The 57,116-nt window shown below is 47.9% G+C and carries 55 protein-coding genes, 1 tRNA gene and 1 pseudogene (1 of these 57 running past the window's edge); 32 read left to right on the top strand and 25 right to left on the bottom strand.

Annotated elements, in window-relative coordinates:
• The 7 genes from JSU04_04500 to JSU04_04470 form a co-directional block, all read left to right on the top strand.
• Positions 1–563 carry the 3' portion of a nodulation protein NfeD gene (locus tag JSU04_04500; protein MBS1969538.1) on the top strand. Its footprint begins 733 nt before the window's first position, so 563 of the gene's 1,296 nt are visible here — the last part of the coding sequence; its start codon lies beyond the left edge, outside the window; the stop codon is at positions 561–563.
• 3 nt (positions 564–566) lie between these two features.
• A complete protein-coding gene (locus tag JSU04_04495; GenBank protein MBS1969537.1) occupies positions 567–1,319 on the top strand; it encodes a slipin family protein in 753 nt (250 codons plus the stop codon).
• Between the two features lie 74 nt (positions 1,320–1,393).
• Complete coding sequence (locus tag JSU04_04490; protein ID MBS1969536.1) at positions 1,394–2,479, top strand: SpoIID/LytB domain-containing protein; 1,086 nt, start codon at positions 1,394–1,396, stop codon at positions 2,477–2,479.
• Between the two features lie 479 nt (positions 2,480–2,958).
• Positions 2,959–3,726 (top strand): hypothetical protein, encoded by a 768-nt coding sequence (locus JSU04_04485; GenBank protein ID MBS1969535.1) that lies wholly within the window; start codon positions 2,959–2,961, stop codon positions 3,724–3,726.
• A 22-nt stretch (positions 3,727–3,748) separates the two neighbouring features.
• Positions 3,749–4,291: a hypothetical protein gene (locus tag JSU04_04480; protein MBS1969534.1), complete on the top strand. Its 543-nt coding sequence runs from the start codon at positions 3,749–3,751 to the stop codon at positions 4,289–4,291.
• Positions 4,292–4,346: 55 nt separating this feature from the next.
• The gene (locus JSU04_04475) at positions 4,347–4,913 is read left to right on the top strand and encodes a hypothetical protein (GenBank protein MBS1969533.1); all 567 of its coding nucleotides are present in this window, start codon (positions 4,347–4,349) and stop codon (positions 4,911–4,913) included.
• 208 nt (positions 4,914–5,121) lie between these two features.
• Positions 5,122–6,000 carry a tyrosine-type recombinase/integrase gene (locus tag JSU04_04470; GenBank protein ID MBS1969532.1) on the top strand — a complete coding sequence of 293 codons (879 nt, stop codon included), beginning with the start codon at positions 5,122–5,124 and terminating at the stop codon, positions 5,998–6,000.
• Positions 6,001–6,107: 107 nt separating this feature from the next.
• On the opposite strand, the gene JSU04_04465 is transcribed toward JSU04_04470, so the two are convergent.
• On the bottom strand, positions 6,108–6,515 hold the full coding sequence (locus tag JSU04_04465) for a hypothetical protein (GenBank protein ID MBS1969531.1): 408 nt from the start codon (positions 6,513–6,515) through the stop codon (positions 6,108–6,110).
• Between the two features lie 398 nt (positions 6,516–6,913).
• Between JSU04_04465 and JSU04_04460 the strand changes: the two genes are divergently transcribed.
• Positions 6,914–7,240, top strand: a complete 327-nt coding sequence (locus JSU04_04460) for a hypothetical protein (protein ID MBS1969530.1) — start codon at positions 6,914–6,916, stop codon at positions 7,238–7,240.
• 215 nt (positions 7,241–7,455) lie between these two features.
• Here the strand turns inward: JSU04_04460 and JSU04_04455 are convergent.
• The 7 genes from JSU04_04455 to JSU04_04425 all read right to left on the bottom strand — a co-directional run bounded on the left by JSU04_04455 (position 7,456) and on the right by JSU04_04425 (position 12,996).
• Positions 7,456–7,529 (bottom strand) — tRNA-Cys (locus JSU04_04455).
• A gap of 49 nt (positions 7,530–7,578) precedes the next feature.
• Complete coding sequence (locus JSU04_04450) at positions 7,579–9,039, bottom strand: ATP-binding protein (protein ID MBS1969529.1); 1,461 nt, start codon at positions 9,037–9,039, stop codon at positions 7,579–7,581.
• A 120-nt stretch (positions 9,040–9,159) separates the two neighbouring features.
• Positions 9,160–10,260: a Gfo/Idh/MocA family oxidoreductase gene (locus tag JSU04_04445; GenBank protein MBS1969528.1), complete on the bottom strand. Its 1,101-nt coding sequence runs from the start codon at positions 10,258–10,260 to the stop codon at positions 9,160–9,162.
• Between the two features lie 19 nt (positions 10,261–10,279).
• Entirely contained in the window at positions 10,280–11,251 is a 972-nt protein-coding gene (locus JSU04_04440; protein MBS1969527.1) for an SDR family NAD(P)-dependent oxidoreductase, read from the bottom strand.
• Positions 11,252–11,348: 97 nt separating this feature from the next.
• Complete coding sequence (locus tag JSU04_04435) at positions 11,349–12,068, bottom strand: hypothetical protein (GenBank protein ID MBS1969526.1); 720 nt, start codon at positions 12,066–12,068, stop codon at positions 11,349–11,351.
• Between the two features lie 155 nt (positions 12,069–12,223).
• Positions 12,224–12,529 carry a hypothetical protein gene (locus JSU04_04430; protein ID MBS1969525.1) on the bottom strand — a complete coding sequence of 102 codons (306 nt, stop codon included), beginning with the start codon at positions 12,527–12,529 and terminating at the stop codon, positions 12,224–12,226.
• Positions 12,526–12,996: a response regulator gene (locus JSU04_04425; GenBank protein MBS1969524.1), complete on the bottom strand. Its 471-nt coding sequence runs from the start codon at positions 12,994–12,996 to the stop codon at positions 12,526–12,528. The genes JSU04_04430 and JSU04_04425 overlap by 4 nt, the downstream gene beginning before the upstream one ends.
• Positions 12,997–13,096: 100 nt before the next feature.
• On the opposite strand from JSU04_04425, the gene JSU04_04420 reads away from it, so the two are divergent.
• On the top strand, positions 13,097–13,801 hold the full coding sequence (locus JSU04_04420; protein MBS1969523.1) for a response regulator transcription factor: 705 nt from the start codon (positions 13,097–13,099) through the stop codon (positions 13,799–13,801).
• On the opposite strand, the gene JSU04_04415 is transcribed toward JSU04_04420, so the two are convergent.
• A complete protein-coding gene (locus JSU04_04415) occupies positions 13,785–14,195 on the bottom strand; it encodes an Hpt domain-containing protein (protein MBS1969522.1) in 411 nt (136 codons plus the stop codon). The genes JSU04_04420 and JSU04_04415 overlap by 17 nt on opposite strands.
• A 216-nt stretch (positions 14,196–14,411) precedes the next feature.
• Here JSU04_04415 and JSU04_04410 point away from each other — a divergent pair, with 216 nt between their 5' ends.
• Positions 14,412–16,937 carry a response regulator gene (locus JSU04_04410; GenBank protein MBS1969521.1) on the top strand — a complete coding sequence of 842 codons (2,526 nt, stop codon included), beginning with the start codon at positions 14,412–14,414 and terminating at the stop codon, positions 16,935–16,937.
• On the opposite strand, the gene JSU04_04405 is transcribed toward JSU04_04410, so the two are convergent.
• Positions 16,929–17,528, bottom strand: a complete 600-nt coding sequence (locus JSU04_04405) for a DNA-3-methyladenine glycosylase I (protein MBS1969520.1) — start codon at positions 17,526–17,528, stop codon at positions 16,929–16,931. The genes JSU04_04410 and JSU04_04405 overlap by 9 nt on opposite strands.
• 165 nt (positions 17,529–17,693) lie before the next feature.
• On the opposite strand from JSU04_04405, the gene JSU04_04400 reads away from it, so the two are divergent.
• Complete coding sequence (locus JSU04_04400; GenBank protein ID MBS1969519.1) at positions 17,694–19,217, top strand: carboxylesterase family protein; 1,524 nt, start codon at positions 17,694–17,696, stop codon at positions 19,215–19,217.
• Positions 19,218–19,260: 43 nt separating this feature from the next.
• On the opposite strand, the gene JSU04_04395 is transcribed toward JSU04_04400, so the two are convergent.
• Positions 19,261–19,989, bottom strand: coding sequence for an SdiA-regulated domain-containing protein (locus tag JSU04_04395; protein ID MBS1969518.1), 729 nt, complete (start codon positions 19,987–19,989; stop codon positions 19,261–19,263).
• Positions 19,990–20,321: 332 nt separating this feature from the next.
• On the opposite strand from JSU04_04395, the gene JSU04_04390 reads away from it, so the two are divergent.
• The gene (locus JSU04_04390; GenBank protein MBS1969517.1) at positions 20,322–20,930 is read left to right on the top strand and encodes a hypothetical protein; all 609 of its coding nucleotides are present in this window, start codon (positions 20,322–20,324) and stop codon (positions 20,928–20,930) included.
• A gap of 52 nt (positions 20,931–20,982) precedes the next feature.
• Here the strand turns inward: JSU04_04390 and JSU04_04385 are convergent, their stop codons facing one another.
• Positions 20,983–21,330 carry a hypothetical protein gene (locus tag JSU04_04385; GenBank protein ID MBS1969516.1) on the bottom strand — a complete coding sequence of 116 codons (348 nt, stop codon included), beginning with the start codon at positions 21,328–21,330 and terminating at the stop codon, positions 20,983–20,985.
• A gap of 223 nt (positions 21,331–21,553) precedes the next feature.
• A complete protein-coding gene (locus JSU04_04380; GenBank protein MBS1969515.1) occupies positions 21,554–22,216 on the bottom strand; it encodes a glutathione S-transferase family protein in 663 nt (220 codons plus the stop codon).
• Positions 22,217–22,678: 462 nt separating this feature from the next.
• On the opposite strand from JSU04_04380, the gene JSU04_04375 reads away from it, so the two are divergent.
• Positions 22,679–23,569: an HNH endonuclease gene (locus JSU04_04375; protein MBS1969514.1), complete on the top strand. Its 891-nt coding sequence runs from the start codon at positions 22,679–22,681 to the stop codon at positions 23,567–23,569.
• Between the two features lie 66 nt (positions 23,570–23,635).
• On the opposite strand, the gene JSU04_04370 is transcribed toward JSU04_04375, so the two are convergent.
• The 4 genes from JSU04_04370 to JSU04_04355 form a co-directional block, all read right to left on the bottom strand.
• Positions 23,636–24,190, bottom strand: a complete 555-nt coding sequence (locus JSU04_04370; protein MBS1969513.1) for a GNAT family N-acetyltransferase — start codon at positions 24,188–24,190, stop codon at positions 23,636–23,638.
• Positions 24,191–24,310: 120 nt separating this feature from the next.
• On the bottom strand, positions 24,311–25,531 hold the full coding sequence (locus JSU04_04365) for an MFS transporter (GenBank protein MBS1969512.1): 1,221 nt from the start codon (positions 25,529–25,531) through the stop codon (positions 24,311–24,313).
• 46 nt (positions 25,532–25,577) lie between these two features.
• The gene (locus tag JSU04_04360; GenBank protein ID MBS1969511.1) at positions 25,578–25,883 is read right to left on the bottom strand and encodes a hypothetical protein; all 306 of its coding nucleotides are present in this window, start codon (positions 25,881–25,883) and stop codon (positions 25,578–25,580) included.
• A 160-nt stretch (positions 25,884–26,043) separates the two neighbouring features.
• Positions 26,044–26,745 carry a hypothetical protein gene (locus JSU04_04355; GenBank protein ID MBS1969510.1) on the bottom strand — a complete coding sequence of 234 codons (702 nt, stop codon included), beginning with the start codon at positions 26,743–26,745 and terminating at the stop codon, positions 26,044–26,046.
• A gap of 189 nt (positions 26,746–26,934) precedes the next feature.
• On the opposite strand from JSU04_04355, the gene JSU04_04350 reads away from it, so the two are divergent.
• The 4 genes from JSU04_04350 (at position 26,935) to JSU04_04335 (ending at position 34,716) form a co-directional block, all read left to right on the top strand.
• Positions 26,935–29,826 (top strand): fibronectin type III domain-containing protein, encoded by a 2,892-nt coding sequence (locus JSU04_04350; protein MBS1969509.1) that lies wholly within the window; start codon positions 26,935–26,937, stop codon positions 29,824–29,826.
• Between the two features lie 319 nt (positions 29,827–30,145).
• Complete coding sequence (locus tag JSU04_04345; protein MBS1969508.1) at positions 30,146–31,825, top strand: S8 family serine peptidase; 1,680 nt, start codon at positions 30,146–30,148, stop codon at positions 31,823–31,825.
• Between the two features lie 416 nt (positions 31,826–32,241).
• Positions 32,242–34,491 (top strand): cation:proton antiporter, encoded by a 2,250-nt coding sequence (locus JSU04_04340; protein ID MBS1969507.1) that lies wholly within the window; start codon positions 32,242–32,244, stop codon positions 34,489–34,491.
• 24 nt (positions 34,492–34,515) lie between these two features.
• Entirely contained in the window at positions 34,516–34,716 is a 201-nt protein-coding gene (locus tag JSU04_04335) for a SlyX family protein (GenBank protein ID MBS1969506.1), read from the top strand.
• Positions 34,717–34,722: 6 nt separating this feature from the next.
• On the opposite strand, the gene JSU04_04330 is transcribed toward JSU04_04335, so the two are convergent.
• Positions 34,723–36,111, bottom strand: coding sequence for an aldehyde dehydrogenase family protein (locus JSU04_04330; protein ID MBS1969505.1), 1,389 nt, complete (start codon positions 36,109–36,111; stop codon positions 34,723–34,725).
• Between the two features lie 129 nt (positions 36,112–36,240).
• Between JSU04_04330 and JSU04_04325 the strand changes: the two genes are divergently transcribed.
• Positions 36,241–36,498: a hypothetical protein gene (locus tag JSU04_04325; GenBank protein ID MBS1969504.1), complete on the top strand. Its 258-nt coding sequence runs from the start codon at positions 36,241–36,243 to the stop codon at positions 36,496–36,498.
• A 17-nt stretch (positions 36,499–36,515) separates the two neighbouring features.
• On the top strand, positions 36,516–36,785 hold the full coding sequence (locus tag JSU04_04320; GenBank protein MBS1969503.1) for a peptidyl-prolyl cis-trans isomerase: 270 nt from the start codon (positions 36,516–36,518) through the stop codon (positions 36,783–36,785).
• 9 nt (positions 36,786–36,794) lie between these two features.
• Here the strand turns inward: JSU04_04320 and JSU04_04315 are convergent, their stop codons facing one another.
• Positions 36,795–37,889, bottom strand: a complete 1,095-nt coding sequence (locus tag JSU04_04315; protein MBS1969502.1) for a porin — start codon at positions 37,887–37,889, stop codon at positions 36,795–36,797.
• Between the two features lie 239 nt (positions 37,890–38,128).
• Here JSU04_04315 and kdpF point away from each other — a divergent pair, with 239 nt between their 5' ends.
• The 7 genes from kdpF to JSU04_04280 all read left to right on the top strand — a co-directional run bounded on the left by kdpF (position 38,129) and on the right by JSU04_04280 (position 46,979).
• On the top strand, positions 38,129–38,218 hold the full coding sequence (kdpF, locus tag JSU04_04310; GenBank protein MBS1969501.1) for a K(+)-transporting ATPase subunit F: 90 nt from the start codon (positions 38,129–38,131) through the stop codon (positions 38,216–38,218).
• Between the two features lie 10 nt (positions 38,219–38,228).
• Positions 38,229–39,920 (top strand): potassium-transporting ATPase subunit KdpA, encoded by a 1,692-nt coding sequence (kdpA, locus tag JSU04_04305; GenBank protein ID MBS1969500.1) that lies wholly within the window; start codon positions 38,229–38,231, stop codon positions 39,918–39,920.
• A 9-nt stretch (positions 39,921–39,929) separates the two neighbouring features.
• On the top strand, positions 39,930–42,023 hold the full coding sequence (gene kdpB, locus JSU04_04300; protein ID MBS1969499.1) for a potassium-transporting ATPase subunit KdpB: 2,094 nt from the start codon (positions 39,930–39,932) through the stop codon (positions 42,021–42,023).
• A gap of 15 nt (positions 42,024–42,038) precedes the next feature.
• Positions 42,039–42,605: a potassium-transporting ATPase subunit KdpC gene (kdpC, locus tag JSU04_04295; GenBank protein ID MBS1969498.1), complete on the top strand. Its 567-nt coding sequence runs from the start codon at positions 42,039–42,041 to the stop codon at positions 42,603–42,605.
• On the top strand, positions 42,605–45,283 hold the full coding sequence (locus tag JSU04_04290) for a sensor histidine kinase KdpD (GenBank protein ID MBS1969497.1): 2,679 nt from the start codon (positions 42,605–42,607) through the stop codon (positions 45,281–45,283). Before kdpC ends, JSU04_04290 begins: the two co-directional genes overlap by 1 nt.
• Positions 45,280–45,981 (top strand): response regulator, encoded by a 702-nt coding sequence (locus tag JSU04_04285; GenBank protein ID MBS1969496.1) that lies wholly within the window; start codon positions 45,280–45,282, stop codon positions 45,979–45,981. Before JSU04_04290 ends, JSU04_04285 begins: the two co-directional genes overlap by 4 nt.
• 311 nt (positions 45,982–46,292) lie before the next feature.
• Entirely contained in the window at positions 46,293–46,979 is a 687-nt protein-coding gene (locus JSU04_04280) for a response regulator (protein ID MBS1969495.1), read from the top strand.
• Here the strand turns inward: JSU04_04280 and JSU04_04275 are convergent.
• The 5 genes from JSU04_04275 to JSU04_04255 form a co-directional block, all read right to left on the bottom strand.
• Entirely contained in the window at positions 46,965–48,347 is a 1,383-nt protein-coding gene (locus tag JSU04_04275) for an ABC transporter permease (GenBank protein MBS1969494.1), read from the bottom strand. The genes JSU04_04280 and JSU04_04275 overlap by 15 nt on opposite strands.
• Before the next feature lie 2 nt (positions 48,348–48,349).
• Positions 48,350–49,519, bottom strand: coding sequence for a hypothetical protein (locus JSU04_04270; protein ID MBS1969493.1), 1,170 nt, complete (start codon positions 49,517–49,519; stop codon positions 48,350–48,352).
• 1 nt (position 49,520) lies between these two features.
• Positions 49,521–50,624: a hypothetical protein gene (locus JSU04_04265; GenBank protein ID MBS1969492.1), complete on the bottom strand. Its 1,104-nt coding sequence runs from the start codon at positions 50,622–50,624 to the stop codon at positions 49,521–49,523.
• Positions 50,625–50,640: 16 nt separating this feature from the next.
• Positions 50,641–51,141, bottom strand: a complete 501-nt coding sequence (locus tag JSU04_04260) for a PepSY domain-containing protein (GenBank protein ID MBS1969491.1) — start codon at positions 51,139–51,141, stop codon at positions 50,641–50,643.
• 150 nt (positions 51,142–51,291) lie between these two features.
• Positions 51,292–51,777, bottom strand: coding sequence for a hypothetical protein (locus JSU04_04255; protein MBS1969490.1), 486 nt, complete (start codon positions 51,775–51,777; stop codon positions 51,292–51,294).
• A 590-nt stretch (positions 51,778–52,367) separates the two neighbouring features.
• On the opposite strand from JSU04_04255, the gene JSU04_04250 reads away from it, so the two are divergent.
• Complete coding sequence (locus JSU04_04250; protein ID MBS1969489.1) at positions 52,368–52,877, top strand: hypothetical protein; 510 nt, start codon at positions 52,368–52,370, stop codon at positions 52,875–52,877.
• Here JSU04_04250 and JSU04_04245 read toward each other — a convergent pair.
• Positions 52,859–53,470, bottom strand: coding sequence for a thymidine kinase (locus JSU04_04245; GenBank protein MBS1969488.1), 612 nt, complete (start codon positions 53,468–53,470; stop codon positions 52,859–52,861). The two genes, JSU04_04250 and JSU04_04245, sit on opposite strands and share 19 nt — an antisense overlap.
• Positions 53,471–53,570: 100 nt before the next feature.
• On the opposite strand from JSU04_04245, the gene JSU04_04240 reads away from it, so the two are divergent.
• From JSU04_04240 to JSU04_04220, 5 genes and pseudogenes are all read left to right on the top strand, one after another.
• Positions 53,571–53,717, top strand: coding sequence for a hypothetical protein (locus JSU04_04240; protein MBS1969487.1), 147 nt, complete (start codon positions 53,571–53,573; stop codon positions 53,715–53,717).
• Positions 53,718–53,752: 35 nt separating this feature from the next.
• Positions 53,753–54,954 (top strand): annotated as a pseudogene (locus JSU04_04235) (MFS transporter).
• A 95-nt stretch (positions 54,955–55,049) separates the two neighbouring features.
• Entirely contained in the window at positions 55,050–55,343 is a 294-nt protein-coding gene (locus JSU04_04230) for a hypothetical protein (GenBank protein MBS1969486.1), read from the top strand.
• A gap of 115 nt (positions 55,344–55,458) precedes the next feature.
• Positions 55,459–55,863, top strand: coding sequence for a hypothetical protein (locus JSU04_04225; GenBank protein ID MBS1969485.1), 405 nt, complete (start codon positions 55,459–55,461; stop codon positions 55,861–55,863).
• Between the two features lie 88 nt (positions 55,864–55,951).
• The gene (locus JSU04_04220) at positions 55,952–57,097 is read left to right on the top strand and encodes an ABC transporter substrate-binding protein (GenBank protein ID MBS1969484.1); all 1,146 of its coding nucleotides are present in this window, start codon (positions 55,952–55,954) and stop codon (positions 57,095–57,097) included.
• Positions 57,098–57,116: the final 19 nt, after the last annotated feature.

The following is a 57,116-nucleotide window of genomic DNA, read 5'->3' as shown; positions in this document are numbered from 1 at the left end:
TTTTCATGGGGAGCATCGCGCTTCTGTATGCAGAGATCACTCATCCGGGACTGGTCGCGCCGGGTGTGATTGGCGGCATTGGCTTGATCCTCTCGCTGATTTCTTTTCATAAGCTCGAGGTCTTCTGGGGCGGCCTTGCGCTGATTCTCCTAGGCATCGGCTTCTTGGTGGCAGAGCTCTTTATCGCGAGCTTTGGAATCCTAGGAGTGGGCGGAGTGATCTCTTTTGTCGTTGGCAGTGTGCTTCTGTTTGACAGAGATATCACGGGTTATTCACTCCCGTGGACTCTGATTGGTGGCGTGACCCTGGTGGTTGCGGCCGTCCTCTTGGGCCTTGGTGGGTTGGCGCTTCGAACCGTGCGCCGTCGCCGTAAAGATACGGATCATGATTTAAAAACAAAAACAGTCAAAGTCGTCTCTGTGGAATCCGGTGGTCTGAAAGGCCAAGTGGAAATCCTCGGAGAAGTCTGGAGATTCAGCAGCGATCAGGAGATTCAACTCACTGATCAAGTCGAAGTGCTGAGCCGAGAAGGCCTCACGCTTCACATCAGAAAGAAGGAGTAAGCCGTGGAGTTTTTAATTTTTATATTAGTGGTTGCGATTGTGCTTCTTACTGCCACCATCAAAATCCTGCCGGAATGGGAACGTGGCGTAATCTTGCGCTTCGGTCGCTCCGTCGGCGTGCGCGGCCCTGGTTTGATCATTCTGATCCCGGGAGTTGAACGTATTCTGAAAGTGGATACTCGTACAGTCACGATGGATGTGAAGCCTCAGGACATCATCACGAAAGACAACGTTTCGATGCAGGTCAATGCGGTTGTGTACTTCAAAGTTGTAAGCCCAGAAGACGCGATCACAAAAGTTGAAGACTATTACTTCGCCACCGGCCAGCTGGCACAAACGACACTCCGATCGGTGGTCGGTCAGTATCACTTGGATGAAATCCTCGCGCATCGGGATCAAGTGAACCAAACTCTGCAAGGAATTTTGGATAAGCACACCGAAGCTTGGGGGATCAAGGTTGTGATGGTTGAAGTGAAACAGATTGACCTGCCAAAAGAGATGCAAAGAGCCATGGCGCGTGAGGCGGAGTCTGAGCGTGAACGTCGCGCGAAGGTCATTGCAGCGGAAGGGGAGTTGCAGCGTGCGCAAAAGCTTGCTGATGCGTCAAACTTAATGCAGAGCTCACCTTCGGCGATTCAGCTCGCATATCTACAGACTCTGACTGAGATTGCGGGTGACAAATCGAATACAATCGTTTTCCCGTTACCAATGGAAATTGTGAAGCCGCTGATGAAGCTCGGCGAAATGAAGAACTAGACTAGAAAAGACACGCAACCCGTACTTTAATATTAGCGTCTGACCTAGACGAAACTCATGGTGGAGTTTAACTAATGCAAGGGATTGCGTGCTTTCTGCTGGTTATTGCTTTTGGCTTTGCGCCCTCGACATGGGCGCAGCCAGAGTCCGTCCGTGTAAGAATTAAAACCGGCATCTCCCGCGTTTCTCTCTCAGGCCTGAATCTGCGCCTGATCGGTCACACTGCTAAATTTAATAAAGTCGCTATCCCGCAAACCAAGCAATTGCAAATCGCCCGTGTTTCAATCTCTGGCAAAAGCTATTGGCAAATCGCTGAAGGCGGTCCTGCAAGTTCGCAAGACGTGATGAGCGCTGAAGAGGCTTTGATGGTTCAAGGTGAAAACCTCCGTCAAGACGCCACGGAGCTGCCGAATAAAATCGTTCTTCAAGAAAGTACTGACGGGCAGATCGACGTCATCGGCGTCGTGCCGATGGAAGAGTATGTGTTCTCGGTGCTCGCGAGTGAAATGCCGCTGACCTGGCCGATGGAAACTCTGAAGGCCCAAGCGGTGGCGATTCGCTCCTACACTGAAGCGATCTTGCGAGATCGTAAGAATCGTCCGTTTCATGTGGAGTCTTCGGTGCTAGATCAGGTCTATAAGAAAATCAGCCGTCACGAAAATATGGCGTTACTTGAAAAAGCCCGCGAAGCGGTGAGACAGACCGAAGGGGTTTTCCTCGTGAAAGGCCCGCGCGTACTGAAGGCCTTCTATCATTCGGACTGTGGCGGTAAGACGGTATCGGCAGGCTCTGTGTGGGCGCAGGAAAAGGACAATGATGCGGGAGTGGCCGTGGATGAAGGCTGTCCGCTCAACCCGATGGCTCAGTGGCGCTATCGTTTGCCAAAGGAGAAATTTGCGAATCTCGTGAAGGATTTCCTCGGCGATATTCGTAGCAATAGTTTTCGCCAGATTCTTGGTTTCATGAATCTCAGAAGTACAAATTTTGAAATGCGGGATCAAGGAGATGATGTCGAATTTGTGGGGAAAGGCTTCGGGCACGGTGTTGGAATGTGCCAATGGGGAAGTCGAGCGCTGGGTCTTAAGAAGTACACCTACCAAAGGATTTTAAAGCACTATTATCCTTTGGCGAGTTTAAAAATTATTTCGGAAAACAACTAGAAATTTAAAAAAACACGAGCAGCAAATAGAGCAACGGCACCGAAAACGATCATATTGAGAGCTTTGCTTTGCATTTTGTTTCTCCTTGATTTGATAATATGAATTACTCTTCGGTTTCTACCTTTGAGAACTGTAGAGATATTGTTGAAAAAAGTAACGAGATGGTGTTTCTAAACCATTTCAAGTTGGCCCACATTGAGAGTTCCCAATCCGGCTCGTCGCCCGGAAAAGCCTCGTCTCATTCTGAGATGCTCCACGAAAACTGTCTGATTTTTTGACTCCCTGGTGACGTAAAAGGGTTTCATGCGCCCAGGTGCGTTCTCAGGGCCTTTGTCTCAATGTGATCAGACCCTTCAATAGCTCTGAAATTTTAAGGACTTACAAGTTGGCACGGCGGGTGTCCCGGTCGGCACGGCGCTCGCAAAGACCTTGTGTAAGAGGTTCCCAGTGGTTGGGGACCCATTAACACAGAGGCGATTATGAAAAACTCGAAGCTTATCTTAGTTCTGGCGACACTGGCACTCCTTGGAGTTGGCTGTGCGAAAGAAATGAAGGCATCTGATGGCAACACAATCGTTACTCCTGGTGTTGTGAATCCAACGTTCCCTACCAATGCTCCTCCGGGACAAGGTGCGGGTTCCGCAGGTGATAGCTGGGCTTACGGTAATACAGTAGCCTTCACTCCGGATTCTTTAGAGATCTTTAATACGTATGTAGGAACTCACCCATTGAACAATCCTACAAACGTTAAATTGAATGTGAACTTGATCGACGTCGGTAATGGCAAATTCGGTGGCCAAGTGAAATTGGCTTACGATGATGCCGGCCAACACTATGAAGGTTACTTCGTAGCCGGGACGGGTAAAAACGAATCCTTCCCATCGATGGGTACGAATAGAGACGTAGGTCTTTTCCATGCGGAGTATAACTACTGGTTTGCGAATAGCACGAAGTTCTCTGGCTACTTTCAAGATGCTTACGGTGCGGTTGTTTTGGTTATCGATAATGTTGTGAACCAAGGTGATGCTCAAGGTTCTGCCTACGTGTCTGGTTCACTCTGGTTTAAGAACTTTACTAAGACAATGGCTCCGCAAGGAACTGAAAGATACTGCTGGTTCATTTACGACGGCCCGTACAACTGCCGCTCGCAAACGGTGATGGATAAATCAAATGTTTACCCATCAAATAGCTACCGCAGATTGGGCACATTTACTGGATTATCAAAATCGAAAGCATTTAATCAATAATTAAGGATTTTAAGAGGCGAATATGAAAACACAAACAACGACAAAAAAATACTCAATGCTTCTGTTCTCCGCTTTAGCATCTCTTATGTTGATGACAGCGGCTTGTCAGAAGAGCGGCGGCGGAAGCAACAACAACACTCCTGTAGCTCCGATCTACCCAGGTTGCACAGTTCAACCTTGTGTTGGCGGCGCTGGCCAAGTTCCTCTTTACGGTGGAACTGCAAGTTCAATGACTGGAACACAAGTTCAATTCCAAGTGACAGGCGATAGCACTGGCGCGGGAATGGCTTCGATCACTGGTGGCGTTACTTTTAACAATTATGTTTGCAGACTTGGTCAGCCAAACTTAGCGGGACCCTTCACGATCCAAATGACTCAACAGGGTTATGTGCAATCAGATATGTTTTACGGTTCTGTGATGTTGACAGGTCCTCAAGGATCTATCCCAGCAACAATCCAAGTGATTCCGGCAAGACCACAAAACACCGGCTTATTCCGTCTTTATCTGACTCAGTGTATGGACGCTTACGGTTATAGCCCCGTTTTGATGGAAATGAACTTTTAATAGAAATTGAAATTTACTTAAGAGGCACTGGATGTGCCTCTGAAAAGAGGATGATATGAAAACACAAAAACTTTTATTCGCAGCACTGGCTTCTTTGATGTTGTTAACTACGGCTTGCGGTAAATCCGGCGGTGGTGATGAAAACTCTGGCGGCGCTGGCAGTGGTGTCAGTGAAAGCTGCTCTAACTGCACAGGTTTTGTGGCTGGTCCAACAGTCTTTACTGGTAACGTGAGCGGTGCTTCTTACAGCATCCAAGGTCTTACGGTTGTGGCAGATCAAAACAGCATCGCGACTGTGTATTCTGCAAGTCCTCGCATGACAGGTACTTACCAAGGTTTGCCAACAGGCGGAACTTTCGTAGCGAACGGATCGAACTCTTGCATTCCCAACGGTTCTTACAGCATTCAAGGTTTGCAAGTGGGTATGATCTCTCCAGACATCTCAACTCAATCGATCAGCCCGTTGTGGGTGACTTTGACAGGTCCAACAACTTTCAAAGCTCCTATGTATATTAAATTGAAAGATACAAATGGTGACGATGTCGGTGATACTGGAACAACTGTGTATCTTTGGTTCCAGTGCAATGGTGGCTGGTCCTCTGTGGGCATGACGGCTCTCTAAGATTCACAAATAAAAATTCGCTCTTTGAAAAAAGGAACCTTCGGGTTCCTTTTTTTATTATTTGTAAAGTAAAGACTGCGTAAATTGCCCAAAGAAGCGTCATTCTGAGAGAAAACATCAAGCATTTGTTGAAGTCTTCAAAGACGCAGTGCCTAAGTTCTCAGAAACTGACTTGCCTTTGTAACATAAAATCTCTTGTAATGATTTAATGGAATTGGAACTTTGGGTAGAATTTTTCGACGAACTACAGAATGTCCGCGGTCGCTCACAGAATACTGTCATGGCGTATCGCCGAGATCTTGAACTCTTTATCGAATTCAAAAAAACCAACTCCCATGTTCAAGGGTTTTATGAGTTTATGAAAAAACATAAACTCTCGACTCGTTCACAAGCCCGCGTGATCAGCAGCTTGCGCACCTACTTCCGTTTCTGCGAATCCCGCGGCATGAAGTGCCCGGAACTTCGTGAGCTCCGTCCACCAAAAGTCAAAGTGGGTTTGCCAAAAGTTCTGACACCTCAAGAGTTCCAGCAGCTCTATGATGCCGCTGAAACAAGTGACCCGGTCAAAACCGCGCGCAACCAAATGACGTTGTTATTCCTGTATGGCCTCGGCGTGCGCGTGACAGAACTTATTGGTTTGAACGTCACAGACTTTAACCCCACAGACCGTTGGATCAAAGTGTTAGGGAAGGGCAATAAAGAGCGTCTTTCTCCGATCACAGAAAAATTAGCAGAGCATTTAGTGCATTACTTGCAAGAGATCCGTCCGCAGCTAACGAAGGATTCTTCGCCAGCGATTCTGATCAATGATCGTGGTCACAGACCTTCGCGCGTGGACGTGTGGAGATGGCTTGCCTCGTGGTCGGCCAAGGCGGGCTTTCCAGAACCCGTGAACCCACACAGATTCCGCCACGCCTGCGCGACGGCCTTGCTTGAGAGCGGTGCAGACTTGCGCTCCATCCAAATGCTATTGGGCCACGCCAGCATTCAGACGACGCAGATCTATACCAATGTCACGACTCGCACGATGGCCAACACCATTGATGAGCATCATCCGCTGTCGCATCTGCGCGATGTTGAGAAGTAAGCAAGGCTCCTCGGTTTATCGTAAACCTAAAGGTTGACCATAATCAGAGGGAACTCAAAACAGAAAAAGCATTTAAAAAGAGGCCCTGAAAAAGGGCCTTTAGTTTTTTAAGAGAGCGAAGTCACAAGCGCTTGAGTGGCTTCGGCGTCCAGATTCGGATTCTGGGTGAGCTCGCTAGCAAAAACCCGTTGAGCCGTGCGATTCACAAGAAGATGCATCGAAAGACTCACAGCAATCAGCAATAGCAAGCCGATAACGCTGAAGATGCCGAGACCACCAATGAGCATATAACTGCGCATCGCTTTGCGAGTGTCGTCTTTGGCGGTTCGTTCGCCGAGGGGCTGAAACCCATCCGAAGAAAGGCTCCAAAACATCCCCACCTTCGCCAGATTTAAATTCAAAGTCTTAAACTGCGGCGACTTCGCTTTCTGAACTACAGACCGCACATTCCAAAAAGTAATCGGAAGGGAAATCAAAAAACAAGTAGCCCAAACCCCGGCAATAATTTCGATCATGATAAAATCGTAATTTATAGCCCATCAGGTTTCAATAATTTCAGAAATACAAGTCCAGGGACAGACGTTTGAATCTTTAGGACGGCCATCAAGCTCCGCGGATTCTCAATAGGTAGTCAATTATACAGAGTGAAGTGGAAGTTTTGCGAATATAATCCGGATATGGAGCGAGTAAAATTCAAAATATTTTGCGAGCTTAAAAAATTTCAACGCCGCCAAATATTTTTAAAGCCCAATGCAATCTATGCTCCCAAGACATTTTCCGCAGCTTTTGGTTGGTCTATAAATTCACAAATTAAAATATTGAAACCGGCGAAAAAAATCCCGCGGAGTTGGGGTTTGACGAGGTTTAAACTCGGCTGTTAGTGATCTCCGAAACAACAAACGGAGGATCTTTAATGAAATTACCTATCGCTTTAATCGTATCTGCTTTTGCTTTTTCTGCCCACGCTCTTGAGAGCAACTACGGCACTTTGTCGAGACAGGGCGGCCAACAAGTGTGCACGTATACAAACGACGGAGGCACAAAATACATGAAACGCGCCTCTTTCGAACTCGAAGGCGCCCATGGCTCAACATACACATTCGAAACGATCGTAAATAAAGTAGTAGCAAACGGCGAAACAATCACAGCAACATCTTCAGCCCCTGCATTCTACAAAGGCTGGTATTGCAAATTCCTAAGCACAAACGTAGCAGCCCCAGGAGCCCCAGCTCCAAACTAGTATTAAAACCAAAACCAACAAATCCAAAAAGATCGCAGGATAACTCCCAGTTTCCTGCGATTTTTTTTGCGTAGAGCCTCATCGCGAAGTGATGGGCAAGAAGACCGGAGAATGGATAATAGACAATAGACGAAATTTTGCTGCTCGTCTTCGGATGCGTTTCTTCTATTTTCGATTTTCAATTATCTATTTTCTAATTTTGCGGCAGCAAAATTTGGAGGTGGTGACCGGACTTGAACCGATGTACGAGCTTTTGCAGAGCTCTGCCTAACCCCTCGGCCACACCACCATTGGGTCAAAAGAGAACCCAAACTAATGGTTTCTGGGCTCTGAGTCAACTAATCCCAACGTTTCAACTTCTCAAAAGGCTTCCATGTGATGTTCAAAGCCAGGTCAAAATGGCGCCCTTGAACATTTTCCACCCTTTCTAAGTCCGCAAAACTCCTCGCAACACGAAGCGTTGCTTGGTAGCGGCGGTGCGAACCGAGGTCTCGGTTCATCATGTGCTCAAAAAAGAAGCTATCCCACTCGCCCTCAAGCTCCGCAATCGGGCGGCGCGAGTTCGGGGTGTTGTTGCGGCCGCGCTCTCTCATCCAAGCCCGGGCTTCACTGACCTGTGCGAGGATTTCATCGCCGCGAATAAGACCATGAGTGGCCGGATCGCCGGCGCGACGACGTTGCAGTTGCGAGAAGTGCAGGATCTCAAAGCGGTCAATCACAGGTCCCGACAATCTCTGCGAATAAGACTGGCAGCGATGTTTCGAAAACCGGCACGAAGGTTTATTTCCTGGAGTGAAATCACCACAAGGGCAGAGGTTCGTGGTCGCCACCACTTGAGCCATCGCCGGATATTTCACTGCACGTGTGCCGCGGGATAGGCGCAGGGCCCCTTCCTCCATCGGCTCGCGCAGAGTTTCTTGGACTTTTGGATCGAATTCCAAAAGTTCATCTAAAATCAAAAGTCCCCGATGAGCCCGGCTTAACTCGCCGGGCTTCGGGGGAACGCCCCCACCAATCAAGGCTAGAGGGGTGCTTGAATGGTGAGGGTGAATCACAGGCCTCCATAAACTGTCTCCATCATGGAGGTCCTTGTTGATTTTCTTAATCTCGAGGATCTCTTCAGGACGGGGCTCAGACATCAAAGCCGGCAGGGCTTTTGCCATGGTGGTCTTTCCCGAGCCGGAGGGGCCCGCCAACAACAACGAATGGCCTCCGAGGGCTACCACGGATAAAACCTTGGCCTGTTCTTCAGTGTAATAAAAATCCAATCCTTCTTGGGGGCGCTCGACCTTCAGAGTTTTCATCTCGGGAGGATGAAATACGGGCTGTGCCAGGTTTTTTAATTCATGCACCACTCTTCGTGGAAACGGACAGCAGAGCGAGCTCAATGTTCCCGTCAAAACATGACACTCTTCGCTGCCTTCAAAATCGCTTGCCAGGTCTTCGGGCTCAAAGACGTCGCCGCTGAGGCCGAGTTCGCCGTAGATGTAGAATTTTTCCGGCAGAGGCGGCGGCGGAACTTCGCCGGTTTCCCAAAGAATACCGGCTGCGACCGCAAGCTCGAGTCCGCGCGAAGATTTCTTTAAGTGATTGGGACGAATATTCACGAACACTTGCTGTGCGCGTGGAAATTCAAAGCCCTGCTGGCGGATGGCGCTCTTAATCCGGTGAATGCTTTCTTTGATAATCTGATCGGGCAGGCCGAGGAATTGAATCGTCGGCAAACCCGGTAAAAGAGTGATCTCGATTTCAACCGGCACCAGTGAATTGTTCTCACGAACGAGGGATTTTAGTTTCATGCCGATGCTTAGAGCAAAGACAGCGCCAGTTTCAAATCCCCCATAGGGCCCAGCCAAGGACGCCCGGAACGAGGATCCGGACGGCCTTTGTCGGTTTTCGGACTCGCAGCGGGACTCTAGTTAACTTTCCGCACGGGCATGGACTAGCTTTGGTTCACGATGCATCGGTCGGCGATTGGATTGGCGCAGGCTAGGGCGCACACTTTTACGTTTATGATCAAGGCGCACGGGCCGGCCGGTCTCTGCGGATTCGTAGATGGCTTCGATCACGCGAACGTCCAGCAGGCCTTCTTCAGCAGAAGGTTCGGGCTCGCGGTTTTTCAAAATACAATCTGAGAAGTATTTGAGCTCGGGCCCGAACTGATCGTGTTTTTTAAATTGATGGATCTTTTTTTTCTCATTCTTCGTGATTGTCATTTTCATGTCTTCGGCGTAGTCGTAGGCATTTTCTAAGTTTACATGTCCCTTTGAGCCGAAGATGTCAAAAACCGCGCAGGACTCAGCCCCGTAGCTGATAGCAAACGTTGCCAGCCGCTTTTTCGGAAAGCGCAAGCTGACGGTCATCATCTCTTCGACTTCACGGAAACGGGAATCTGAGCCGGAGGCTTTCATTGCAAAGACTTCGATCGGCTCATCTTGAAAGAGATAACGAGAAGCATTTAAGCAGTAAATGCCGATATCCCACATTGGACCGCCACCCATTTGCTTTTTGAGGCGGATGTTGGTGCGGTCTTTAATCTGATTGGTAAAGGAAGAGACAAACAAGCGAGGGTCGCCGATTTTTTTTGATTTAACGATGTTGACCACTTCGAGATTTGCCGGCTCAAAGTGCAAGCGGTAGGCTGTCATGAATTTAATTTTGTGAGTGCGCGCGGCACGGAGTATCTTTACGCATTCTTCTTCTGTTGTGGCCAGGGGCTTTTCAGAAAGAACATGCACTCCGTAGCGTGCAGCAAGAATGGCAAATTCTGTATGCATTACATTCGGGGTTGAAATATAAACTGCATCCACCAGATCTTGCGCAAGCATTTCTTCAAATTGGGCGTAGTGAAATAAGTGAGGTACCTTGTATCGTTTTCCAAGAACGTCGAGTTTCTTTTGATCGCCTGAAACCAAGGCGACAAGTTCTGAGTTGCTGCGGGCATTTTTAAAAGCGGGAATCATCGCCACTTGAGCAATGTGTCCGAGCCCAACGACGGCGTAACGAATTTTTTTATTCATGGTGCGCTCCTTGCGTCTTTTAGTGGAGACTCTTTGAGTCGGTGATGTGGGAGTTATTCATTTCTCCTTGGGTTTTTGTTTTTCCGATGTGGTGACCGAGAAGCTCACCCTCTTGATCCGGAGCATGGTTGAGGCCCTCATGTTCTGATGAGTGCTCAAGGCGGGTTCCTCGGCTTTGACCTTGATAACCGCTTCTTTCACTTTCTTTATCGGCTACCCGAGGCATGAAGAATTCCATGATGGAGGCCATCTTCGAAGGCAGACCGACGTAGATATCGCGCTTTGGCTTTTCGGCGCACTCAAGAATAGCTTTGGCAACGAAGTCCGGATGCAAGGTCGGATCGGGGAGTGAGGGTTCGCCGTTGCGAAGATGATTGACGGCATGGTCGGGAAATGGCGTATTGATCGCTGTCGGACGAATGAGGCTCACGGCAATCGGAACGCCATCATGTTCAAGTTCCATACGAAGTGCGTCTGTATAAGCTTTGATGGCATGTTTGGTGGCGGCGTACATGCCTTGCAATGGAATGGAGCGGTCTGAAACTTCACTGCCAAGATTGATGATGACGCCGCCGCGGTCGCGCATCGATGCCACAGCGACGTGACAGCCGTTACGAATACTCCAGAAATTCATTTCAAAAAGTGCGCGTTCTTCTTGCTCGGGAATCTCCAAGAGCGGTCCATAGATCGAGCCGCCGGCATTATTCACCCACGTGTCGATGGGTCCAAAGGCGGCAACCGCTTGAACCGCAAGACTTTCAAGATCTGCGTATCTCGTGACGTCAGCTCTTACGGGAAGGACGTTGCCTCCACGAGAGTTCAGTTTTTCAGCGATCCGCTCGAGGTCTTCGAAGTTGCGCGAAGAGATAACAACACGAGCCCGTTTTTTTGCCGCCATTTCTGCAGTGGCAAGTCCTATGCCACTCGAAGCGCCGGTGATCACGATGGTTTGCTGATTCAGGGGTTTAAACTTTTCTCCGACTTTGGCCATACGAACTCCTTCCATAGAACGAAATTGGAAAACAAATAGAAACAAATCGAAAAGAAAAGCCCGCAATTTTCATGCGGGCTTTTGGCTGAAGCAAGAACTAGTGTCTTGCGCGGGAACTAGAGCGGCCACCGCGGCGTGGGCCACGACGGGAAGAAGAAGTGTGCTCTTCATCTTCGTCAATGTCTTCATCGTGGGCTCCAGAGCGAAGAGCTTCTTGGTAAGCTTCCGTATCATCGCTTTCGTCCCAGTCACGGCCTTCACGCATGCCGTAACCTCTTCTGGAACCCATACGTGTTTCATCAGAGTTGTAATCTTCATTGTCATCGCGATAGCCGCGGCCTTCGTCTCTGCGGAACTCATCACGATAATCGCCTTCAGCTTGGCCAAAGTTGCGGCCATAGTCTTGACGTTCTTGCCCGTAACCACCGCGAGAGGGACGGTTGAATTGGCTACGGTCTTGTTCAAAGTTTTGACCGCCATATTGTTGTTGGTCTGAACCATAGCGTTGACTTCCGCCATAGCGTCCGCCTCGCTGTGAGTCGCTCTCGTAGTCTTCGCTGTAACCGCGACCTTGTCGAGGGCTCATTTCGCGGTAGTCATCGCCGCGGTATGATTGAGATTGATCCCTGTCAGAACGATCGTTGCGATTCATTCTTGAAGATGAATCTCTGTTTTGCATAGAGCTGCCATAAGAGTCATCAGAACGGGAGCTGCTAGCGCGCCTTGTTCCGGAGTAAGATCCTCCGCGAGATGAAGAAGCAGAGCGCCCTTCTTTGTGTGAACCACGGGACGAGCTGCTTTTTGACTTCGTTGTCATTGTTTCCTCCTTATAGGAATGTTGAGCCTAGAGGATTGGTTGGCGTTATCGTGTTAGTTGGGATGTTGTGTGACGAAGCTCCTACAATCCAATGACAAAATAAAAAAGGCCGGAGTCCCACACGACTCCGGCCCTGACTTCTACGGGATCTTTGCTTATGCAAGTTTTAGTTGGCGCGATGTTGACCACTTCATCACTCTGTCGAGGGAATCTTTGAAAGCCTGTTCCAAGGCCATGAAAGGACTTTTCGCCGCGGTCTCGAGTGCAAAGCGCAACTCTTGCGAAGCCACGGTGATGGCGACGAGATAATTATCTCCCTTTTGGTCCACGGACATTTGAATACTGTTGTCCGAAGGAGCCAGAGCGGCCAGTCGTTCCAGGGCATTAAAGCAAGTTTTCATAAATTTCTCGCTGCCAGGAATATTGGTCACATCTGTTTTAAGTTCGATATTATTCATCATGCAATTTCTCCTTTGCGAATAGTGAGGTTTTTCAAAACCTCTTTCCCCATACGTGGGGTGATGGGCTTTTCTAAATAGTAAGGCCCACCGCCTTGTAGATTGCTCATGGTACTCATAAGGGCGTCGAAGTTTTTTGTCGTGAGACCGCTCACGAAGACAAAGTTATACGCCGCTTCGCCATACCGGTTCCAGAGGTCAATTCCAGTGTCTCTTCCTTCGAGGAAAATATCTGAAATAACCAGATTATACGGGCTGTTATTTTGGTAGGCATGCCGCAGAAGAGCCTCAGCCCCGGCTTCCGTGGTCTCCCAGTCAATCTCCACATCCGAATAAGCAGACTTTAGAATGCTTTCCCAGAGTGGCCATTGAATTCTATCGTCTTCGACTACCAGCACTTTTACCGGTTTTGGCATTTCGTAAAGTAACGATAACGCCATATTGCTGTGATCGTCCGTCAACGTGTTCATGGTCACCTCCTTATACCTAAAGTTAGGATGACCCACGAATATTGTTTTTTATCTAATTTCATTTGAAGATTTCTTAATTCGCTGCTTAAATGCCCGAATTATGGCGAAAATTTTGTGTGTCGAAGATAGTACGGAATTCTACCTTTACTTGACTTCAGTCCTGCGTGATCATGTTTTGATACAAGCGGAGTCTCTGAATGATGCATTCAAGCTTTTGCAAAACGGCAGAGAGAGCTTCGATATGGTTCTCCTCGATATTTCTTTGCCAGATGGCAATGGAATGAAAGCCTTGCCAGGATTGAAAGAGGCCTTCTCTTCGAAAATGGTTCCTATAATTATCCTCAGTTCTGACAACGATGTGATCAGCAAAGTCGCGGCGTTTGGTATTGGTGCTGATGACTACGTTTCAAAACCTTTTGATGCGAGTGAGTTCCGCGCCCGTATCGAGGCGCGCCTGCGTTTTGCTCGCACGTTGCAAGATAATATGAATCAGATCAAAATCGGTGATCTCTATATTGATTCAAATAATATGTCCGTCGAGATCCAGAACGCACAGGTGGGCCGCGAGACGGTTCAATTGACGCCGTATGAATTCAAGATTCTGAAAATCGTTTCTTCACGCCCAGGCCAGGTATTCACTCGGGATCAGCTTTTGGATCAAGTATGGGGCCTCGGTAAGCATGTCACTCAGAGAACTGTGGATGCTCATGTGAGCCATTTGAGAAGAAAGATCTCGAATAGCTCAGTGAGCATCGAAACCGTTTTGAGCGTTGGCTACAAGGCGGAAGTTAGAGGTAACTCTTAAACTGCGGAAAGCTTTCTTTGATATGTGCTAAGAGAGCTTCACCTTCACGCAAATAATGTGTCAGTTCATCCAAGTGCGCCTGAATATCCGGAAGCGCCTTCACGTCGCGATTGAGTTTCCGCGACTTCGCACCAAACTCTTTAAAGCCAATGAGTTCTGCTGAGCCTGTCATTTTATGGCAAGCTTGCCAGATCGAGTCCGAGTTTTCCTGTGTAATGCCATTTTTTATCGCAGTGAGGCTTTCCTGAACGCCGATTTCAAAGCGAGCTAAAATCCGGAGTGCGACTACGGGGCCTGTGTCCTCAATGAGCTGAATAAACGCGGCACTGTCAAAATGAGGAAGCCGTTTCAGGGCTTCAGTCACTTGGATGAGGTCTTTTTCTTCATTCGTCACGTCGTTTTTCCTTCATGTCTCAATAAATAGGGAGCAGATGTGACAAAACAGTAACATCCTGTCTCAATATTCACTTTAAAATGGATTGAAGAAACCTTCAAATGCAATTAACTTCACTCCAAAAGCCCCCAGTAACAATGGGTTATGCGATTTGCCAATATGACTACGAAGAAAATACAGAAAATACTGAAATTTGGTTTAGTCAGGTTCCGCCGTTTGGTTTTATGGATCCCGATGTTGGCTTTGATTTGTGGCACGGCCATTTCGGTTTATGTCTACGATAACCTCCGTGAACGCGAACAACAGATCCTCAAAACCGACTCGATTCAGCGCTATAAAGAGATGATTAATCAGCTCGATTTGCTGTTCTCAAACAGCATTCTGCGGATCCAGTCTTATGAAGACTATTTGGGCTCGCGGCCACGAGCCTACAAGGCCGATGCGATGTTTATGCGCCAGGCTTTGGAGTACACGATCTTCCAACGTTTCACTATTTTTGAATACACTCACCGTAATGAGAAGGGGAGTAACTACCCTGAGATGCGTCTTTTGGTGCGACTTGATACGAAGGACTCGGTTTTAGATCCTTTGCCGTCATCTTATAAGACCATCCGTTCAGAGATTGTGAAAGATGCCGTCAAGCGCATGATGGATGGCAATTCTATGCAAAAAGCCGTTTTGCATAATTACTCCGAAGTGCCGCGCGTTTCTTTTATTATGCGTTCGCGAGGCAATAAAGATATTTTTTATATCTTTACGGCTCCGCTCTCGGGCGTGTTTGCTAAGACCGATCTTCGCCCTGGAGAAAGCCTCGATATTACCGATTCTGAAACCGGCAACACGTGGCGGGTGGAAGCGCAAAGTGGGGGACATAAAGTCGTGAAGCCGGGGACGGCGGCAAGTGCGGCGGGAGTGGGCGAAGGCTATCACCACTATCTTTATGTCGAAGGCTTGCCGCAATCGGGGATGAAGCTGAATTTTGCTTTTAACTTCAAAGAACCAAAGCGTGAGTTGTCTCCGTCGTTGATTGCGGGTTTGATGAGTTTCTTTATCACCTTGCTGATTTCATATTTGTTCTTGGTTCTGGTTCGGCAAACTAGTTTAGTGACGAAACTCGTTATTGAAAAAACGACGGATCTTGAAAAGGCCCATCACGAACTACAAGAGGTCTTACTTGGGAAAACACGCTTTTTAGGAAATATTTCTCACGAGATTCGCACGCCATTGAATTTAATTCTGGGGATGATCGATCTTTGTGAGGAAGAGGACAAAGACAAGAAAATCACTGAATACCTAAGAAGTATGCGTGCTTCGGGGAATCATTTGCTGTCGATGATTGAGGACCTACTGGATCTTGCCAAGGCTGACAGTAATGATCTGCAAATTCATCTTAAGAAGTTCAATCTGATCCAGTTCTTGGACGAAACTGCCAGAATTGCCGGTCAGGATATCATGAAGAAGAATCTGCGTTTTTATACGAACTTTGCAGCGGATTTGCCATCGAGCATTCAGTGTGACCCAAGTCGTTTGCGCCAGATTCTGATGAACCTTTTGCGGAATGCCTGCAAGTACACCAACGAAGGAAATATTACTTTCCGTGTCTCGCGCATGGGGGGAGCCGGCTCGCGCACAACATTGCGCTTTGAAGTTGAAGATACCGGCGTCGGGATTCCGGAAGATAAACTCGGGAAAGTCTTTGATGCCTTTTTTCAAGTGGAAGGATCCTATGTACTTTCTGAAGGTGGTGTTGGGTTAGGCCTTGCGATCGTCAAAGAGCTTGTGCGTAAACTTGGCGGACGTCTGACAGTGCAATCGAAAGCGAAAAAAGGTTCTAACTTTACTGTGGATCTTGATGTTGAAAGTCTTGAATCTGCGGCATGGCTTCCGGTCTTTAAGCCGGCGGACGATCTGCCGGTGGAGCTGATGGTGATTTCTAATAACAGCGCTTGGCGGGAGTCTTTAAATCTTCTTTCTGGCCATCCGCAAATTCATTTAAACTATGTTGCTCCTGAAGAAGCGAAAAATTACATCAAGACTCATCCACAAAAGGAGCCCCGCTGGATTTTAGTGGACGCAACTCTTGAAGGCTTCTCGATGACATTGGTTAAACATGATGCCAAAGTCGGACGCGTGATCATTGCCGGGCACAGAAAAAGTCTCTTAGACGCAGCCGCGGACCCGCAGATTTCCATTATTGATAATTCACCGCTCTTGGTGAGTGACGTTCTTGGTGCTATCGGATTTACAAACCGGCCGAAAAAGCGCGGCGATAAAAAAGAAACCACTGCTTCTGCTGTAGCGCCAGAGGCCGGCGGGATTTCTGCAGCGGCGGTGGCGAAACCGGTGGTGCCTGCGGGATTCATGCAGAAGCCGATTTCTTTGATCGTGGCTGACGATGATATCGGCAATAAAGAACTTTACATGGCGTACTTTGAGAAAACCCCTTGGCATATCGAATTTGCGATGAATGGAAAAGAAGCTTGGGATTTATATCTCAATAAGCCCTCGGATCTTTTAGTGCTGGATTTGCGAATGCCGGTGATGGATGGCTTTGAGGTCGTCGAAAAAGTGCGTGAGTACGAGCAGCAAAATCATCTGCCATCAAAGCCCATTTTGTTAGTGACAGCCGATGCGTTGGATACCACGGCGGAAAAGGCGCTCTCGTTACCGAAAGTGTCTTTTCTGACAAAGCCGATTAAGAAATCGGTTTTGTTTGCCTCGATCGAAAAAGTTCTAACTTAGTTTCTTATAACAAAGGCAAGAAGTGACGTGATCATTCACCATGCCGACTGCTTGCATATGTGCGTAGAGGACCGTAGAACCCAAGAATTTAAAACCACGTTTTTTCATGTCTTTTGCAAGGGCATCTGAGATCTCTGTGGTCGCCGGGATCGTGCCGGGTTTCCTTTTATTCTGGATTGGCTTGTGATCAACAAAGGCCCACATGTATTTTGCAAAACTGCCGAATTCTTTTTGGATTTCTAAAAATCTTTGGGCGTTGTTAATTGCCGCGCGGATTTTGAGATTGTTGCGGATGATGCCTTCGTTCTGTAGCAAGGCCGCAATTTTCTTTTCGTTGAAGCGTGCGACTTTCTTTGGATCAAAGCCGGCGAAGGCTTTGCGATAGTTTTCTCGCTTTCTTAAAATTGTTATCCAGCTAAGACCTGCTTGCGCCGACTCCAGGACCAGGAACTCAAAAAGCTTTTGATCGTCGTGAACGGGCACGCCCCATTCCGTATCGTGATACTTCACGTAGAGAGGATCCGTTCCAGCCCAACTGCAGCGGGGTTGGATCTTTACCTTTGGTTTTTCTTTTGTCGACGTCTTTGCCATTAAAGAACTCCTTCGTGTTTAAAGACTTAATCACAGTTTTTCCACAAAATCACGCGTTGATGCTCCCAAAAATATGATGAGAAAGTCTATGGCGGGATGAAAGAATCCCGATAAAGCTGCTTTTTCTTTGACCACTTCGGTCCTTCGCTTGGTATGACTGGGGGTATGAGAACACACATCAGTCTTCTTGCGATTGTTTTATTTTTATCTCTTCATGCTTTGGCTCTAGACGTGCGCTCGACCGTTTTTGGTGATGTCTCAGGCTCAGCAGGTAAATATCAAACAACGCAGTTTTTGGGTATTCCTTATGCGGCTCCTCCGGTGGGGCCACTGCGCTGGAAAGCTCCGCGCGACCCTCAGCCATGGCCAGGAGTGCTGAATGCTCATCAGTTAAAGCCAGCCTGCATGCAAAAAGGCAACTTCTTTGCCAACGTGCCTTCGAGTCAGTTTGGTCAGCCGGTCGGTGATGAGGATTGTCTTTATCTGAATGTTTGGGCTCCGCAAGATCAGTCTTACAAGCGCCCGGTGGTGTTCTGGATTCATGGCGGATCAAATTTTAAAGGCACTTCTCGCGATCCAATGTATGACGGCGCATTCATGGCGGCTCATGACGATGTGATTTTTGTAAGCCTCAATTATCGCATGGGACTTTTTGGAGCCTTCACACATCCGGCTTTTCAAAAAGTTGGTAGTAAAGGTGATCGCTCCGGCAACTTTACGACGCTGGATCTGATTCAGGGGCTTGAGTGGGTGAAGAAGAATATATCTCAATTCGGTGGCGACCCGAAGAATGTCACCATCATGGGGCACAGTGCGGGTTGCATGAACGTGTGGGGGCTGATGCAGTCGCCTCTGGCGAATAATCTGTTTCATAAAGCGGTTTGTTCTGCGGGTCTTCCGAATGCGTATCCTAAGGTCATTGCCGAGCAGCGCTCAGCGGATTTCATGGCGCAATTAGTGGTGAACGCGGGGCTTGCAGCAGATAAAAGTGCGGCGAGTGATTTTTTAGGCAAACAAACCGACACTTGGATTCGCAAGTTCATGTACGAGCGCACGGCAAGTGAACTGGTTGAAGCGCAGGATTACATGGTTCCTTATCAGCACATCGCTGATGGATATGTTTTGCCAAATGGTCTTGAGGGCGTTGTCTTTGGCGCTTACAACCAGGTGCCGCTGATGATGGGCTCAACTGATGACGAGGGAACATATCTGGTTGGCGGTAAGATGCTAAAACCCGATGAGAAGCAACTCTGGGAGATGATTCAGAACTCACGCAATCTGGATTTGAAAGTCGACGATCTCATCAACACCAGTTACACCGAGTTTAAAGCGGCAACGACAGCGGGCAGCGAAAGCCTGTGGTTGACTCTACATAATGGCTATCTGTGGATGAGCCTGACTCGCAATAATGTCTACTACTACACCTTTAAATGGAAAGAGACTCCGTCCCCATGGCGCGAAGTTTTCGGTGCGGTCCATGGCATGGATGCGATTTTCTATTTAGGTAATTTCGTCACTCAGGAAGAGAGCTTTTCTCGCTTTGCCTGGACGCCGGACAATCTTTCTTCCCGCGAGCGTCTCAGAAAACAAATGTCGACTTACTTTAAGGGCTTTTTCTGGGAAGGCGATCCAAACGCCTATATCGCAAACGGCGATCCACGCTGGGACCATTCGATCGATTTCCAATAGTCCATGAAGAGCCGCCGGCGTCTTTGGCGCCGGCGATGTGCGACTAGTGGTTCTTTTTCATAATCACAACGGAATTAGGTTCGCTCACTAAGATCAGCTCGCGATCCGGACCAAACGTGATCCCCTCGTATTGAGGTGCCACCGTTGGCAGTTTCAAAGATCCGATCTCTTCACCGGTGCGGCTAAATTCCATCACCTTGGATGATTCGTGGCTCAGCAAAAACAAATGATCTGACTCTGTGTCAAAGGTGCAGTCAGAGAGGTCACTCATTTTTAAGAACAAAGCTTTGTCGGCGTTGAAGAGTTCTTTCACGCCAAGAACTTTCGGCGAGGTCACGTCGGCATCACTTGCTGGAAACTCGAAGGTGTAGACCTTCTTTGGGCTTGCTTCTTGGACGGTATAGAAAGTTCCGCGACCGCCATTTTTTGACGGCGCAAGACAGACGCCTTCAAGGCCTTTATTTTTTTTGCTGGGCGGAGGCAGAGTAAAGTCTTGGACGTCTTCGCGGGCAGAGTTGAGATCAAGCACGGTGTCGCCGGGACGAATCGTGAAGATGTGAATGTGATTGTCTTCGGAACTGATCGCGAAACGATCGCGGCCTAAATAAAAAATTCCTTCCGTGTCATCGTCCTTCAGGTTTTTCATTTCAATAACGCGCAATTGCTTTTTTAAACTGCGATCGTATTCAAAAAGTTTCCCGTAATTATTTTGCACCATAAAGTAGGTGCCGGTGTCATAGTTGTACGTAATACCTGAAAGATTCCCACCAATTTCCGGGAGCAGTATCACTTCGTCCACTTTCGAGTAATTTGCAAGTTCACCGATGTTGCGGCTCATCCCGAGCGCGTTCGCACTTATCATTGTGAAACTTAGCAGTGAAAATACAGTCACATTTGAAATAAAATTCTTCATCGTTGCTCCTTGGCTCTCAGATAGAAACTTTCTGATTTCTCTGTGTTGTCGAAGGTGCTTGCAAAACTCCGACCAATTTCCAAAAAAATCTTTGAGTGTTCCGTTTCGGAAGAGTCATTGTGACTCTGAAACACTTGGCCCGCTCATTGCTTTATTGAAGAAGCATAAACACAAAACAAGGAGAAAACACCATGAACGTTTTGAAGAATTTAGTAAAAGTAGTTTCCGTAACTGCAACACTTGCATTTGCTGGGAGCGCTTATGCCCAAGTATGGGGTGGAATCAATGATGGCCGCGGTGGCGGGCAGTGGGGCGGAGCGCAGCCGCAAGCAAGTTGGCAACAAGTTGATGAAGTTCATTTCACGGATGGTGAAACAGCTATAGCTATTAGAAATTGTCAAAATGCGCGCTTGGCAGATCGTCGTTGCAATGACCAAAACTATCAATGCAGTCCGTGCTCTGAAATCAAACACTCGGATCACTCAAGCTACATCGTTTACCAGTTGGTTGGTGGCGGTGGTGGCTGGAACCCAGGTCCAGGTCGTCCGGGCCCGGGTCGTCCTCCAGGAGGCGGTGGCGGTTGGAATCCAGGCCCTGGCCACGGTGGAGCTCCAGTGCGCGACTTTATCCAGACTTATCACTTCTATGATAAGAAGACGGCAGTGGCGAAGCAAAAATGTGACTGGCAACGCAACAGCATGCCTGAGTGCCGCTCAAGCAACTACGAGTGCACGCCTTGCACAATCGAGAGCCACACAGATCACTCTCAATTTGATTTGTACAGAATCAGCTATCAGTAAGAATTTTTCTTAGTTGAAAATAAAAAGCCCGGTGATGAACCGGGCTTTTGAATTACTCACAGCGACGTGAATCAAGTTCTGCAAGTATCTGCTTGCAAGCGCTGGACAATGAGCGTCTTTCTTTGAGGTTGCCAATGAATGCTGGCACGCCGACATAAGTGTTTACCTCAGCAGCAATTTGGTGTTGAGAAACGCCGCCATCTTGTTCAAGAAGCTCATATTGCACGGCTGCTTTAGTAACAGATATTTTTCCAATATCCCCATCCACAGAATATACATCGCGTACTTTTGACTTCACGCAAGTGCCAAACCACTGCACGCAGGGCGGGGCTTTCGCAAAGCTTGAAAGTGTCATCAGACTTACAGATAGAAACATGAATGCTGAATTTTTAATTTGCATAAGATCTCCTTGGTTATCGTCTATGATTGTCCAAAGATTTTTACAGCAATGCCTCTAGTAACGAAAGGGCTTTAGGATCAGAGTGAATCTGTTTCCAGACCCCGCATTTTTTGCTCTAAATAAGAGCACGAGTGAGCACGGCGCAGCCACTATATTTTCTGCATAAAAGGCCGTCATGCCTCCGAGTGTCTTGGAAACAAATCGGTGTCTATGAACTAGACAGCTATCGCGCACTTCCGCGTGCGATACCCAGGCGATCTTCGTAAGCGTTGACAACTTTTACGAAGGCAGGACGTGCTTCGCAGCGCTCGCGGAATTTCTGAATGTTTGGATACTTGCTAAGAACTTCATTCTTGCGAATTTCGCGCAGCACGCCGGTAAAAATAATATCAGCGACCGTGAACTCATTGCCAGTAAGAAATGGCTGATTTTTTAGCATGTCATCAATCGTCGGGAAGAAGCGCGCCAAAATATCAATATGCCAAGGGCGCAATGCTTTCAAATGAGGATTCGAGTCGCCTTGAAGATCGGCGAAAAGAATCGGCAGAGTGAAGGGCTCAATATTATTGAGCGAAGTAATCAGCCAGCGATAGACCTGCGCACGGGCCTGCAGGTCTTTAGGAATCAGTTTGCCGGACTTTTCAGCGAGGTAAAGCAGGATCGCGCCGGATTCAGTCAGTATATACCCATTATCGTCGATTGTCGGAACCTGCTTGAAAGGATTCACCATCCCATAGGCCGTGTCATCTTGAAGACCATTGGGTCCGCAGTCGAGACCGATGGTTTCATACGAAATTCCGCACTCTTCCAGGGTCCACATTACGCGGAGGTCCCGCGTGTAACCCCAAAGGAAGGGCGGCAGTGATTTAAAAACGTAAACTTTCATATCGTAGATCCTTCGACAAAATGAACTTTAGATTAAAGAGTACTGGGACTTCGGATTCTAATGAAGTGATTTTTATCATTGGACCAGGATTTTTATTTGTCACGATCGCGACCCGCGCACCGCCCCTGCGGCGGTAGGAGGACTCGCGTTTTGTATAGGGTTGGGTCTATTTTCTTTGCTCGCGGTCTGTTTCAAAAAGCAAACGTAGGAAAAATATTGATTTTATGTTTGACAGGAAAATGCGGTGATTACGATCGCGATCCTGGCGTTTTATCAGAGGGGATGAGGTCCTTCTCAAAAAGCGTGAGAAGACTTCTAATTGAGGCGCTTATAGCTTTTATATTTTATTCTGTGCGAAGGTCTTTGAGTGAAATCAAGCCGGCAAAATCGCTGAAAAATCGGTTTTAAAACCCGTGGTAGATTCTTTTTGTCTTTGATGAAAGCGAAAGACAGGAGGCTCTCATGACGCCATTGGAACTGCACAATCAACTCACATATTTGGTGAAAACTGAAAGAAAAATCACGCACGAGGTGCTTTTGTGCATTCAGCGGATGGACTCCGACAGGGCTTATGCCGAGCTTGGATTTTCGAGTCTGTTTGATTATTTGGTGCAGGGGCAGAAATATTCCGAGGGCTCAGCGCAGAGAAGAATATCAGCAGCGCGTTTAATTAAAGAAATTCCGGGGACGGCAGAGAAGATTCAAGAGGGAAAGATCAATCTGACCCAATTGGCGAAACTTTCAGTCGCGGTGAAGCAGGAGCAAAAGGTCACGGGCGCGAAAGTTTCAACGGCGGTGAAGAAAGAGCTTCTCTTGCAGATGGAAAGTAAAAACGGTTTTGAAACAGACCGGCTTTTGGGGAAAGAGTTGCATTTTGGGGGACAGCCTCTGGAGAAAGTCATTCCGCGGAATGAAGAAGTATTTTTGAATCTTAAACTCACGCAGGAGCAGTACGAGAAACTCGAAAAGGCCCAGGCTCTTCTCAGCCATGCGCAACATGATGCTGGGTTTGCGAAGGTGATTGAGGTACTATGCGACAAGCTGATTCAGAAGAAAGAAACGCCAAAAATCACCGCCGCTGCGGCGGTAGAAGCTGCCTGCGTGAACGAAGGCAAAAGTTCGGTACGTGTGCATATTCCAGAAAATATAAGAAGGCGTGTGTTTCAAAAGGCTGAACATTGCTGCGAGTACCAGAGTCATCTTACGGGGAGGAAGTGCGGTTCGCGCTATCAGTTACAAATCGATCACGTGAAGCCCCTTGCCAAGGGCGGCACCAACGAATTTAAAAACCTGCGAGTCTTATGTCGAGCCCACAATTTGGCGGAAGCCCGAAGATGGGGATTGATTCAATAAAGGAAATTAAAAAAAGCCTGCGCGTTTCTGGGCAGGCTTTGGGTTGAAAACAAGGTTTAGTTCAAATTAAAGTTTCAAAGTCATCGTCAAGTCTACTAGATATTGCCCGTCGCGAAGTTTGAGTCCATACGGCTCTCGGCCGGTTGCTTGAAACCCCAGTTTTTTATAAAGTGCGATTGCGGATTTATTTTCTTCTGAAACAGTTAAATTAATAACATCAATCTGTGGATGCGATCGAACCCACTCAATAAGAGTTGTAAGAAGAAGGTTGCCCACGCCATTGCCCTGCCATGACGGACTAACGACCATTCCGAATGATCCCTTGTGTTTTGTTTTCATACTCTTGCCAGTTTGAAAATCCAGCATGCCGATTAGTTGATCGCCACACTCAGCAATAAGCCAAAGATCATTTTCGCTATCCTCTAGGCGTTTAATACGCGCGTTTTGTTGTTCTTTTGGAATTGCGGAGAACTCTTCGGAAGTAGCTACTAGGTAGTCAGTGGTACTGAACACACTAACACCGAGAACATGCATTTTTTCCGCATCTGCAATTGTCGCATGCCTTACGATGATGGTGTCGCCGGACTTTGACTTCAGGTTCTTTGAACTAATTTTGGCCATAAAATTAAGATACTTTAAATAGCGAGAAATACCAGTTCTAAAACCAAATATTTTTAGTCATATTTTGATCTAGTTCACACTGACCTGCTGACCACGGCAACATTGCAGACAAGTGACTTTCTACTTCTCTTCGACGTAATCAAGGTCGGCGTGGAAGGTTTCTTTCAGGAAATAGAGTGAGCCAAGGGATGCGACGAAGCAAATCATGGCTACACTCAGGGCTGCGTGGGGCGCGCTCAGGAAGGATTTGAAGTGGTGGAATCCCAGTGTGATGAAGACGGCGGCTCCGCGTACGAAATTTGGCACTGTTGTGCTGACCGTGCCTCGCACGTTCGTGCCAAATTGTTCTGCGGAGGTCGTGATGAGCACCGCCCAGTAGCCCGCGCAAATTCCTAAGCCAAAGCAGAGTACATACAAAGCTTCCGGTGTGAAGTACGCTCCACCCAGGATGTAGACGAGAGTCAGCGCCAGCGCCGTCGAGATAAAGACGGTGAGGGACTTCTTACGGCTCTTCAGAACTTGACTCAACAACCCCGAGAGCAAATCGCCCAGAGTCAGACCGATGGTGCCGTACAAGAGAGTATTCCCTGCAATCACTTCGCCCTGCACGCCGAGAGACTTTGCGATCTCTGGCGAAAACGTAAAGAGGATTCCCGTCATGAAGTAAATCGGCACGCCCACCAGAATGCAGGCGATGTATTTAAAGAACTTGTCGGAAGCAACCAATGTTTTGAAAATGCTTTCGGCCTTTGCACGGCTCTTGTGAAACATTTCGGATTCACGCATCTGAAAGCGCGTTGCAAGCAAGCCCAAGCCCATCACGCCACCCAAGATGTAGGCGTAATTCCATGGCATCTTTTGGCCAATGAGAGCTGCGGTCACAGACCCCAGTAAACCGAGGGTTGCCACCATCGTCGTGCCCCAGCCGCGGTCTTTTTGCGGCAGAGTTTCTACGACCAACGTAATCGCAGCGCCCAGTTCGCCGGCAAGGCCCAAGCCCGTGATAAAGCGACAAAACGCATACGCATCCAGTGTCGTCACAAACGCATTGGCGATATTGCCCAGTGAATAGAGAAGAATCGATCCAAAGAGCACACTCAAGCGGCCCTTTTTGTCTGAAAGGAAACCCCACAGCAGACCGCCGATCATCATGCCGACCATTTGCATATTATAGAGGTAAATGCCGTGATTCAGGATTTCTTCAGAGGTCGTAATGCCGATGGCTTTCAAACTCTCAACGCGGACAACGCCGAAGAGAGTGATATCAAACATATCAACGAAGTAGCCGAGAGCGGCCACCCATACTGTTAAATTGGTCAGGACATTTTTATTGATTTTCATGGGAGCAGCATTGCTGACTCCCGCGGATTTTTCAAATAGAAAGAGTTTACTGTTTCGCTAAAAGGCGGCGCGCTTTTTTCAACGCTTTAGTGCAATCATTCTTGCTGGAGTAAGTCGTGATGATGAACTGGCTGTTGTCCTGTTGTGGGCAAACGTAGCCCATCTTGTATTGAGCGCATTTAGAGCTCATCAGCTGTGTATTCAGCGGACGACAGGTCTCTTTGCGCGCGATGGTGACCATTTCGTTTTTTGCCGGAATCGTCGATGTAAAAACCCAAGGTGCATCGGCTGCCAACGTGTGTATAGAGTAAAGACTCATGAGCAGTGTGAGTGTGAGGATTTTCTTGTTCATAGAGGTTAGTTATACGGGGTCGAGCGGAGAAAACCCACTGTCAGTATTCTAACAGGGAAATACTTCAGAAACCGCACCCAGAGCCAATAGGGTGGAGTAGGGACCAATAAAAAAGGCCCTTTTTAGGGCCTCACTTTATGAACTCTTTGTGGAATTCGTTCTAGAAGCGGAATTGCATCGTGATCATCGGAGAAAGATCAGACTCCGTGTTCTTCGTATAGAGTTCTGTGTCCGTGTAGTCTTCAGAGGAGTTGAGTCTGTTAACTTTAGATTGCTTAGGGTAGGTCATGCTTCTGTAAACAAGGCTTGGGCCGATTTCAAAATGTGCGCCGAGTGCAAAGGTGTAACCGAAGGAGAATTGCATACCTGTACCGCTAGTATTTTTGATCGTGCCATCACCAACAGTTGCACCTGAGGAATCAATGTTCTTTGTGTCTACTTGTTTTGTGCCGGATAAGAAGTAAGTGAAAAGAACGCGCCAGCCGTTGCTTAGATAACCGACGGTCGGCCCGTACTCCGTTTTCGTTGTTTTAATATCAGAGCCATCGTCGCCGCCGCTGATGGCAGAGCGCTTTGAAGAATAGCTATAGTTATTATAAGTGAGTCCCACGAGGAACTCGCCACCCAATGTATAACCTAATGTTGTTCTGAAGTCGAAACCAGAGCCACTCTCTGTCGCGACACCCGGGGCTGTGGTGAATGACGTGGTGTCATTGCTGGTTTTGATCACTGGGACGAAGGTCTCTTCGAGGAAGAAGTTTCCTGCGCCGCTAGCGCCGCCGCCTTTAGCTGCGTTGGCATGAGTTGCGGCAAGAAGGATGAAAGATACTAACAAAATCGGGAGCGTTGTGAAACGTTTCATAAATATCCTCTCACATTGATACGTTCTATTTTAGAGATCGAGAAATCGAATACAAGGCCAGGAAATCGCATCAGTTTAGGAATGTAATGCTCAATCTTATATTTCAAATAACCGATCCTTTCTTCGTGTTAAAATTTTGGGTGTTAGCGAACTCACTCATGTTGGACGTATGACTACAAAGGAACGTATATGTTGGCTATTGGCAACAAGGCACTTACAGCTCTTGGTCTAGTTGGTTTCCTTTTATTTGCGGCTGGTTGTAAAGAAGACCAGGCCTGCGTAAAAACCATCGAGGAAACAGTCGCGCTTCAGCCTGTGAAGGGCTCCAGCCATCTATTAATGTCCGTCGATAAACTCGATTTCCTTGCCGACTCAACGGTCGTTTGGGATGACATTGAGCTTGAGCTCACTCTAGCTGGTAATCACACCGTCAGCGAAAACATCTGGCTGTCTTTCAATGGTTTTAAATTTAACCGCAAAGACGGTGGCCGTTCTTTGGAAGGCATGACCTACACGAAAAAGAAGAACACTTCTGCAGGTACATTCAAGCTTCATAAGATGTACTTAAACGGTGCTGAGCCTTTCCATATGTTCTTGGCCCGTATTAAAAAGAATAAAGGTGTGTTGCAAGTTTATGTCTTCGGCAAAAAATTGGATATTGCTTCTGCAAAGATCACATTTAAAGGGAAGTCTTATTCTAAATGCCCGCAGCCATCACCAACTCCTGGAGTGAGTCCAACGCCTTCTCCAACTCCGGTGCCAGTGGCTCCAGAGACTTCTATTGATTCCATGGATCCGTCAAAATCTCCGACGAACTCCACCAGTATTTCGTTTAACTTCTCAAGCAGCACCGAAGGAAATACGTTCTGGTGTTCTTTGGATGGTGCAACGGCTGTGAAATGTACTTCGCCTGTGAGTTATTCAAACTTGGCTTCAGGCAGCCATAGCTTTAAAGTGTATGCGCAAAGCCCGCAAGGTTTGGCGGACGCAACGCCTGCGAGCTATAGCTGGAAAATTGATACGTCCGTTCCTTCAGCAAGCATTACAAATAGCTCGTCATTGCCGACACTGACAAGCTCACGTGCTATGAGTTTCGAGTTTACTTCTTCAAAAGCCAACTCGACATTTAAGTGCAGCTTGGATGGCGTCGCGGCAACGTCTTGTACTTCACCACAGGTTTACGGTGCTTTGAGTGAAGGTGTGCACGTCTTTACAGTCAACGCGACGGACTCTTTGGGGAACGTCGGCAAAGTGCCTGCGAGCTTCCGCTGGACGGTGGATGCCACGGCTCCGGTGACAACTTTCATCGATATCGTGCCTGCGGACTCTATCAGCAGCAATACTTCGAAGTCCTTTACGTTTACAGCCGATGAGTCGGCGAACTTCGAGTGCTCATTGGATCATGGCACATTCACAGCTTGTACTTCGCCAGCGGCTTTAAGTGGCCTAGCTGACGGCAGCCACTGGTTTGAGGTGCGTGCAACGGACGCTGCCGGTAACCAAGGTTTGGCTGTGAGCTATTCATGGGATGTGGATACGGTAGCGCCTGTGATCTCTACGGGTGTCATCAGTCCATCCCCAGGTTTAACAAACGCGAAAAATATCAATGTTGAGTTTATGACAAGTGAAGCCGCAACCGTTTCTTGCAGTCTTGATGGCGCGCCAGCAACGGAGTGTGTTTCCCCTTACACGATCCGCGATCTTTCTGAGGGTGATCATAACTTGGTGATGACAGCAGTGGATGCGGCTGGCAATGCGAGCCAACCGGCGCCATTGCAATGGACTATGGACTTCACAGCGCCTGTGATTAGCTTTGGCGATATTCTGCCTTCGGCTTCACGTTATGTGAATAGCGGTGATATCCAACTCAACGTGAATGTGCCACAAGGTGCAACGATGTATGCATCGGTGAACGGTGCTGCCGCTTCTGCGGCTCAGAGCCCGATTGCATTGCGCGGTTTGAGCGAAGGTGCTTACTCTGTGGCGGTGTATGCGGTGGATTCTGTGGGTAATGCTTCTGAACCGATCACGCATGAGTTTGTTGTTGATACGACATCTCCAGTGGCCTCGTTGACGGCTCAAGTGTTGGAGAATCCGACAAATGCTGATCACAACATCTTTGATCTTTCTGCTAACGAAGACAGCTCGTTTGAGTGTGCCTTGGATAATGCCGGTTTCGAAACCTGCGTTTCTCCGAAAGAGATCTCGGGTCTTGCGGATGGTTCCCATACCTTCCAAGTTCGGGCCATCGACCTTGCGGGTAACGTCGGTCAGGTTGCTCAGTACACTTGGGCTGTCGATACGAAGCCACCTGTGACCTCTGTCTCGGGTGCAACGAATGACGACTCGGCGACATTCACTCTGAGTGCCGATGAGCCGGGCGTGAGCTTCTTGTGTGCGCTCGATGGGGCGGCTTTGGCTCCGTGTGCGGCGGTGACTAGCTTCTCGGGTCTGAGCCTGGGCTCTCATAGTTTCCTTGCAAAAGCGGTGGATGCGGCAGGTAATATGGATGCCGTGGGTGCGACTTATCAGTTTGTGACGATCAAACCGATTAAGACAACGATCACGAGTGCCACTCCAGGGGAGTCACCGACGAATCAGCCGACGATGGTTCTGACTTTTGTGGCGGATCAGGCGAACGCGACCTTTAAGTGTTCATTGGACGGAGCTGTGTTCACAGTATGTAGCTCGCCAATGACTTACACGAATGTTTCTGACGGTGCTCATAAGTTTGTTGTGAAAGCGGTTGATGCTTACGGCAATATGGATGCGGTGGGGGCTTCGTACTCTTGGACGATCGATCTTTCGCCTCCGGTGGTTTCGAATCTGACTCTGACTGCGACGACAAATTCGATCACCGTGACTTGGACGACGAATGAGCCAGCCACTCGTCAGGTTTGGTATGGCGTTGGTTCATCGCTCAATCAGGCGACGGCGGAGTCGGGTGACTTCTCAACTTCGCATTCCGTGAAGCTGACGGGCCTCTCTTCGAATACGACCTACTCCATTCAAGTGAGTGGCCGTGATGGCGTCGGCAATGTCTATAGAACGGCGACGAAAACAATTAAGACAAGCCGCTAGTTTGCGAGTGTACATAGAGATTAAGAGTGAGAAGGAGCCCTGAGTGGCTCCTTTTTCTTTGCGTTGCGTTGATTTACTGTGAGTGAAAATTAAGCAGCGCGTGCAGAGAATGTAATGGAACCTATTAGATTTAATTATTTAGCATGTTCGCTGCGGGCTACATTCGAATTGAGGTTCCAACTTGGAACCAGAATGCTCTGACAGACAATTTCACTTTTTGTTGTGAAGATTTCGTTGAGGAATCCTCAAAAAGTTTTCTTGCATCTGGTTCCAATTTGGAATCTGATCCTTACCCATATAAGGATTTCAAAAGAAATCCATGGAAATTGGGGGGATCATGAAATTACAAGTACGTGCATTTGGTTTAGCGGCGTTCGTTTCTCTCGTTCTTTCGAGCGGAGCATTCGCAGGCAATCGTTACCTCGTCGTGATGAAGTCGGCGCAGTCTTACAACACAGCTAACGTAGCTCTTTCACACAAAGTAGATGGATTCGTAGGATTCGGATTCGGTTCTAACTTTGCAAAATACAGCAACGTTAAAGCGAACGTGGTTAACAGCCTCGACCGTATCAACACTTTGGTAGTTGATGCTGATGACGCTGAAATCGCAAAACTTCAAAACAACTCTGATGTTGCGATGATTGAAAAAGAAGTTTTCCATCCAGCTCCAAAACCAATGAAAGGTTTCGTTTCTTTCTCTAAGAAAGGTAAACAATCTTTCAACACGTCTTTTGATTCTAAAATGGGTATGCCTTGGGGTATCGCTGCAGTAAAAGCTCACGAAGCTTGGGCTGCTTCTGGTAATAAAGGTGCCGGCGCACGCGTACTAGTACTCGATACTGGTATCGATGCTGAACATCCTTCTTTGAAAGCGAACTTCGAAAAAGGCCAAGACTTCACTGGTGAATCAGATGGTTCTGATTTCTCTGATAAAGTGGGTCACGGAACTCACTGCTCTGGCACTATCGCTGGCGTAGCTGATGCTTCTGGTTTTTCTGGTGTTGCTCCTGAAGCAAAATTGTTGATGGGTCGTGTATGCTCTGAAGCAGGTTGCAGCAACATCTCTATCGCTCAAGGTATCAACTGGGGTATCCAAGAAAACGTAGATGTGATCTCTATGTCTTTGGGTGGTATGTGGTCAACTCCTGCAGAACGTTCTGCGGTTGCAGCGGCTGATGCAGCAGGTGTGACGATCGTTGCAGCTTCTGGTAACAGCGGCACTCCACAAGTAAGCTATCCAGCGGCTTTGCCAACAGTTATTGCCGTTGGCGCGATCAACGTAAAATTGGAAAAAGCAGACTTCTCTCAATGGGGTCCTGAGTTGGCAATCGTTGCTCCGGGCGTAGATGTTATCTCTTCTGTCCCACAAGGCACAGGCCGTGAGTCTGAAGTATTTGTAACTATGAACGGTCAACGTACAAAAGTTATCAGCACGACTTTCCAAGGCGCTAAAGAGTTGTCTCAAGCTGCTGACATCGAGTTGATGGATGCAGGTCTTGGTAAGCCAGAAGATTTCGCTGGTAAAGACTTCACTGGTAAATACGCTTTGATCTCTCGTGGTGAAATCGCTTTCGCTGACAAAGCTAAGAATGCATTGGCTGCTCACGCTGCCGGCGCGATCATCTACAACAACGCTCCTGGTTTGATCCACGGTGCTTTGACTCAAGATGGCTCTACTTTGGACATCGCGGTTGCATTGGTTGAACAAGCAACTGGTGAAGCTTTGAAAGCTGAGTTGACGGCGGGTCACCAAGCAACAGCTTCTATCACTACTTTGAGAACTGACTACGCAAGCTTCGATGGTACGTCTATGGCGACTCCACACGTAGCGGGTGTTGCGGCTCTTGTAAAAGCAGCTAACAAAGCTTTGAAGCCGTCTGAAGTAAAAGACATCTTCAAAACAACGGCTGTTCAATTGGCTGGTGCTAACAACCAGAACCAATTGGGTTCAGGTTTGGTTAACGCTGAAGCAGCTGTTAACAAAGCTCTTGGTAAGTAATTAAGAATTTTCTCTAGGGGGAAATGGGGAAGGGGTCGACCGGTGGTCGGCCCTTTTTCTTTTTTCTCTGCTTGAAACGGGGATTTGAAGGCGGAGCGGAGCTTCTGCGAAGAACTTCGGGGGCACGCCCTCCAGGCTCCGCGGCGTCCGCCCTTTGGGCGGATTCGCGCATCCATGCGCCGCCGAGGCCCCCCTCAGTCCTTCGCAGAAGCTCCGCTCCGCCTTCAAATTTGTTCCAATCACAAAAAAAGAAAAAGGGCCAATCGCCAATCCCTCGCCTCGAGTAATGACTCTCTTCGTATTCCGAAGAAATTCTGTTTAATATTTAAGCAAACTCGATGTAATTCCCGGTCGTTTTGTGTTTTTTTACTCTTATGGCTTTTCAAGTTTCGTCGTGGGCCGCAGAATGAAGAAATATGACTTCTCATCTTCCTCAGATTATTCAAGACCTTGCGCTTATTCTGGTCGTCGCGGCCGTTGTGAGTCTCATCTTCAAAAAACTCAAACAACCAGTGGTACTGGGATATCTCGTTGCCGGGATGTTGGTGGGGCCTCATCAGTCTTGGTTTCCATCTGTCGGTGACGTGAGCGGGATTAATGTTTGGGCCGAGATTGGCGTTATCTTCTTGTTGTTTGCTATCGGGCTTGAATTCAGTTTTAGAAAACTCATGAGCGTTGGCGCTTCGGCGGGGATCACTGCGGCCTTTCAAGTCTCGGTGATGGTACTCCTCGGCTTTTTGGCCGGAGAAGCCCTTGGCTGGGATTGGATGAACAGTCTTTTCCTCGGTGCTGTGATTTCGATTTCTTCGACGACGATCCTGGTGAAAACATTTGATGAGCTCGGCCTGAAAGGGCGCAGATTTGTGAGCCTTGTTGTCGGCATTCTGATTTTCGAAGATCTCGCAGCCGTTATCCTGATGGTGCTTTTGTCTACGTTGGCGATTAGCCGTGAGTTTCAAGGCGTGCAATTGCTTGAGCAAGTGTCGCGTTTGATTTTCTTCCTCTGCCTGTGGTTCATGGTCGGCGTGTTTGTTTTGCCGAATCTGGTAAAACGCATTCGTCTTTTGCTAAATCCTGAAGCGGTTTTGATTATTTCCCTGGGCCTGTGCTTTTTGATGGTGGTGCTGGCAAACAAGGCCGGCTTTTCTCCGGCGCTGGGTGCTTTCGTAATGGGTTCACTGCTGGCGGAAACTAGCGAGGGCGAGCGCATTGAGCATGTTGTAACTTCGGTTAAAGATCTTTTCTCTGCGATTTTCTTTGTCTCGGTCGGGATGCTGATCGATCCACGTGTTCTAGTGGATCAGTGGGCGATTGTGCTTTTACTGACAGTTGTTTTGATTCTCGGTAAAGTCTTTAGCGTGACCTTCGGGGCATTGATCTCAGGTCAAAACTTAAAGACGGCTTTGCAATCAGGCTTAAGCCTCGCGCAGATCGGCGAGTTCTCGTACATCATTGCCGGTCTGGGTGTGACTCTGAAAGTGACCAATGAGGTTCTCTATCCGCTGGCGGTGGCGTTATCGGTGGTTTCGACGTTTACGACTCCTTACATGGTTCGCGGTGCGGATGGAATTTACTCGTGGGTTGAAAGGCTTTTGCCGATGCATGTGCGTAAAGCTTTAGATACCTACAGCCTGCTGCCTTCAAACGGCGGGACCCTGAAAACTCGCCGGGAGTATTTGAAGAATTTCAGCATCAAGATGCTTTTAAATACCGTCATTATTATTGCGATCTTCCTGGCGATGTCCCAAGGGGTTCTGCCGTGGATGCGTGATCGCGCTGGCAATACTTTGACGACGGTGTTGATTTGCATCGGTGTGACTCTGCTTTTGTCGGCTCCGTTTTTCTGGGCCCTCGTTTTCAGCCGCGTGGAAGGATATTCGTTCTCGGTGATTTGGAAGAACCGTGCGGCGCGCTCGTCGATCCTGTTTCTTTCGCTCTTCCGGATTGTGTGGGGCTTGATTTTGTTGTCAGCGTTGATCACGCAGTTCATTCCGGAAGTGTTTGCGATGGTGGTGATTCTGCTGGCGCTCTCGGTGTTTGTTTTGTTGATGTACAATCGTCTTGAAAGACTCTACGGCGCGATCGAAGGTCGCTTCCTCAGTAATCTTCACCGCAAAGGCCAAGAAGAGAAAGAGGCTCAAAAGCAAAAAGTGAAAACCTACGAGATGCCACCACTGGCACCTTGGGATGCCCACTTGGTGGAGTTTATTGTTCCGCAAGAGGCGAACTACGTGGGGCTGCACCTTGAAGAACTTTCCATCCGCGAGAAGTACGGAGTGACAATTGCCTTGATCCGCCGCGGGAATCGTCGTATCACCGCGCCAGGCAGGAACGAGATGCTGATGCCGCACGATCATATTTTCGTGATCGGAACGGATGAACAGCTCTTAAAATTTAAAAAGTTCTTGGATTCAGAACGAGCTTCCGAAGATGTCACAGCGGTCAGCCGCGATTACACTTTGGAACAATACGTGGTTTCAGATCGCTCCGAGTTCATTGGTAAAACCATCCGTAACTCCGGCCTGCGGGAAGCCACCAAGGGCATCGTGGTCGGAGTTGAGCGCGCAGGCAAACGCATTCTCAATCCAGATTCGGCGCTGACTCTGCAACCCGGAGATCTGCTATGGATCGTAGGGGATCGTAAGCTGATCCGAGGACTTATTTAGGATTTGCTTGCTGGGGAGTTAAAAGTGTCAGAAGAACGTCTGATTGATTTAGAAATGAAGATCACTCATCAAGAGAACCAGATTGAGCAACTCAATAAGGCTCTCTTTGAGCAGCAAAAGCAATTGGATCAGTTGGATTCTTTGCTCAAAGCTCTCGGTAAGCGCTTACAAAACACGGGGGCCGGCGAGATTGGTCCTGCCGGTGAAAAGCCGCCACACTACTAATAGGCTCTAAATTCCCCAGCGAATAAGAAACTTCGCGATTTTTACTTTCCATGGCATATACGGCGGATAAACCACCGCTGTGACCTTACCCAGCCAAGACTGCTTTAAGACGGCCTTGGTGTGCGAGAACGTCTTAAAGCCAAACTCGCCATGATAATTGCCAAGCCCACTGTCGCCGATACCGCCAAAAGGCAGGTGATGATTGGCGAAATGCAAAAGCACGTCGTTAATGCAGACACCACCGGCCGTCGTGGATTTTAAAACGAGATCAATATTTTCAGACGACTTCGAAAACATATAAAATGCCAAAGGCTTCGGCCGATCATTCACAAACTGAATCACTTCGTTCAACGTGGTAAATTTTAAAACCGGCAAAAGCGGGCCAAAGATCTCTTCGTTCATGATTTGAATCGAAGGCAGCGATGTTTCAACGACGGTCGGCGACAGCATATTTTTTTGATAATCAAACTGACCGCCGGTGACGAGTTTACCGCCTTTTTCGAGAGCTTCGTTAAACATTTGACTCAGTCTTTGCAAGTGATGACTTGAAATCACACGCGCAAGATCCTTTTCTGGCGAGCGATACAGAATCTCGATATGTTTTTTTAGCTTTTCAATAAACATGGGATAGATTTCAGATTGAATCATCAAGTAATCGGGCGCAACACAGGTCTGGCCGGCGTTTACGAACTTTCCCCACGCGATTTTTTGTGCGGCGGCTTCGAGATCCGCGGTGTTATCGACAATCGTCGGCGATTTGCCACCCAATTCAAGAGTGACGTCACTAAGATGTTTGCTGGCGGCGTTCATGACGACTTTTCCAACCTGGGTGCTGCCGGTGAAGAAGATATGATCAAAAGGCAAAGCAAGGAGTTCGGTTGAAACCTCTTTCCCGCCAAGAACCGTGAGGACTTGATTGGCCGGGAAAAGTTCATTGAGCATTTTCTCCATAAACTCGCTGGTTTTCGGAGTCATCTCAGAAGGTTTAAGAATCACGCAGTTTCCGGCAGCCAAGGCCGCGACGAGGGGAATGATGGCGAGGTTAAAAGGATAATTCCAAGGAGCGATGACCAGCACGACGCCTTTTGGTTCCGAGTAAAGATAGTTTTTCGTGCCGGCTAGTAGCATCGTTGCCGGTACTTTTTGAGGCTTTGTCCACTTATTGAGTTTTTTTAGCGCGTAACGGATCTCTTGCAGGGCCGGATAGATCTCGGTCATTAGAACTTCTAATTCCGGTTTACCGAAATCAGCATACATGGCCTCGCAAATTTCACGTTGATGAGACTCAATGTAGAGTCCCAGTTTGCGGAGGCTCTCTTTACGTTCATTGAGGGGGGCGGTTCGCCAATACAGAGAGTGCTTCTTTTGTGCCTGGAAAAGCTGTTCGATCTTCATAGGGGAAGGCTATCAAAGAATAAACCGCGTTCCAATCATTCTTATTGGATTAGGGACGTTTAAGAGCGGCCCGAGGGATGCCGATAAGTCATTATGATGAGTTTCAAAGGATTGGCAAAGTGTCTCATAATGATACTGGTTTTAGCGGGGGTGACAGCCTGCTCGGACTCCGTTCCGCAGGTTGAAACTCTAATATCGCCTTCGACACCGGCAGCGGCTAAAAACTCTAAGAACTTTATCCAACTCAGTTCTGTGGCTGCAAAAGAAACATTGAGCGGCGGCGGTGGTTATAAAGGCGTTCTTCGCGTGGGACAGCCGACAGCCCAGCTCAAGGCCACCAGTAGTGGCGGCTATAAATTAAACGGCACCGTGACATTGCAGCGTTAGTTCGGTATTTATTCTCTATGGCGAAATTCTCACATATTCTTGTGACCCACCAATATGAAGCAGAAGATGTTTTGAAGTTGCTGGCGAAGGGGCGTCCTTTTGACGAACTCGCGCGGCGTTTTTCGAAGTGTCCTTCTGCAGAAAGTGGCGGCGACCTCGGCGATCTCAAGCCCGGCCGCGCGGATGAGGATTTCGAAGACGCCGCGTTTGCCTTAAAGCCGGGGCAGCATAGCGCAAAGCCTGTCAGAACCAAGTTTGGATATCACATTATTCTTCGCCATGACTAAAAACTGTGGCTAAAAACCATAGAGAAGGGCAACTGCCGTTGTCATGTCGCCGTCGGAATTTTGACCGTCTTTATTTTTAAAGTACGTGCTTGCAACGTTCGATTTGTCGTTGCGGACTTCAAAGCGGGCTTCTAAGCCGTCTGCCAAAATAAAGTTGTTGCTGAGTGTGACAGAAGTGATTTTCTGCACAATTCCCTGCCCCAGAGCAAATCCGTCGGTGTCGTCGAAGACTTCATAGCGGGGACTTAAAGTGTACCAGGGTGTGAAGCTCATCTTAGCGTAGATTGTATAAGCACTCCATTTCGCGTCTGTTGTTGCTGTCACATGAGTTTGTTGTCCGCTAATCATGTCAAAAGCTAGACTCAAAAGACTGTTAAATGCATAGCTGCCATTGAGTTCATGCACGATTTTTACGGAGCCAGAGTCGGTACCTTCAGCGCCGCCAATGTAGTTATAAATCAAGCTGGCGCCCTCGACAGGAGTCCAATTGATACTGGCTCCGAGAGTCGCGGATTTGTTTTGTTCATTGGCAATACGACCATCCCAAGCGTTTAAAACATAAACTGTTCCTGTGAGTTTTCCGGGGATAAAGGCATATCCGATGCTCACGCCTTCATGCCAGAAAGGAATGCCATAGTTATAAGTATAACTGCGGGAGTAATTCCAATTGTCTTTCGCATGGGTCACCTCAAAGCCAAGATAAGAATAGAACTTACCGGCAGTGAGTGTGAATCCGTTCACCGCGGAAGGGGTGTAAGTCAAGATTGCCTGGGTGATGTTTTTGGATGGATCTGCGTTTGCGGTACTAACTGCTGCTGTCGGATCTACGCCAACCAGAGTATCAACCATTTCGCCAAAAGCGAGGTCACCACGGAATTGCACTTGGCCTTTTGTCTTTTTAAAAGACAACTCCGCGAGATTGACTTGAGCCACATTATTTCGGGCATCAAAGATTCTTCCGGGGGTGCGAAGCTGTTGGTTCGCATCGGTCTGGTAGTACATATCAAAGTAGCCAGAGAATTCGAGGGGTTTCTCGAGAGCCTCTGTTTGCGCTTGAGCTTTAAAGGTGAATAGAACAGCCAGGGTAAAAATTAATAATTTCATTTTTCCTCCTCAGGATGAGATGTGCTCGCAGTCTGAGTCGGGTGCTCGGCATTCACAAATCAAAAAAACGCTAAAATTTCACACGAAAAAAAGGTCTCGTCTTGAGATGCTAAGGAGACGGGCATTTTTATAAAGATCTTTATACTTTCTTTATACTGGTCGGCTTTCTATTTACGCCATCCTTACTTGGGTCTGTCTATTATCAAGCGTATATATGAGCGCACAAGAAAGAGGGCTTTATGGGCTTTGAGTTTGTTATTGGTGGAATCGTTTCCGTGGGATTATTCGTGTATCTTGTGTATGCACTTTTTAATGCGGAAAAGCTCTAAAGGGTGAGTTATGAAATTACAAGATGGAATGCAGTTTGGTTTTTTTCTAGCGGTGCTGACGATTCTCACGCCACTCTTAGGTGGCTGGATGGCGAAAGTCTTTTCGGGTCAACATCATTTTCTTTCAAAACCGTTGGGCTGGCTGGAGCGTCTGGTTTATCGTTGCTCGTTCGTTGATGAACGAGAAGAGATGGACTGGAAACAATATGCTTTAGCAGTGATGCTCTTTAGTATCTCCGGCATTGTTTCTGTGATGATTCTTTTGATGGCACAAGCTTCGTTGCCATTGAATCCTCAAAACCTACCGAACCTCTCTTGGCATTTAGCTTTCAACACCGCCGTCAGTTTTATTACTAATACGAACTGGCAATCTTATGGCGGTGAAAGCACAATGAGCTATTTCTCTCAGATGGCGGCGCTGGCCGTTCATAATTTTGTGAGTGCCGCAACGGGGATCGCCATTTTTTTGGCTTTCGCCCGTGCCATTAGCCGTATGCAAGCTAAAACGATCGGTAACTTTTGGGTCGATTTAACCCGTTCGACTGTTTATGTGCTTCTGCCAATGTCTTTTGTCTATGCTTTGTTTTTGATTAGCCAAGGGGCTATTCAAACTTTCTCAGCCTATTTAGATGTTTTAGGTTTGGATGGAGTGAAGCAGACGCTGGCTCTGGGACCTGTTGCATCTCAAGAAGCTATTAAAATGATCGGAACGAATGGGGGTGGATTCTTCAATGCGAATTCAGCTCATCCATTTGAAAATCCGACTCCGCTGACGAACTTCATTCAAATGCTATCAATATTTATGATCCCTGCAGCTTTAACTTTCGTTTACGGAAAAATGGTCGGTGCTAGAAGACATGGCTGGGCGATCTTTGCAGCGATGATGACGATGTTTGTCGTTTTAACGACAATCTCTTACCAGTCTGAGTATGTGAATAATCCCGTTTTCAATCAAAGTGCCATGATGGAGGGTAAAGAAACTCGCTTCGGTGTGGGTAGCAGTATTTTATTCTCATCTGTGACGACGGCGGCGTCTTGTGGTGCCGTCAATGCCATGCACTCAAGTCTGTCTCCGATTTCGGGCGGTATCGCCATGCTGAACATGATGCTTGGTGAGGTCGTCTTTGGCGGTGTTGGTGCCGGAATGTATGGCATGTTGATATTTATCATTTTGACCGTATTCCTTGCGGGGCTGATGGTTGGACGTACGCCAGAGTATCTTGGTAAAAAAATTGAAGCCTGGGATATGAAGATGGTGACGCTCGCGATTCTTTTGCCGAGTGCTGTGATCTTATTCTTTTCGGGAATTTCAATGGTATTGCCGGTTGGGCTTTCGAGCCTGGCGAATAAAGGACCCCACGGCTTTAGTGAGATTGTCTATGCCTTTACCTCGGCTGGTGCCAATAACGGAAGCGCATTTGCAGGGCTTAATGCGAATACGGTTTATTACAATGTCATGCTGGCTATCGCGATGTTTGTCGGCCGCTTCGGTATTATTTTACCTTTCCTAGCAGTCTGTGGAAATTTGGCCGCGAAGAAGTATGCTCCGCCTTCCAGCGGCACATTCCCAACGGATAATTTCTTGTTTGTATTCCTGCTGATCGCCGTCATCTTTATCGTCGGTGCTTTGACATTCTTCCCGGCGCTGACTCTCGGTCCGATTGTTGAACAACTTCTTATGCTGAAAGGGACAACCTTTTAGAGGTTTCTTATGACAACAAAATCTACTCAGGTTCAGAAAAGTGAAATTTATAAAAACGCGCTGAAAGAGTCTTTTATTAAGCTCAATCCAAAAGCTCTTTGGTCTAATCCGGTGATCTTTATTACCGAAATTGGCGCGTTTCTTACAACGATTTTTATTATTAAAAATATTTTAACAGGTGCTGGAGTCTCCGGGTTTGAAATCCAGATTTCAGTGTGGTTATGGTTTACGGTCTTGTTTGCGAATTTCGCCGAGGCCGTGGCTGAAGGCCGGGGTAAAGCACAAGCAGAGACTTTGAAAAAAACGAGAACTTCAACCGTTGCAAGACGCCTGCTTGCGGGCAGAGAAGAAAAAATCTCTGCGGCTGAGTTGCGTAAAGGGGATCTCGTTGTCTGCTCTGCTGGTGATATTATTCCTGGCGATGGCGAAGTCGTCGAGGGAATAGCGACCGTCGATGAATCAGCTATCACCGGAGAATCCGCACCTGTTATTCGTGAAAGCGGCGGGGACCGCAGTGCCGTGACCGGTGGGACTAAAGTGATCAGCGATGAAATCAAAGTGAAAATCACTTCAGAGCAAGGACATAGCTTCCTCGATCGCATGATTGCATTGGTCGAAGGGGCTCAGCGCCAGAAAACCCCAAATGAAATTGCACTCAATATTCTCTTGGCCGGTCTGACACTGATTTTCCTCATGGCCGTTGTCAGTCTTAAGTTCTTTGCTGACTACAGTGGAACGGCGGCGAATCAGGATCTTTCAACGATCGTGACGGTGCCTGTGCTGATCTCGCTCTTGGTGTGTTTGATTCCGACCACGATTGGTGGCTTGCTCAGTGCCATCGGTATCAGCGGTATGGATCGTTTGATTCGTAAAAACGTGATTGCAACCAGTGGCCGCGCTGTTGAAGCCGCAGGAGACATCGATGTGCTCTTGCTGGATAAAACAGGCACGATCACACTGGGAAACCGCATGGCTCATCAGTTTATGGCGGCTCCCGGTGTTAGCACCGAGCATTTAGCGAAAATGGCTCAGCTGGCTTCTTTGAGCGATGAAACTCCCGAAGGGCGATCCATCGTTGTGCTTGCTAAAGAGCAGTTTAAAATCCGTGCTGAATCTTATGCGCCTCATGAAGTGGAGTTTGTGCCATTTTCCGCGCAAACCCGCATGAGTGGCGTGGATATTAAGAAAGATGGAAAGACCATTACCATCCGTAAAGGCGCGGGGGATTCAATTCAGAGACATATCGAAAAACTAGGTGGAGTTTTTGGCCGGGATGTCACGCAAATTGTGCAGACAGTGGCTAAAAGTGGCGGAACTCCGCTCGTCGTTTCCGAGAACGAAAAAATTCTTGGTGTTATTTATCTTAAAGACATCGTCAAGGGTGGTATTAAGGAACGTTTTGCTGAACTTCGTAAGATGGGAATCAAGACGGTGATGATCACCGGCGACAATCCATTAACCGCGGCGGCCATTGCGGCCGAGGCCGGCGTGGATGATTTTATGGCGCAAGCCACTCCCGAAGATAAACTAAAACGCATCCGCCAAGAGCAAGCCAACGGCCATCTTGTGGCCATGACCGGTGACGGAACGAATGATGCTCCGGCGTTGGCTCAAGCCGACGTGGGGGTCGCGATGAACACTGGAACTCAGGCGGCACGTGAGGCCGGCAATATGGTGGATCTCGACAGCAATCCAACGAAGCTGATTGAGATTGTCGAAATCGGTAAGCAGCTATTGATGACCCGTGGAGCGTTGACGACCTTTAGTGTGGCAAACGATGTCGCAAAGTATTTCGCAATTCTGCCGGCACTCTTTGGGACTTTGTATCTGACGTCGGGGGCAGCTCGAGGACCTTTGCAGGCTTTGAACATTATGGGTTTGCATTCACCAAGCAGTGCGATTCTGAGCGCTGTTATATTTAATGCGCTTGTGATTATTGCGCTAGTGCCATTGGCCTTGAAAGGCGTCAGCTACCGGGCTCTATCGGCAACGGCGCTTTTAGGCCGCAATGTTTTGCTCTATGGCGTCGGTGGTCTGGTCGCTCCGTTTATTGGTATTAAAATGATTGATGTGATTATTGTGGCCTTAGGTTTTGTCGCCTAAGCAAAGAGGACTTTTATGAAAACTCTATTCCAAAGCTGTATGTTTCTTTTAGTAATGACGGTTTTAACAGGGGCGATCTATCCATTGTTGGTGACGGGCGCAGGACAGACGCTCTTTCATGATAAAGCAACAGGACAAATCATCAGCCGTGACGGGCAGCCCATTGCCTCTGCCATCATCGCCCAGAAAATAACTTCACCAAAATACTTTTGGCCTCGTCCGTCGGGTGCAGACTATAATGCAACAAGTTCCACCGGCACGAACCTAGGGCCGATTAGTGCGGATTTGAAAAAGCAATATGAGGAGCGTCGTAAAGCCCTGATGGAAGCCCATCCTGATGAAGGGGAGCCTCCTCAGGATTTGCTTTTTGCTTCCGGCAGTGGATTGGATCCTGAGATCAGCCCTGCCGCTGCTATCTATCAGTTGAATCGCGTGGCAAAGGCGCGTAACTTTAACGAAGAGCAAACGGCCAAGCTCAAAGCTTTGGTGACAGAGCAAACCCATGGCCCGACTTTGGGATTCATGGGCGACTCTCGCGTCAATGTAATGGAGCTGAACGTTCTGCTGGATAGGATGAATTAGTGCCTGATTCACAACGACCCAATCCTGATGAGTTGCTTGATATCGTTAAATCAGAAAATGTCAAAGCAACGGCGCAATTGCGGATCTTCTTCGGAATGTCCGCCGGCGTAGGTAAAACCTACGCAATGCTCGAGGCTGCTCATGAAGCCAAGGAAGATGGCGTTGATGTTGTGATTGGTGTCGTCGAGACTCACGGTCGTCGTGAAACGGCCGAGCTTTTAGAAGGGCTCGAACTCATTCCTAGAAAGAAAATCAACTATCGCGGAACCGAGCTTCAGGAAATGGATTTAGACGCTATTCTTAAGCGCCGTCCAAAACTGGTCATCGTCGATGAGCTCGCGCATACAAATGCTCCCGGAACTTTGCATCCAAAGCGCTATCAAGATGTCTTGCAGCTCCTCGAAGAGGGAATTGATGTCTATACAGCTGTCAATGTTCAGCATATTGAAAGCCGTAAGGACTCTGTTGAAAAGATCACCGGCATTTCTATTCGTGAAACTGTGCCTGACTCGATCATCGAAAGAGCCAATCATATTGAGCTTATTGATATCACTCCGGCGGGACTCTTAAAGCGTCTCCGTGAAGGTAAGGTTTATCTTGAAGAGCGGGCGGAGCGGGCTGCGCAGAATTTCTTTAAAGAAGCGCCCCTGTCCGCTTTGCGCGAAATTGCTTTACGTCTTACGGCGGAAAAAGTCGATTACGATCTTCAGGATTATAGCAAACTGCATGGCTCCGAAGGACCTTGGAATACCAATGAACGCCTCATGGTCGCGGTCAGCCACTCGCCCTATTCAGAGCGTCTTATTCGAGCCACACGCCGTTATGCTTTTAACTTGGAAGCTCCGTGGATGGCGATTCACGTCGATACGGGGGAAGCTCTCAATAATGCCGATCAAGCGCAGCTTAGCAAGAATCTCAGCCTTGCTCGCGAGCTTGGTGCTGAAGTGGTGACAGTACCAGATATTGATGTCACTGAAGCCCTCCAGAGAGTCGCTAAACAGCGTAATGTCACGCAACTGATTATTGGCCGCCCCACCCAGCGCTTTTTGCGTGATCACTTTGAAGGGGGAACGGTCCTGGATCGGCTCGTTCGGCAAACCGGCGAGTTCGATGTTCATGTTATTCGTCAAGAGACTCCTCCTGAAACAGAGCGCCGGTGGATGCCTGAGTTTTCAAATCTTTCTGCCTGGATTCAGTATTGGTATGTCTTCTGGATGATGGTGGGTGTAACGATATTCGCCAATTTTACGAGCGGGTTCTTAGGATTCCGGAGTATCGGATTTATATACCTCTTGGCGATTCTCGGGTTGAGTTTGATTTTTTCATTAGGGCCGGTGCTGTTTGCTGCGGCCTTAAGCAGTCTGTTATGGAACTTCTTCTTTATTCCGCCAAAGTACACCTTTGCGATTTCTTCGGTGGAAGACATTCTTCTTTGCGTCTCTTATTTTTTCGTCGCAGTCACAACCGGCTATCTGACATATAGAATCCGCAAGCACGAAAGAATTTTTCAAGAGCGTGAAGAAAGAACGCAGTTCCTCTATCAAATTACAAAAGATATTGCTGCCGGTGGCGGTAAGGAAGTTTACCTTTCCAAAGTGGCGGAGCAATTGTCAGGGATCCTTAAAGGGAATTGTGGATTTATTCTGAAAGGCACAACCGAGAAATTGGATTTCAATGTTATCTCTTCTGAATACATGCAGCTTTCCGAAAAAGAGCAAGCCGTGGCTCTCTGGGCATTTGAAAATGAGAAAGCGGCGGGGTGGTCGACGGACAATCTGCCCTCTTCGCGAAACTTCTATTTGCCAATGAAAACCTTCGAAGGCTCGGTCGGTTTGATCGTCTTTAAGCCAAAAAGAATCAAGCGCCTCGGTATCGATCATGAGAATTTACTCTTTACTGTTGGTAATCAGGTTGCGATTGCGCTTGAACGCGAAGCCCTTGAGGAGAAGTCAAAGACCAATGATCGTTTGCGTGAGTCCGAAAAATTGCATCAGGCACTCATGAATTCGGTTTCTCACGAACTGAGGACTCCATTAACGACCATTATCGGTTCGGCCTCCACGCTGTCGGATGCGAAGGTTCAAGAAAATCCAGAAATGCGTAAAGAGCTTTCCGAGGAACTTGTGCGCGCAAGTCATCGCTTGAACCGAGTGATTGAAAATCTTTTGGACATGACTCGTCTGAACTCAGGGATGTTGAGTCTTAAAAAAGATTGGTATGATGTGCGCGAGCTTTTAAAACTGACAGTGAAGCGGCTGAATGGCGATCTTGGTGATCATCATATCGATTATAATTTTGGTGACGTGCCACTCATAAAAATTGATTACCGCCTCTTAGAGCAAGTTTTTGCAAATCTGATTTTGAATGCTGTTGCTTACACTCCCGAGAGGAGCCCTATTCATCTCACGGTTTATCGGGATATGGACTTGGTCGTTATTAGAGTGCGCGATGAAGGGCCCGGCCTGCCTTTAGATGCTCTTCAGAAGGTTTTTGAGAAATTCTATCGCGTCCCAGGCACTAAGGCCGGAGGAACCGGATTAGGACTCTTTATCGCGAAGAGTCTCGTGGAGGCTCACGGTGGAACGATTGAGGCTCAAAACAGCAGCGCGGGCGGAGCTGAGTTTGTTATTTGCTTGCCGATAGAGCCAATGCCGCAAGTTCTCGGGGAAAATTCATGAACCATCCCGATCGCCGGATCTTAATTGTTGATGATGAAAATCCTATTCGTAAGTATTTGCATTTAGCATTGCAGGAAAAAGGCTATCAAGTACTGGAAGCGGAGAATGCTCAAGAAGGGCTAAGAATTCTTTCTGAGCAAAAAACGGATTTGGTTATTTTAGATCTAGGTTTGCCGGATCACTCAGGAAAAGAAGTCCTTCGTAAGATTCGTTCATGGTCGAAAGTGCCAGTTCTTATTTTGACAGCGCAAAGCTCCGATGATGAAAAGGTTGAGCTACTAGATGCTGGGGCTGATGACTATTTGACGAAACCATTTCATCTGCCAGAACTCCTTGCACGTCTTCGCGTGATGGAAAGACATATACTTCATAAACATGAAACTCCGGTTTTTGCCAGTGGGCCTTTGAAAATCGATTTTGAGGCTCATTCCGTATCGGTTCATGGAAAGCCCGTAAAGCTCACTGGGACAGAGTATAATCTTTTAAAGTTGTTGGCTTTAAACGCCGGCAGACTCGTCACTCAGCGCCAAATTCTTCTGGAGGTCTGGGGGCCTAATGCTGTTGAGCAATCCCACTATCTGCGTGTTTATATCACTCAGATCCGTAAGAAAATTGAGGCCGACCCTTCTAATCCTGAGCTCATAGTGACGGAGCCGGGGGTGGGATATCGACTGACTCAGATTGAGTCCCAGTCTTAACGATTTCTTTATATTTAGTCTTTTACATTTAGCGAAATTTTAACTCCTCTTTGGCTATACTAGAGCCATGCAATACCCAAAGATAGAACAACATCTCCCTTATAGAAGCTCCGATATGTTCAAGGCCGCTTTCTTCAGGTTGGGAATGCGGAGGACTAAATGAGACGTCAGAAGGCACCTCGCGATATCGAGGATACAATTGAGATGATTCCATTTGTGATTTTGCTTTGCGTGCTTTTCGTAGGGCTGTGCGTAACTTACTTCAAATAAAAGCGCTGGTTTTAGCAACTTTGCTTCGATAGCATAGTCCTATGAAATCCAAAGTCATCTTAGTTATCGACGATGAGTCCTCGATCCGTAAATTTTTACGGATTAGTCTTGAGGCCCAGCAGTTTGAGGTTCATGAGGCCGCAAGCGGGCATGAGGGCATTCGAGAAGTCGCCAGCAGAAAACCGGATCTTATTATTTTGGACTTGGGCCTGACGGACATGAATGGCCAGGACGTCATCACGAAAGTTCGTGAGTGGTCACAGATTCCTATCATTGTTTTAACCGTCCAAGATTCTGAAGATGACAAAGTCCAGGCGTTGGATGCCGGGGCTGATGACTATCTGACAAAACCTTTTAGTGTTCCTGAGCTGATGGCGCGCATTCGCGTGGCTCTTCGTCATTCGCAACCCACACAGTTAGAAGCCGTTTTTAAAAGCGGTGATTTTGAAATGGATTTTGCCGGTCATATCGTAAAAATTGGCGGCAGCGAAGTGAAACTCACTGCAACCGAGTTCAGCCTTTTGCAGGTGCTTGTTAAAAATGCCGGTAAAGTGGTGACTCACAGAATGTTGCTCAAGGAAGTCTGGGGCCCAAACTCCGTAGAACATACGCAGTATTTGCGTGTCTATATGGGCCAAATCCGTAAGAAGCTGGAAGGTTCTGCAGACAGTCCGGAACTTATTGCGACCGAAGCCGGTGTTGGCTATCGCTTTTTAATTCAGAAGTAATTTGCCGGGTTCAAAAGTGAGGATGCGGCTTGCGAGGCTCGTGCCTTGTTCTTGACGGTGGCTGATAAATACCAATCGGCGGTCTGCTTTACTGGCCACCCAATCTTTAAGAAAAGATTCAACCAAAGCCGTTCTTTCGTTATCAAGGGCTGCCGTGATTTCATCGAGCAAAAGAGTTTGCGGATCAAACTGCAGACTTCGGAGGAGATGCACAATCTGTGCTTCGCCCCCTGAAAGAGTCATGGCATTTTTCTGAAGCATTTCAGTCGTCATGCCGAGCTTGATAAAGTTTTTTTGAAAGAATTCTAGATTTAGAGTCTCGCCGCGATGTTTTTTAAAACGAAGCGGGTATTGCAGATTCTCAAGCACCGTTCCAGGCACAAAGTAAGCCTTCTGCGGCACATACATCACAGCACCGGCATCGACTTTAGACAGCTCCAAGTTCGCAGGCAAGGCGATATGGGTGTAAAAGTCGGCGACATCTAAACCCACCAAGGATTTAAGCAAACGGCTTTTGCCGACGCCCGAAGGACCGCGCAGCAGAACTTTTTCTCCGGGAGCAAAACTAAAACACAATCCTTCTGGTTTTTGCAGTAACCACGCCGGCATAAAATAGAAATGCGTAATAAAAATCGCGGCCAGTGCGCCGAGCATTGCCGTAAAGGTGATCATGAACATCACCAGAATCTGGAAACGCGCTGCCAGTAAAGGATCTACGCCGCCAATCAGTTGACCCGACATCACGCCCGGAAGACTCACGATCCCGACAATGGTCATCCCGTTAATCATCGGTGTTAAAGCATTGCGAAGGATTTCATTATAAAGCCGGTGACAAGCCTCAAATGCTGTTGCCCCGAGAGCCTTCATTGTTTCAATTTCTAAAAGACTTTCGCGGCGGGCCCGTTCAAGACCGACAAAGCTAAGAGAAATCGCCGAAAGGGCATTCCCCATCAGAACGCCCATAAAGGGAATAAAGAACAGACTTTGCAAGAACGCTTCGCCACCAAAGAATAGCTGAATCGTGAGGAATCCCAGGGGCCAAACACTTGCGAAGATGGCGACAAAGCTTGCTAGATAGATCCGCCAGGTTTTTTCTTTTAAGCGGGAGTAAGAGGCCTGGGCCGCCACAAGAGTCATCACCAAGAGAGTGAGTAAATTCGTCGGTAAAGAGTCCGCATGCAGAAGCCAGCGAAGAATGTAGCCAATTGCTATCAGTTGTACGATCGTGCGTAGGGAGGCGATGAAAAGGTCTTTGCCCAAATTCAGTTTAAAAAAGCGAGAGATGGCAATCGCAATGGCGATAAAAACAAAAGCGCCAAGAATTTGCCAATTACCGAAATGCTGAGTGTAAAAAGCCGCTGTCGTCATAATTATGAGCTGAAGATCTTATTCAGCTGAATTCCCTTTGAAGCTTTAAAATAGACCACATCGGCCTGCTTGGCCAGGGATTCCACGGTGGCTTTTGCCTCAAGCGCCGTTGCAAAGTGATGAATTCTTTCTTTTGGCAGGCCAGTAGCGTTATCTTCAGTCAAAAACCGGGCTTCAGCATCCACAGTTATCAGTGTCAGAAGGCCCGCGGCGATGGTCTCACTAAACACGGCGCCGATATAGGTGCCCAATTTTCTGTGCTCAGACTCGGAAGAGGAGCCTAGTTCTAGCATGGTTCCTAGCACCAGCAGGATCTTCATATTCTTTGTCTGTGTCAGCAAGTGACGAAGCCCTTCGCGCATGCTTTCGGGACTTGCGTTAAACGCATCATCAATGGCTAAACGCGATTGCCAGTTAAAGGCTTGAAAGCGTCTTTCAACTCCACGAAAGCCCGTCAGTCGGCGCGTAATATCTTGAACGGGAACTCCAAGGGCGACAACGGTTGCTATCGCCGCCGCGATATTGAGACCCTTTTGTGGGCCTCGGAAAGGGCATTCGATAAAGACGCTTTCTTTACGAATTTTTAAATAAACGCCGTCGGCACTTTCGCGGATGAGTTCAATATCGGCCGCGGGGTTTGTACCAAACGTGATAAGGCTTTTACCTTGGGCGCGGGCATGCTTCGTAATGCGGTCATCCTCGGCAGGAATCACCAACGTATGGACACTTTCAAAACTCAGAGGTGAGAGCTTTTCAAGAATCAGATTCTCCAGCGAGCCGAATTCGCCGACATGGGCGCGGCCAATATTCAGCAAAGTCACAACATCAGGGCGCACATAACTTAAAGGAGTTTGAAAATCCCCCAGGCGGCGCGCACCGATTTCAAATACCGCCGTGGATTGTTCCTCAGGTAAGCGCAGAATCTGCAGGGCCAAAGCCAGTTTGGTGTTTTGATTAGCCGGTGAAATAAAAGCGCCCTTCAGAAGATGCCCGAGGATTTCTTTGACGGTGGTTTTTCCGGCACTGCCAGTGACGGCGGCGACCTTCACCGGCAAAAGTCCACGACGGCGGCGCGCGGACTCAAACATAAATGTTCGGAGGTCCGCGATCGCAGGCTTTAAAAGAATTCCCGAAGAGAGGTCTTCAAGGAGCTCAAAGCTAAGTCGTTGCATTTTACACTCTGAAACGGCTGCGCTCGCGAAGAACGTCATAAATCGAATTGTTTTTGCTGTAAATCTCTAGCATTTCATCCGCCGGAGTTTTTCCAGAGGCCAGACGCTCCGTAAACACTTCAAGGGCGCTCGGATCATAACCCCATTCACGTAAAACCGCCGGCGCTCTCTCTAAAAGTTCTTTGGCGCGTTCGCTCATCTCCTCAGCGGCAAGTCCTTTGCGAGCGACTTGGCCCAAATCATAGATGCGGGTTTGTTTTGTCGCACGTCCCATGAGTCCTTCGTCCAAAGTCAAAGCCAGGAACGACAAAAACTGCGCTTCGATTTCGCGCAAAGAATTCGGCATATCAAATACCTTGAACTCGTAGCGGTTTTTCTCGGTCGGATGGAACTCAATCGGAGGCGCGATGTAGCTGCGTTTATACATACGGAAGCTCTTGCCGTGTTCGCCACGGATCTGCCAGGGTGCCCCGTTCATGAATGGCGAAGCAACACTTAACGCCGACAGCGCCGGGCCATAGTAGTTAATCTTAGCTTCGAAATCTTTTTCAGAAATCAAATCAGCAAGCGCCGGCGGCAGGCTCACGTTAATATCAGGTCCATAAGTTGTCATTACTTCCATCGACCACTGCCAGTAGTCATGGCGGCGTTTGTTCTGGGGGCCTGAGAACTGCGATTCCATCGGATGGTGAGACAGCGCCACTAAGTCATAACCGTTTGTATTCATGGCTTCTTTGAGTCGTGTGTACAGAGTCTTATGAACGCGGAGGCATTCCTCGAGGCTGTCACAAACAGGAGTGCGAATTTCAACACCTTTTGGTAGGATTTCTTTAGCGTGGAAGTCCATATCCGGCAGGTGATAGCCCTCAACAACAAATGGCATCAGTTTCGTTTGCGGTGGCTCTAGATCCAAACCTTCGCAGGAGGGAACATCGGCCAGAGAAATGGATTCAAAAATTCCATTCAGTGTTTCAAAGGTCAGATCTTGATGCCAGAGAGGAGTGAAGTCCTCTTTACGGACCACAAGGTATTCAGACTCTAGACCAAAACGAAATGATTGAGCAAAGCGCTTTTTCTCCTCAGGAGAAAACTGGGCGAACTTCATTGCGAACTCCTATAAATTATTTGTGCTGAGCTTTACGACGAGCGATTAAAGGCTGAAAGAAAACGGCCACGCCGCTTAAAAGCAGGAAAAACACACAGATTGCGCTCGGAAAGAAGATCCCATAGCGAATCCAAGGGCCGAACTCAGCTCCTTCGTGCAGTGACACAAGCCAAGAAACACGGCGGGTTTTCGCACCCATGATTTTGCCGTTGGCTCCGTCGATTTGAATTTCAAGCATGTTTTTAGATCGCACACGGATATTGCCCGTTCCCGGGCGAATATCGATTTGCGAAATATCCTTCCAGTCGGAAATCTGCGCTTCAGGAACGGATTTGGCCGCCGCGAGGATTTCGTCGAAGTTGATTTTCAGAGAAGAATCTACAGGAGGATATTGAGGCTGCACCCAGGTATTAAAACCACGGGATGCCAGCAAAATGCCGGTCACAACCGTGATTAAGAATGGAATAGCAATGACAATGGAAACCCATCGGTGCCATTTGCGCAGAAGTCTCAACATATGTGATGACTGTATAGAGGAACTTGCCAAGAAGTGGAAGAAGAAGCGGGAACAGTGGGAGTCTTGATAGTTAATTGAAAAAGGACCGAGAAAGTCAGAGAAGAGGGCTCGTTAAAACGCACTCCTCTTCTCTAAACAAGATTGCTGCGATTATGGTTGTGGAGCTGGTGGAGTCGCGCCAGTGTCTTTATCAAAGTGCATGATAAGAGCATCGCCTGCAGGGCAGGACATGGCTGCTTTGTCGCCGGTGGTAACTGTTACAGCTTCTGTATCGCTCAGGTAAGCGTAGAAGATGGACATTGTTTCAACCATCGGAGCCGGAGCTGTATCTTTGCAGCTTTGGCTTGTCGCCGTTGTGTAGTCCACTTTCATGCCGTCGGCAGCGTAAGTCCCTGTCACGGTTGTTTCGCACCCGCCGATATTAGTCACATAGCTGAAAGTGTTGTCGCCTTTGTTTTCAACTTTCACTGTATCAGTGCCGATTTTTACGCCGTCATTGATGGGGGCGTTGCTTGTGCAAGCGCGTGAAGTTAAATTCCAATTGCCGACAATGGTTGGTGCCGGAGCCGGTGCTGGATCCGCAGCCAGAGCATATGATGCCGCGAGAACGATCGTTGATACTAAAATCTTTTTCATAAAAACCTCCTTGTAGTTGGAGGCTTATTATCAGCACGCGGCCCATGAAAAAATCAAAAGACGTTTTAACGATGAAAATTTGACTAAGCAGTCATCGCACTTCAATTGACATGATCAAAGTAAATTCGGTTCATGCAGTGAGGACATGTATTGCGCAATGGCCACTGACCAGAAATTTTTGCAAACTTTGCAGTCTGCTTGCACTCCGGGCAAGATATTTCGCAAGCCTCGAGAACAACTTCTTCGTTGTATGTTTTTCTAGCAATGAACGGGGCTATGAGAAAAAACAGTGGCACTAAAACAAAATGCATGACTGGAATTAAAATAGACACGAGAGCAAGTCCCCAAAAAGCGAAAAGGCGGATCAAAGATCTTTTGGTTCGCTCTTGCTTTGAAAAAACATGTCCGTCGAGTTCGTGAACACTGGCATTGTCCCGCTGGGAATAGACGCTGATTTTCATAACCTCATTCAAGACCCGCGCGTGGCCTAGCGCAAGGGTTTTTTTATGTCATGTGACGAAGAAAGGAAGGTTACTTCATTTCTTCGGTGTTTAAAATTCTGGCATACTGGCAACGCGTTGGAGGGGGCTATGACAATAAGACAGAAGTTTGCATTGATTTGTTGTGTGTTCGGTCTTGTGGCCTGTGGCAGTTCTAAGAACGGTTTTGATTCGGGGCCCACGCCTCGCCTCGGGAAGCGCCATAAGCCCGTTCCGGATAAGGACACTCTGATTCTTAAAACGGAGAATTTGAAGCTCACGCACTTTACGCAAACGTGGCAGCTCAATGCGCTGAACCAAGAAAAGGGCACCGAGAAATACTTGCGAGTGCAAAAAACTTTTCCCTTTCCGATTCAATTTAACGGCTGGGTGACGCTGGACAATGTAGCTCATAATACCGCCGACTGTGACAGCAGTGTCACTGAAGATCCGGTGTTTGCGCTCGAAGATGATCACAATGGTTATGTGGTTCTGAAGCCGGGGGACCGTATTCAAGTCGGCTTAGAGAAGCTTTATGATCTTGTCGTAGAGTTTCCGAATCAAGGTCTCTGTAAAAGCGTGGGCGTGCAGTTCGGTGTTCTTTACGGCACGAACGACTGAGGAGTATTCTTCATTAAAAAAGTAAAAGGTTTATCGACTTCAGGTTTGAAGTGTTCACGGCAACGAGCTTCGTAGGCATCGTGGGCGCCAACTTGAACTTGGCCGTCGCCACCGGCTGTGCGTTGCGTGCGACTTGCGTTGTTGCCGCACACGACGCAAACTGCATGCTGCTTGCTGACGTTTTCAGCAACCGCCATCAAAGTTGGCATGGGACCAAAGGGTTTTGCCTGCCAATCCGTATCAAGACCCGCGATAATGACGCGAAGACCACGGTTGGCCAAATCCTGGGTCACCTGCACAAGACCCTCATCAAAAAATTGGCCCTCATCAATCCCGACAACCTTTGTTTCGGGCTTGAGCAGGTCCCAAATATCATCTGCCGATTTAATCGGCGTTGAATTGATAGAAGTCTTATTGTGAGAGGTCACGTCCGTCATGCTGTAGCGGTCATCGATGACTGGTTTAAAGACTTGAATCGGCTGGCGAGCAAACTCCGCGCGACGCAAACGACGGATCAATTCCTCCGTTTTGCCGCTGAACATCGAGCCAACAATCACTTCAATCCACCCACGTGTATGATTATATTCCGACATGAATCCCCCTCAGGACTCAGGAACCTTAACCATGGTTCTTGCGCTTCGCAAGACTTTCACATAAAATAGCCGTAATTGCTTAAAAAGAGGGCTACAGAATATGGCACACGAAGTAAAACACACAGATTTAAAACAAGCTGAAGAAGAAAAAAGAATCGCAAAAGAAATGATGCCATTTTTGATCTATGCGGCGATCCCAGTTTTGATCATCGTATTCATCGCTTTGAAGTGGGGCCCCTCTTACTAGAAAGTAGATCTGGAAAATAGAGAATGGAGGGGGATATGGCTGCTTCGGTTTGGTCTCCCTTTCGATACGGTTCTTACCGGATTTTTTGGTTCTGCGCGTTTCTTTCAAATTTAGGAACTTGGGTGCAAGACGTGGCTGCGAGCTGGCTTATGACCCATATCTCAAGTTCTCCTTTAACAGTTTCGCTCCTCTCTTTTTCAAATAGTTTGCCGGTCGTATTGCTGTCCATTCCTGCGGGGTTTTGGGCGGATAGCGGTGATCGCCGCAAGATCTTGCTGCTGGCTCAGGCGGTGATGTTGATTTCAGCGACCGTGCTGGGAATCCAGGCAGCTCAAGGAACACTTTCAGAAATTACAATTCTTGTTCTCTGTTTTTCGATGGGGATCGGTGTCGCCCTGAATGGTCCGGCCTATCAAACCGTGCTATCGGAACTTGTTCCCGTCGAGGAGCAGCAGAATGCCGTTTTGATTTACTACATGGGACTCAATATCACCCGTGTGTTGGGTCCAGCTCTGGGTGGCTTCATATTGGGGTTTGCGGGGGCAAGCCAGGCCTTTTTCGTAAATGCGGTTTCTTTCTTGGGTTTGATTATCTACTACTGGCGCTGGCCGATTGGTAAAAAGGCGGCGGGTGAGCCTGTCAAGGCTGCTGAATATTTGCAGCGCGCCTCTGCGAAAGACTTCAAGATTATTTTCTCTTATCACAATCTGACTCTGTGGCTTGAGATCCTCGCAGTGAGTTTTTCGGCTTCAGCACTTTGGGCTTTGTATCCTGTTCGCGGGCGTTTAGAGTTGCATCTTGAATCTTTACATTATGGCTCTTTGCTGGGCTGTTTGGGTTTTGGCGCGTTCTTGAGTGCGGTGTTTTCAAAGCACGTGATGAATCCGCAGCGCAACTGGCATCGCTGAGTTTTGCCTATTTGGTCTTTGCCGCCGGGGAGTGTGTCCTTGCACTGGCCGACGGGTATCTGATGGCGTGTTTTGCCATGATGCTTGGAGGGATTGGCTGGATTGTTCTTGCGACATTGATGAATATGAGTTCGCGGCAGATCGTCACGGCTTCGCACTTAAAGGCCACGATGCTTGGGGTGTTTTTGTCAGTTTTCTATTTTGGCATGTCTCTGGGAAGTGTGACCTGGGGGACTTTGGCGAAACTCACAACCACGAAAGAGGCCCTGCTGGTGTCATCGGGATTATTGCTTGTGTGCTCGATCTATAAGTTTCTGCGCAGGAAGTAGACGCTGCTGCAAAGGAATTTGAACAAGGTGCATTGCCAACGGGTCGAAAGCCTGGCCTAATAATTATAAAGAACTAACATTTCAGGGAGGAAGCTATGAAAATCCAAATCTTGTCTTTTGCGATGGCTGTTGCTCTTTTGGGCGCAGGTTGCAGTTCACAACCGAAAGAGGCGACTTCAGAGCCAACTCCGGCAGCAGCAGAGCCCGCAGTGGCACCTGCTCCAGCTCCGGCTACAGACACCGCGCAATCTGATTTGCAAGCTTGCGAAGGTAAAGGTGCGAGAGATGCTTGCAGCTATACTTTGGACAAAACAGAAGTGAAGGGCACTTGTGTTCGTTCGGCGGACTACAGTCTGCACTGCTTGCCGAAGAAGGCGAAGAAGAAATAGTCTTATTTAGTTATTGAGTGCTCTATCGAAAGGGACAACATTTTGTTGTCCTTTTTTTATTTGTCCATTTCGAAAAACTGGACAGCTCTGTTCCACATGTTTACGCTTAATGCTTATGAGCGATTTTAGCGAAACCGCCCCGATAGAAGTTAAAAAGGCTTTGTTATTTTTGATCGTGACTCTTGGAGTGATTCTCTTAAGGGGAGTGCTCGACATTTGGCTCTTGCCGAACGAACTCACTGTGGTCGGCGATATGACTTTGCGAATTTCAAATCTGGTGATTTCGCTGTTCGCGCTCGCGGTGACCATCGTCTTTATGCGGATGCGCATCTACTGGGCCCGCTATCTCCTGGCGGTGTTTCTGGTGTTCGGTCTGCCGAGCGTTATCAAGGCTTTCTTTACTGACGTCCATGGTGCGAAAATTTTAGCCATTCTTGATCTCGCTCAGATCGCGACTGAAGGCTACGCGCTCTATCTGATCTTCATGACAAAACCTGCGCGCGAGTGGTTTGAATCTTAGCTGCAAATTTTAGGTGGGATCAGTCAAAAAATGCTGTTTGATCTCTAAAATCTGTATCTCGGAGCACGAGAAGCATATATGTTAGCGCATGCTCAATTTGCCGAAGAGACATTCTGTTTTAACCTGTTTGCTGGCTATGATGCTGGCAACTCCCTTGGCAAAATCCATGGAGCCGCAAAAGAACGAACTTACCTGTCACTATGACGAGGTTCTTGCTTTGGATGTGTGGACTTCTTACGCTCCGCCATTCGCGATCAAAGAATTCAAGGCACTGATCAAAGAGAAGTATAATAAGAATATCGATGTGACGGTTCTGCGCGCGCTCAGCCCTGATGAGTTCTATGACCGTGTCCGTTCAGGGGTTTCGGATATCATTTCTCCGTCGCACAACTTTATGAAAGATGAGCGGACTCAGTTCATTAATCACGGCCTGATCATTCCTGTCGATAGAACCATTGTTAAGAATCTGAAAGATGTTTTGCCGTTATTTATCAACAACGATTTCGTGACCAAAGAGGGCAAGCTGTACGGCGTGCCCATGGCTGCCGGCGGCTATAGTCTGCTTTATGATAAGGATCACTTCGCAAAGCCACCGACATCTTGGAACGTTTTGTGGGACAAGAAATACAAAGGGCGCTATTCGCTTTCGAAGGACTACTACGAGGCTAATATTTATACGACCGCCTTAGCGCTCGGATATAAAGGCGCTCAAATCCACGATATCAATCTGATCAATACTCCTAAATTCAAAACAAAATTGAAGTACTTGCTGGCGAATGCAAATTACTGGTCGGGTGCGCCCAAGGATGAAGATCTTAAGAAATCGGTGCTGACTCTCGGTTGGGGAATGTCCCATTCGGTGGCCAAAGACAGCGCTAAGAAATGGAAGTTAGCTTTGCTGGATGAGGGCGTTAGTTTTTGGACGGACTATGCCGCTGTCACTCGAAATGCAGAGCGGAATCCCTTGATTAAAGCTGTCGCCATGGAGTGGCTGAATTTTCTGATCAGTAGAAACTTTCAAGAGAAGGTCATTGTTGAAGAAAAGAAGTATCTTTCGCCTCTTAACCTCACGGGTGACGATAAAGAGCTGCAATATCAAAGCAAAAAAGAGGTCGCTTATCTGGTCAATAAATCAGTTTACTGGCCGATCCTCACGGTGCGCGACCGCAATGGTTTAAAGCTCGTTTATGATCAGGTCCTTGAGGAAATCGCGGCCGAGAAAAAAACTCATTAGCGCTTAGGGCAAAACCTCT

Source organism: Bdellovibrionales bacterium, from assembly GCA_018266295.1.
Lineage (GTDB): Bacteria > Bdellovibrionota > Bdellovibrionia > Bdellovibrionales > Bdellovibrionaceae > JACMRP01.
This window is presented reverse-complemented; position numbering and strand designations above follow the sequence as displayed.

What these genes read in the sequence shown, in the direction of transcription:
- JSU04_04460 (MBS1969530.1), top strand. Translation starts at nt 6,914, where the DNA reads ATGAAATTACCTATCGCTTTAATCGTATCTGCTTTTGCTTTTTCTGCC.
- JSU04_04475 (MBS1969533.1), top strand. Translation starts at nt 4,347, where the DNA reads ATGAAAACACAAAAACTTTTATTCGCAGCACTGGCTTCTTTGATGTTG.
- JSU04_04345 (MBS1969508.1), top strand. Translation starts at nt 30,146, where the DNA reads ATGGAAATTGGGGGGATCATGAAATTACAAGTACGTGCATTTGGTTTA.
- JSU04_04220 (MBS1969484.1), top strand. Translation starts at nt 55,952, where the DNA reads ATGCTCAATTTGCCGAAGAGACATTCTGTTTTAACCTGTTTGCTGGCT.
- JSU04_04325 (MBS1969504.1), top strand. Translation starts at nt 36,241, where the DNA reads ATGATACTGGTTTTAGCGGGGGTGACAGCCTGCTCGGACTCCGTTCCG.
- JSU04_04250 (MBS1969489.1), top strand. Translation starts at nt 52,368, where the DNA reads ATGACAATAAGACAGAAGTTTGCATTGATTTGTTGTGTGTTCGGTCTT.
- JSU04_04465 (MBS1969531.1), bottom strand. Translation starts at nt 6,515, where the DNA reads ATGATCGAAATTATTGCCGGGGTTTGGGCTACTTGTTTTTTGATTTCC.
- JSU04_04270 (MBS1969493.1), bottom strand. Translation starts at nt 49,519, where the DNA reads ATGCAACGACTTAGCTTTGAGCTCCTTGAAGACCTCTCTTCGGGAATT.
- JSU04_04355 (MBS1969510.1), bottom strand. Translation starts at nt 26,745, where the DNA reads ATGAAACGTTTCACAACGCTCCCGATTTTGTTAGTATCTTTCATCCTT.
- JSU04_04230 (MBS1969486.1), top strand. Translation starts at nt 55,050, where the DNA reads ATGAAAATCCAAATCTTGTCTTTTGCGATGGCTGTTGCTCTTTTGGGC.
- JSU04_04400 (MBS1969519.1), top strand. Translation starts at nt 17,694, where the DNA reads ATGAGAACACACATCAGTCTTCTTGCGATTGTTTTATTTTTATCTCTT.
- JSU04_04260 (MBS1969491.1), bottom strand. Translation starts at nt 51,141, where the DNA reads ATGTTGAGACTTCTGCGCAAATGGCACCGATGGGTTTCCATTGTCATT.
- JSU04_04350 (MBS1969509.1), top strand. Translation starts at nt 26,935, where the DNA reads ATGTTGGCTATTGGCAACAAGGCACTTACAGCTCTTGGTCTAGTTGGT.
- JSU04_04265 (MBS1969492.1), bottom strand. Translation starts at nt 50,624, where the DNA reads ATGAAGTTCGCCCAGTTTTCTCCTGAGGAGAAAAAGCGCTTTGCTCAA.
- JSU04_04330 (MBS1969505.1), bottom strand. Translation starts at nt 36,111, where the DNA reads ATGAAGATCGAACAGCTTTTCCAGGCACAAAAGAAGCACTCTCTGTAT.
- kdpA (MBS1969500.1), top strand. Translation starts at nt 38,229, where the DNA reads ATGAAATTACAAGATGGAATGCAGTTTGGTTTTTTTCTAGCGGTGCTG.
- JSU04_04480 (MBS1969534.1), top strand. Translation starts at nt 3,749, where the DNA reads ATGAAAACACAAACAACGACAAAAAAATACTCAATGCTTCTGTTCTCC.
- JSU04_04255 (MBS1969490.1), bottom strand. Translation starts at nt 51,777, where the DNA reads ATGAAAAAGATTTTAGTATCAACGATCGTTCTCGCGGCATCATATGCT.
- JSU04_04430 (MBS1969525.1), bottom strand. Translation starts at nt 12,529, where the DNA reads ATGATGAATAATATCGAACTTAAAACAGATGTGACCAATATTCCTGGC.
- JSU04_04470 (MBS1969532.1), top strand. Translation starts at nt 5,122, where the DNA reads ATGGAATTGGAACTTTGGGTAGAATTTTTCGACGAACTACAGAATGTC.
- kdpC (MBS1969498.1), top strand. Translation starts at nt 42,039, where the DNA reads ATGAAAACTCTATTCCAAAGCTGTATGTTTCTTTTAGTAATGACGGTT.
- JSU04_04390 (MBS1969517.1), top strand. Translation starts at nt 20,322, where the DNA reads ATGAACGTTTTGAAGAATTTAGTAAAAGTAGTTTCCGTAACTGCAACA.
- JSU04_04445 (MBS1969528.1), bottom strand. Translation starts at nt 10,260, where the DNA reads ATGAATAAAAAAATTCGTTACGCCGTCGTTGGGCTCGGACACATTGCT.
- JSU04_04435 (MBS1969526.1), bottom strand. Translation starts at nt 12,068, where the DNA reads ATGACAACGAAGTCAAAAAGCAGCTCGTCCCGTGGTTCACACAAAGAA.
- JSU04_04370 (MBS1969513.1), bottom strand. Translation starts at nt 24,190, where the DNA reads ATGGCCAAAATTAGTTCAAAGAACCTGAAGTCAAAGTCCGGCGACACC.
- JSU04_04275 (MBS1969494.1), bottom strand. Translation starts at nt 48,347, where the DNA reads ATGACGACAGCGGCTTTTTACACTCAGCATTTCGGTAATTGGCAAATT.
- JSU04_04245 (MBS1969488.1), bottom strand. Translation starts at nt 53,470, where the DNA reads ATGTCGGAATATAATCATACACGTGGGTGGATTGAAGTGATTGTTGGC.
- JSU04_04285 (MBS1969496.1), top strand. Translation starts at nt 45,280, where the DNA reads ATGAACCATCCCGATCGCCGGATCTTAATTGTTGATGATGAAAATCCT.
- JSU04_04485 (MBS1969535.1), top strand. Translation starts at nt 2,959, where the DNA reads ATGAAAAACTCGAAGCTTATCTTAGTTCTGGCGACACTGGCACTCCTT.
- JSU04_04440 (MBS1969527.1), bottom strand. Translation starts at nt 11,251, where the DNA reads ATGGCCAAAGTCGGAGAAAAGTTTAAACCCCTGAATCAGCAAACCATC.
- JSU04_04365 (MBS1969512.1), bottom strand. Translation starts at nt 25,531, where the DNA reads ATGAAAATCAATAAAAATGTCCTGACCAATTTAACAGTATGGGTGGCC.
- JSU04_04385 (MBS1969516.1), bottom strand. Translation starts at nt 21,330, where the DNA reads ATGCAAATTAAAAATTCAGCATTCATGTTTCTATCTGTAAGTCTGATG.
- JSU04_04225 (MBS1969485.1), top strand. Translation starts at nt 55,459, where the DNA reads ATGAGCGATTTTAGCGAAACCGCCCCGATAGAAGTTAAAAAGGCTTTG.
- JSU04_04405 (MBS1969520.1), bottom strand. Translation starts at nt 17,528, where the DNA reads ATGGCAAAGACGTCGACAAAAGAAAAACCAAAGGTAAAGATCCAACCC.
- JSU04_04280 (MBS1969495.1), top strand. Translation starts at nt 46,293, where the DNA reads ATGAAATCCAAAGTCATCTTAGTTATCGACGATGAGTCCTCGATCCGT.
- JSU04_04380 (MBS1969515.1), bottom strand. Translation starts at nt 22,216, where the DNA reads ATGAAAGTTTACGTTTTTAAATCACTGCCGCCCTTCCTTTGGGGTTAC.
- JSU04_04450 (MBS1969529.1), bottom strand. Translation starts at nt 9,039, where the DNA reads ATGAAACTAAAATCCCTCGTTCGTGAGAACAATTCACTGGTGCCGGTT.
- JSU04_04420 (MBS1969523.1), top strand. Translation starts at nt 13,097, where the DNA reads ATGGCGAAAATTTTGTGTGTCGAAGATAGTACGGAATTCTACCTTTAC.
- JSU04_04375 (MBS1969514.1), top strand. Translation starts at nt 22,679, where the DNA reads ATGACGCCATTGGAACTGCACAATCAACTCACATATTTGGTGAAAACT.
- JSU04_04340 (MBS1969507.1), top strand. Translation starts at nt 32,242, where the DNA reads ATGACTTCTCATCTTCCTCAGATTATTCAAGACCTTGCGCTTATTCTG.
- kdpB (MBS1969499.1), top strand. Translation starts at nt 39,930, where the DNA reads ATGACAACAAAATCTACTCAGGTTCAGAAAAGTGAAATTTATAAAAAC.
- JSU04_04240 (MBS1969487.1), top strand. Translation starts at nt 53,571, where the DNA reads ATGGCACACGAAGTAAAACACACAGATTTAAAACAAGCTGAAGAAGAA.
- JSU04_04320 (MBS1969503.1), top strand. Translation starts at nt 36,516, where the DNA reads ATGGCGAAATTCTCACATATTCTTGTGACCCACCAATATGAAGCAGAA.
- JSU04_04425 (MBS1969524.1), bottom strand. Translation starts at nt 12,996, where the DNA reads ATGAACACGTTGACGGACGATCACAGCAATATGGCGTTATCGTTACTT.
- JSU04_04315 (MBS1969502.1), bottom strand. Translation starts at nt 37,889, where the DNA reads ATGAAATTATTAATTTTTACCCTGGCTGTTCTATTCACCTTTAAAGCT.
- kdpF (MBS1969501.1), top strand. Translation starts at nt 38,129, where the DNA reads ATGGGCTTTGAGTTTGTTATTGGTGGAATCGTTTCCGTGGGATTATTC.
- JSU04_04360 (MBS1969511.1), bottom strand. Translation starts at nt 25,883, where the DNA reads ATGAACAAGAAAATCCTCACACTCACACTGCTCATGAGTCTTTACTCT.
- JSU04_04490 (MBS1969536.1), top strand. Translation starts at nt 1,394, where the DNA reads ATGCAAGGGATTGCGTGCTTTCTGCTGGTTATTGCTTTTGGCTTTGCG.